Below are 57,671 nucleotides of genomic sequence, written 5' to 3'. Positions count from 1 at the left end.
AAAGAAGAGTAGTTATCACAGGCATGGGAGCTGTTACATCTCTGGGGATAGGTGCAGATAAACTTTGGCAATCAATTAAAGAAGGAAAATGTGGAATTAGTAAAATTGAGAGAATTGATGTATCAGATTTACCTGCCAAAGTCGCATCTGAAGTAAAAGATTTTAATCCAGAAGATTTTATTGAAAAAAAAGAAAGTAGAAGAATGGATAGGTTTGCGCAATTTGCTTTGACAGCAGCTCAAATGGCCGTGGCAGATTCAAAACTTGATCTATATAAAATAAATAAAGAGAGGCTTGGAGTAATAATTGGAAGTGGTACTGGTGGAATTGAAACTTTAGAAAACCAGTGTGCAGAATTTCAGGAAAAAGGATATCGCAGAGTGAGCCCATTTTTGGTTCCTATGATGATATGCAATATGGCTTCAGGACTTGTTGCAATAAAATTTGGAGCAAAGGGATATAATGAGTGTTCTGTAACTGCATGTGCTTCATCTACAAATTCAATTGGAGATGCGTTTAAAGTAATCCAAAGGGATGATGCAGATATAATGATAGCTGGAGGTGCAGAAGCCTGCATTACAAGACTAACTATAGCAGGTTTTTGTTCAAGTAAGGCAATGACAACAAATTCTGATCCAGAGATGGCATGCAGACCATTTGATATTGATAGAAATGGATTTATCTTAGGAGAAGGTTCAGGAGTATTAATTCTTGAAGAGCTTGAACATGCTTTAAGCAGAGGAGCTAATATAATAGCCGAGGTGGTTGGATATGGTTGTACAAACGATGCTTTCCATATAACTGCACCAGCTGAAGGGGGAGAAGGAGCTGCAAGATGTATGGAAATGGCTATCAAGGATGCTGGTATAATGCCATCTGAAATTGGATATATAAATGCACATGGAACTTCGACTAAGGCAAATGATAAGAATGAAACTGCTGCTGTGAAATCAGTCTTCGGTGAGTATGCTTATGAAATGCCAATGAGCTCAACAAAATCAATGACAGGTCATTTATTAGGTGCGGCAGGAGCTGTTGAGGCAATTATAACAGCCTTAGCGCTTAGGGATGGTTTTCTGCCTCCGACAATAAATTATAAGAATCCAGATCCTGAATGTGATTTGAATTATATACCTAATGAAGGCAAAGATTCTAATATTAATTATGCTTTAAGTAATTCTTTTGGATTTGGAGGACATAATGCGTCATTAGTTTTAAAAGCATTTAAATAAATATGTGTTTTAAGCACTATTGTAATAGATTTTATGTGGACTGCAGATATAGGAGTAAAGAATTAAAAGCGAAGGTAAATAATATTAAGTATAAAAAGGAATGACTTGCTTAGGAGTAAGCCATTCCTTTTTCGTGCCATCATGGATAGCAACTTGATGTTGAAAATCTGCTTTAGGGCCTGATAGTTAGAATCTCAAGTCAATAACAAGGGAGATAGTTAGAAAGAATATGAATGAGGCTGGTGATCTAGGACATATAAATTTATTAAATAAAACGTTGATTAAGTGTGAGTGTTTATTAAATATATAAACATATATTATTTTGTTTATAAAAATAATAGACATGAAATAAAAATACACATATAATGAATATTAGAAAGAATCATTAAATAAGGAGCGGTTTAATATGACAACAATTGAGAGATTTTTAGATGATAAGGGAATTATTAAGGTTTGGCCAGCAAAGAGGGAGGTGAAGATGAAAATATTGGAGTATCTAAGCACAAAGTTTGAATATGATGTTATTTACAGTGAAAAAGAAATAAATAGAATTATTGACACCTGGCACAGTTTTAATGATTATTTTTTGCTCAGAAGAGGTATGATAGATTACAAGTTTTTATATAGAACTAAAGATGGAGCGAAATATTGGAGAGAAAAAAAGAGTAGCTAAGAATGATTGGTAAAATAATAAAAAACTTATTATGTTGAGGATTAATTCAAGATATTGTGATATAATACCTAATTATAGAAATTTATCCGAGAAAGGAAAAGTATAATGAATTTTCTGTATATCATTATATAGTGTGTGCTGATATGGATAGAAGTTTGAAAGAGGAAAGAGAAACCTTACTACAAAAGAAAAACATAATAATGCAGGAACTAAAGGAAAAGAAAATAAAAGTAGAAGAAGTAGAAAGAAAACTCAGCACTTTAAATAAAGAAGTTAAAGGAGGCTATAGTGAAGAAAAGCAGGCTAACGAAAGAATATTTAGTCATTTAGCCCAGGATATTGAAAAGTATGAGGAATCACTAAGTGAGCCTTATTTTGGAAGAGTAGACTTTAGAGAAAAAAAAGGCTTTACTGAAAGCATCTATATTGGAAAGAAGGGTATAAATAATAGTAAAGACGGGGAAGAAGTTATAGTTGACTGGAGGGCACCAGTTGCTGATCTTTATTATAGCGGAACTGGCGGAGAAGCTTATTATAAAGCTCCTAAGGGGATAATTGAGGGACATTTAGAATTGAAAAGAAAATTTCTATATAAGAATAATGATATAGAAAGGTTATTTGATGAAGGCATAAATGAAATTATAATAAATGAAGAAGAGGGTCAAAATTTAGTTGATGAATTCTTAAAGATTAATTTAGAGGAAAATAGGGGAAAAAAACTAAAGGAAGTTGTTGCAACAATTCAACGCGAGCAAAACGAAATAATAAGGTGGCCTAAAAACATTCCTATAATAGTTCAGGGATCTGCAGGTTCAGGGAAGACTACAATTGCATTACATAGATTGGCATATCTTATTTATAGATATAAGGAAAGTATGAGTGGGGATGAGATTTTAGTTTTAGCCCCAAATAAATTATTTCTAAGTTATATTTCAGATATCTTACCTAGCCTTGGAGCAGAGGAAGTAAATCAAAGTACCTTTGAGGAAATGGTATTATCAAAGTTGAAATTAAAAGGGAAAATGTATAATAAAGATGAAAAATTATTAAAGATAATAGAAGAGCAGGATAATCATCTTAAAAAACTTATAGTGAACTCTAGTAAGGTTAAAGGTACTATGTTATTTAAAACAATGTTAGATAGGTATATTTCATTAGTTGAAAAAAATACAGTCCATATAAATGACATTAAAGTTGGAAATGAGATTTTATTTGATAAAAAAGAAATAACAAGGCTGTACATTAAGGATCTAAAACCTTATCCAATAAATAAAAGAAAAAACGAAATAAAGAGATATTTGAACTTAAAAATTAAAGATAGAATATCAAGTTTGTTAATAGAAATAGATGATAAATGGGAAAAGAGAATAAGAGAAGTAAGAAGAGAAATGAAAGATTCTGAGGAAAGAAGAAAGCTTCTCATAGGTCTATATGAAGAAAGAGATAAAGTTAAAGAAGAGGTTAAAAACAATAGTAAGAAAGAATTTAATAACTACTTTAAAGAGTGGAAAGATGTGGATTCAAAAGATATTTATCATAATTTTTATAATGATGATTTGTTTGAAACAGCCACTGGTAACAAAATTCCTAAAATATTGGCAGACTATATGCGGGAAGAATTCAATTTTAACTTTCAAAATAAAATAATTGATGAGGATGATTTACCTGCACTAGCGTATATACGGATTTTGCTTGAAGGAGTAGAGGAAGATGAGAAATTTAAATATATAGTAGTAGATGAAGCACAAGATTATAGTCCGTTTCAGGTATATTTAGTTAATTGTTTTTCTAAAGGAAATGGTTTGACATTAGTTGGAGATTTAGCACAAGGAATATACTATTATAAAGGTTTAAAGACATGGGATGATATAACAGAACAAGTTTTTGAAGGTAATGCTACTTACATTCAATTAACTCAAAGTTATAGGTCTACTGTTGAAATAATTGATTTCGCACAAAAAACTTTGAAGGCTCAGAATTTAGGTCTTAAAGACGCGAAGCCAGTTTTAAGACATGGTGAAAAGCCTAAAATAGTAAAAATAGGCAGTGATAATGATTGCGTTCAGGCTATAGAACAAATCATTAGTGATGTTCAAAACTACGGAAAAAGAACAATAGCAATAATTACTAAAGATATTTCACAAGGGGAAGGAATATATAACATTCTAAATAAAAAAAGTAAATATAATTTTGAATTGATTTTTGGTAAAGAAAAAGAGATAGCGGAAGACTTGATTATAATTCCGTCTTATCTAACAAAAGGATTAGAATTTGATTGTACAATAATAATGAATCCAAGCATGGATAATTACAAAGAAAACACATTGGATGAAAGATTGCTATATGTATCATTAACAAGAGCGTTGCACTTAGAATATATAATTGAAAAAGATGAAGTTACAACATTAATTTAGAAAAAAGAATAGCTTACTAGGGTGTAATAAGCCATTCTTTTAACGGTTAATAAATTATTAAATGAAGGAAACATTAATGAAAAATGTTCATAGTTTTATTATAATGTTATTTTGTGACAGAATTGTGGCATCATAGGAATAATGAAAAAAGTTTATTATATGTTGCCATATAATAAACTTTTTTCTGTGTACATGTATAACAATAATATTAACTAGTGAAAAAGTTATGCTGATGAAATCTTTAATAATCTTCTATGGGCGTAAACTGCAAATATGCTTAGGAAAATAACTCCAAACAAACATTGACCATTTATAAGGAGTGTCCTGCCGAGAATTAACCCGTTTGAAGCATTTCTATAAGTATCTCCAAGGACAGCTATATTTACATTGTTCCATAGCGTGTGCATAATGCTTGGTAGTATTACGTTTGCTGATAATGTAAAAAGATGCGTGAAAGCATAATTGATTACCCAAATTGCTATAGTTTGGAGCAATATATATAGTATAAATTTTCTTTTATTATAATGTAAATTTAATATGATTATGGCAGGAAGCTTATATAATATGAGAATCAATCCCATTATTAAATTGGCAGTCCTTAAATTATATCTATTGATAAGTCTAGGCAGCAAATATCCTCTCCATCCATATTCTTCGAGTAAGCCGACTACAAAAAATACAATAGAAATTAAAATTAGTTTGAATATATTAATAGATGCATAATACAAATCTTGTGATAATACACCACATTTAATAAGTATAGCAGAAGAAGCACAAAGAAATATTATTATCAATGGGTAGAAAACTGCAAACATTAAGCTTTTAAAGGAGACTTTATAAATAAAAGGCTTCAATAAAACCTTTATTGAGGCAGATTCTATTAAATTTGAAATTATCGCAGCAAAAGCTGGAATCATGGAAATAAATAATAGTGCTCCAATAAATTCTTCGGATAATAACACTATACTTATGAAATAAGATAAAGAAAAAGTAATTAATAAGAATATTTTTTCATATTTCATTTTTTTGATTCCTTTCAGTTAGTATAATGTAATATCGTTAAATAAATATAGCTATAAAATAATGTAGTTATGTTTGAATTTTTTAAAGAATTATTACTATTTCTAATCTACCAGAAAATTCATAAAAGATAAAGATTAAATAACTCACTTACTTAAAAGTTTTATTAAGGATTCATTAGTTAAATATGTTATTTTTATTTTGCTGAAAATGTGAGGTATATATTAATACGAAAAGGTATATACTGTGTAGATACCCCATTCAACTAATACTTAATTTCCTTATTTTATTATTATAGGTGGACTTCCACCTATTTTTTTAGAATTATATAAATGAGAAATTTGATTTTTATAAATATAGATTTGAGAATATCAATATATTAAATGGAAATAAATTATTAGATTTATTTTGCAGGAATAATATGGTAATATGTTCTATATAAACTTAATATTTAAATTATAAAGGAGAAAATCATAAATAACAGTTAATGAGTTAATAAAATAATATTAATAGATGATAGAAATTAAAAAATTTTTAGTATTAGATGTTGTTACATTCTTTCAGATGATTTAGCATAAGTATAAGTTTTTTATTTAGTAATTAAATATAAATTATCATCAATAATTATGAAAGGGATTTATAAATGAATTATTTTGAATTTAGAGATAGATATTTAAATATACTTATTAAATTGAGAGAGACGACTAATCAAATATATACTCGTATATCAAGAGAGCTAGATGGAACTTGCAATATTAAATGTAAAGCAAATAGTACTGATAAAGGCAAGGAAACAGATAAAAGTAAAGCTGATAGTATGGATATGGATGAAATTTATAATAAATGTTTAATTTTGAATCTGATTGAATTTACTAATTGTAAAATTGAAAATTTGATGAAATTACTTATTGATGCTACAAGCATTCCTTATGAAATTGGAATGCTAAAAATTGTTAAAGGCATTTGTAGAGTAAACAGTTACTTATATTCTATAAAAGTAAGAATTGAAAAGCATTCCATGGAGCATAGTAAGAATTTCAAAATAATTTATTATATATATATTGAAGAAGCTAAACGATTGTTTGACAATTTAGGATATGTGGAAGCTACTTTATTAATAATATCTACTGACAAATTGCTTTGGGAAAGGCAAGAAGGTGATTTCTCTAAGATTAAAGCAAAAACTTTAAAACAAATAGATTGCTTTCTGAGTGAAAAGTTGATCTAATATACTTCATAATTATTAAAATCAACAAAACCTAATAGAAAATATATAAAAATGCACAAAGAAAATGTTCACTAGAGTGATTTGATATATTTATAATTGATGAGAAAATATTTAATGGCCGGTTGAACCTACTTTTACTTATCCTTAATCTCATTAGGACAAGTAAAGGTGGAAAAACCAGCCATTAATTGTTTTATTACAATTACAAGTAGAGTTTGGAGATTCATGTATGTATTTATCGTTGTAATAAATCAACTTAATTGATTATATAATTGCTTTGCATTCTGATTTGACGTGAAATTAAATAAGATTATAAAAAATAAAAAAATACAGGGGGTTAGCCTTTGGGTTATAAGGCGTTAAAGGATATCATTGAGTATAAAGAAAGAAATAAGAGCATATGAAAGGAGTTTGGAGCTAATATCTTTTAAATCAAATAATTCAAAGAATGTTATGTTGAATTATGTCGAAAAGATGTTAGTATAGAGACATGGACTTGCTTGAAAACAATAAATATGCAGAGTGAAGTTAAAGAAAAATTTTTATTGTTTATATATAAGATCAAGAAGCCAAATAAAAAATACAAAGGAGAAAAACTAATGAAAAAGAATTTACTAAGAAAGATGGTAACTGCAGCAATTGCCGCTACAACAATAACTAGCTTCTCATCATTAGGAGTATCTGCAGCAACTATTAATTCAACAGATTATAATAATTATTATAATGCAATGATGAATAATTCCGCAAAAACTGGTTGGGTTATGAATAACGGCAATTGGTATTTCTTTAATAATGCTGGAGAAAAACAAACAGGAGTTATTAAGGTAAATGGTAAAACTTATTGCTTAAATCAATCAGGTATAATGGAGATTGGAAAGGTTTTAGTAAACAATAAAGTATATATAACTAACCAAAGTGGACAGGTTATAGGAACTAAAGTCCCAACAGTAGATAAAGTATTCAATTCAAATAATGATGTAATAAAAGATAGCAATAAAACTTCTACAGTTAGTAATACAAATAATACAACAGGAAATACTACTAGTACAACTACAGGAAGTAACACGACAACTAAACCAGTAACAACAACTAATACTGGTAGCACTACAACTACAGGAACTACAAGTAATACATCTACAACATCAGCAGATGTTCAGGGGTTACCTAAATTACCTACAAACTATTCAATAACAGTACAAGCTACTGCTGAACAAAAAATTCTTGAATTAATGAATGCGAAAAGAACTGAAGCAGGTTTAAAGCCATTAGCTTTAGATAATACTTTAATTCAAGTAGCTAGATATAAGAGTAATAACATGATTCAAAATAACTTCTTTGACCACACAAATCCAGACGGAACAAAGTGGACAAACTGGTTACAAACAATAGGGTATAAATATAATACAACAGGTGAAAATATCGCATATAACACTTATGATGCAGTAGAATTATTTAACCAATGGTGGAATTCACCAGGTCATAGAGCAAATATGATGAATTCTTCTTATACTAAAGTGGGTATAGGAGTTATATTAGGAAACGGTAAATACATGGGAACTCAAACTTTCGCCGGTTAATAGTGAAAGATATATATAGTAAAAATCAAATGTAATTTATCAAAAAATCCAAGGAATTATACCTTGGATTTTTTTGTTGTTTATAGAATTGATGAAATCGTGTTTACAAGATGAAAATATTTGAGGAGAGAGGTAAATTAACTAGCAGTTTCAAGAGAAGGGAATTCAACTAAGTAATTATATATACCTTATGGGATATTAAATTGTTGTTCATGCCAAGCCAATTATCTTTTCTATTTGAATTCATATAATAGAAATTAAGGAGAGTGGTTTATATGGAAGAATCAAAAAAAGTATTTGTTGTAGGAGAAAAACCTACTATATTGTATATTATTATTTCTGCAATGGTGCCGCTATTTTTTAGCTTAATATTAGGTAGTGCTATAATTGAGTACTTTAAATTATATAATTTTATAATTGTTTGTATTACGATTATGTTCACATTTTTATTGTTGTCGCTTTTATATGTTCCAACTATAGTGAGATGTAGGCAATATTGGTGCATAAACGGACTGTACTTAGAAAGCTATGCTATTGATGATTATATTCAACAACTAAAATATTTGATAAGTATTTTTAATGGTAAGAATGATATGTTTGCATTTAAAATTAAATTAGCTGAAATTGAAAGTGTAGGAATTTATTGGACAACAATGTGGGTCATCTCGGCAACACCTGTGCATTTTGTTTATTTTGGTATAAAATTGAAGGAGGGCTCTATTGTAACTTTTAGATCAGTAGTTACTGCTAACAATAAAGAATATATTAATGCTGTCAAGTATTTAAAAGAAGAATGTAATATTCAGATAGTAGATAAGTATAATTTATTAGGTGCAATGGAGGAGGGAAGTATAAGTCTTGCTGAATATATTGATAAAATTGAAAAACAACAGGGCAAATGGGGGATAAATAATGATAAAGGCCTATTTGATTTTAAAAGATGATAATCTAAGGGATAGTTTGAAGTCTAAAATTAAATTGTTTTTAGGCAGCGGCTCCGAGAGAGTTACCTTTGTGGAAGAAAATTATATAAAAGATTATGCTAGTAACGATATATTGGTGATTTTTTATCAAATAGAAGATGCTCATGAAATCAATAGTGCTAAAGAATTAAAGGAATATACTCATGCGAACTGTATTGTATTTCTAAGTAAAGATGAGTCACTAGTATTCCAATCATTAAATGTTAAGCCATTACAATTTATTCGTATAGATAATTTTGATGAGGATTTTAAAAATATGATTGAGATATTATTAGCTTATATAAAAAATATAGATACTGTAGTTACACTAAAATCTGGAACAGCCACAATAAGACTTAATGTTAAGAATATTATTTTTATAGAATCTTATGGGCATTACTTAGTAATGCATTGTACAACTGGCGAGTATAGGGTAAGAGAAAAATTAACTACTATTATAGAGCAAATTAATAATCCTAGATTTATTCGGGCCCATAAATCATATATAATCAATGTTGATTTTGTTATAAAAGTATTACCGGGTAAATTAAAGTTAAGAAATGAATTGGAAATACCAATGGGGAGAAACTTTAAGGAAAAAGTTATACAGGGAATTACTAGTTTAGAAAATAATTTTAGTTATAAATAGTAAAATTAAAAATGTATGCACTCGCCACAATTTTGTGGTGAGTGTTTTTTGCATAATTAGTATATATAATATATTGAGAATATCGTAATATGTAATCATGATAAATTTAAATATTTTTTTATCTTTAAGGAAAATATATTTTAAGAGTACAGAAGAAATCAATTGAAGTTTAATATGGAAAGAAATTATGTTAAGATAGTATAAAATAATACTGATGTGAGAGCAGGGAGGACTGAATATGAAATTAGGAATTATAGGGGCTGGAATGATTGTAAAGGAGTTATTGAGAGCTACTCCGTACTTAAAGGATATAGAGTTAGAAGCTATTTTTGGAAGAAAAAGCAGCGAAGATGTAATGAATGAATTAAAGGATACTTATAATATTAAAAATATTTTTTATGATTATGAGGAATTATTAAAATGTAATTTAGATGCAGTGTATATTGCATTACCTAATAATCTGCATTTTGAATTTGCTAAAAAGGCATTAGAGGCAAATAAGAACGTTATTATTGAGAAACCAATGACATCAACATACAAGGAAGCATTAATATTGAGTGATTTAGCTAGAGAAAGAAAATTATTTATATTTGAAGCAATTACTAATCAATATCTTCCTAACTATAAAAAGATTAAAGAATTTCTGCCAACCTTAGGAAATATAAAAATTGTTCAATGCAATTATTCTCAATATTCGAGTAGGTATAATAGTTTCAAGGAAGGTAATGTGCTGCCTGCTTTTGATCCCAATTTTTCTGGTGGAGCTTTGATGGATCTAAATATCTATAATATTCATTATGTGGTTGGTTTATTTGGCAAACCTAAAAATGTTGAATATTATCCTAATATTGAAAGAGGAATAGATACATCTGGAGTATTGATACTAGACTATGATAAATTTAAATGTGTTTGTATTGGAGCAAAAGATTGTAAAGCGCCTATAGCAAATAATATTCAAGGGGATAATGGATGTATCTATCAAGATACTCCAGCTAATGTTTGCGAAAGATTCGAATTATTAATGAATGATGGAACTAGTTCTGTAATAAATGAGAACAATTATGAACATCGTATGGTTAATGAATTTATTGAATTTAGGGATATTATTAAAAGTAACAACTTGGAGAAATGCTATAAGATGCTAGATCATAGTTTGATAGTTACTGAAGTTCAAACAACTGCAAGAAATAAAGGTGGAATTGTATTTCCGGCAGATACTGAAATTAAATAGAATTTATATATCAAATGGCAAAAGAAATGATAAACGTAGTTAAAAAAGAATTGAATTTAAATGTTAGTTTAATAGAATTGGCATATATAACTATGAAGTTAGTTTCAAGTAGAGAGATATGGATTAAAAAGATTTTGTGAGTTTATATGAACATCTTGAGCTTTTAGGAATAATAGATAAGAAAAATAGATGCTAACATGATTAAAAAAATTAGAGTTAGTAGTTGACCAAAGAGTAATAGGGGGATAATAATGAGATTTTTGAGAAATACTTTTGGATATTTTTTGGCAGCAACTGTTATAAACGGATTATGGGGAATTTTTCTTGATGAATTTGGACTTTTTGGGACATATGGGGCTGCGTTTTTTCTTACTGGATCGATGTGGTGTGTGAATCATTATATAGGATTAATTAAACATGATAATGATTCAGCATTTGTTGACATGGGATTGGGGGTAGCAATTGGTTTAATAGCAAAAAATTATATGGTGAATGGCTCTGAATCATTAATAAATTCAGTTCCAACATTATTATATGTAGTAATTGGTGCAGCCTTAGGTGGATATATGGCGGTACTAATGGAAAAGCATATAATGGAAAAAGGCACTATAGAAATCAAACCTAAAAAAGAAAGTCTAGAGAGTGTACATATAGAATTAGTAGATGGAAAGTTGGAGGTGTAATTATGTCCGGACAAGCTATTTTTACAACAATAATGGGAGCTTTTTTACTGCCATTTTTCATTAGACTTTTATGGGGAAGGTTTGTAAATAAACTTGGAGCAATAGGTGGTTTTTTAGCGGCTATAACTGTGGTAGGGACAATTTGGATATTAGACCATGGAATGAAAAATCACTTGATACAGCAGGGGAGTAGTGGATGGATAGATATGGGGCTGGCGGCTGCGGTTGGTGCTTTTACTGCATCAGCTGTAACAGGAGGAAAAGTTAAAAAGTCATTTACAAATTTGGGATCAGCTGTAATTGGTGGAGTTATTAGTGGGATTATACTTTTATATATTATGTAGGTAATGATACTTATGTTTTTACATATATTAAAAAATTTTGTTTGCATATTTAAGCTGATATTGTGCACAATAATATATGAAAGAGGTGGTTCTCATGGACAATGATTTTAATAATAATATTTTAGGATTACTCCGAAAATGATTTTAAAGTCCCCATAGTACAACTTGTCTTTCTGAAAAATAAAGCTAGGGTTTTAAATTAAACCCTAGTTTTATTTTTTTGTTATCGATTTAGATAAGTTTACTAGGGATATGTTATAATTTATTAATAAGAAAATACTTCTATCTTAAATTACATGGAGGGCTTTAAGTGAGTGATAAAAATAAGATACAATTAAGTAAAGAGAAAAGAGAGGATATGATTTCTGCAATAAAAAATTATTTCTGTGATGAAAGAGATGAGGAATTAGGAGATCTAGCATCAGGAAAGATTTTAGATTTCATAATTGATGAGCTAGCCACGGAATTCTATAATCAAGGAATATATGATTCTTATAATTATATGAATAGAAGTATTGATGATTTACTTTCAATACAAAAATATTAGCTGCTTTGAAATACATAGGAGAAAGTTATGTTCAGTATAAGTGAAATTCTAGAGATTTTAAAAAATAACAGCTCTATGGCAATTCCTATAAGTATTTTTATTAGTATAATGATTTCACTTTTAGGAATATTGCCATCCGTATTTGTAACAGGAGCTAACATACTGTTCTTCGGACCTGTGGAAGGTTTTTTATTATCTTTGATTGGTGAATCACTAGGCGCATATATTACTTTTAAAATTTATAGGTTAGGCTTTAAGAGGAGAATAGAAAAATTAACAGATAAATATAAATTGATTTCTCAGATAGTAAATAGTAATGGGAAAAAGGCTGGTTTATTAATATTTCAAGGAAGATTGATTCCATTTATACCATCTGGTGTCATAACATTATCGGCTTCAATAAGTAATGTAAGTGGTGGGATATTTATTATCGCGACTTTTATAGGAAAAATTCCATCAATAGCAATAGAAGCTCTTCTTAGTTATGATGTAATAAATATTTATGATAATTGGTTAAGGTTGATTATGACAATTACTGGATTGCTGTTAATGCTTATTACTCTTAGAGGTAAAAATTATAAATAAAAAATATCATAGATAAACAATATGTAATTTAGATTTATGTATATAACTCACCGAAAGAACGGGTACTCTGTTGTTTCGGTTTCTAGAGAATTTGGCTGTGGATTTCTACCAGCAGAAGTTGTGCCCATTTGAGCATGCTCCTTTGGCAAGCAAATGACAAGCTCGAATGGAACAACTTCGGCTGAAGAAATCCTACAGCCAAATTCTCAATAAAACACTGCACAAAAGAGTACCCATTCTTTCTGGTATAGTATATATTTCAAAGCATAAATCAAACTTATAACTGGTTTATCTACATAGATATCCAATTTAAGACTTAAACTTATTCTTTGAAAAATATCTCAACTAGAAACTGGAACAAAAGTATGTTTCTTATTTCGGTGAGTTATACGCATAAGTCTAAATTATGTGTTGGGTATCTATAAAGTACTTACTTAATTTCATTAAAGTAACGGCTTTCTTTCTATTTACTGTTGAGTAAGGCATATTCTTTAAAGCGGCATAAGCTGAAACTGTATTATTTTTATAGAAGATAAATATAATCAATTCTTTTTCTTCTTTGTTTAAGGAATTAATTGCAATTTTTAATAATTCATAATCAGATTCACTGCAAAGAACTTCTTCAAGGCTATCGCCTTTAGATGAGAGGTTATGTTCTAAATTATCAGATAAAGTGAGTGCTTCGGAACCTTCAATTGGACTTCTGTTTTTAACTCTTTTAATCAAATCATTAATATTATTTTTTATTGCATTACTTGCATAAGCAACAAATCTATGCCGTTCTAAATCATACATAGATAAACATTTAAAAAGTGTTCTATAGCATTCATTTTGTATATCTTCGTTATCATAGCCATGAAGAAAAGTTCTTTTAACGATATTTAATATCAATGGGCGAAACTCTTTAGCTAATTCTTCTTTAGAAATTGGATCACCGTTTTTAGATCTTAAAACTAAACTTTCAATGTATTTATAATCCATATATACCTCCTAAATATAAAAACTAAATAGTAAGTATCAAAATACCTATATATATAGTCTAAAGGTGTATAAACTTTAATTCTTATAGAAAACCTATAGTTTTGTTTAAAGCTTATATAGTATTTAACAAAGGATTATATTGCTGAATATAAAGTTGTATAATTTAGAAATCTTAATTAATTGTTTTATGAAAAATCAGGAAATAGAGTTATAATAAGTATAAATATTATAAAATAGCGTAGGAATAAATATTAAGAATGGTTATTATGCAAATAAGTGATTAGGAGGAAAGTTTATGATGACAGTATTTAGTTTGATTAATATAATACTAATACTAGGTATGTTTGGAATATCAATTTATGGATTTGTTTTATTTGTGAAGCTTGCAAATAGAGGAATAAAAGCACTTGATATTTATATAGAGGAAAAGACTAAGAAGGATTTATAGGTACAAAACAATTATTAAATGTATTCAAAAGAAAGGATGAAAAATATGGTGGAAAAAATATTATCAATGAGGCTACTTAAAGATATATATGGAGTATGTAGATTGGACAAAAATGAATTAATTCCTGAATGGGCTCAAAAAAGTGATTTCTTTTCAATAACAAAAACTAATGAAGAGTTATCAATCGTATGTAGTCAAGAGGATATTCCAATTGATATACAGTGTGAGAAGAATTGGAGAGTATTAAAAATAGAAGGGCCCTTAGATTTTTCTCTAATTGGAATTCTTTCTTCAATAAGTACAGTGTTAGCAAATAATAAAATAAGTATATTTGCTATTTCAACATATGATACAGATTATATCCTCGTTAAGAGTAGTGATTTAGACAATGGGATTGAGTCGCTTCTTAAAGAGGGGTATGAGGTTCTAGTGTAAGAGATAATTTAGACGATGGGGATATCTTGATATAAAGTATTTTTTCAAGAAGTCGTTAGGGCCGCAAATAATATTGTACTTACATAATATGTACGAATTAGATTATTAAAGTAAAGAAGTAGAATATATAATTTGCATAGATTGGGGAGGAATTGATGTACATCACTTTTGATTTGGGAACTGAAGATGAAATTGATGAATTAGAGCAACTATATAATGATTTGAATGATTATTTGAATAAAGGAATAAACTACCCTGGATGGAGGAAAGATGCATATCCAGTTCGTCAAAATGCAATTGATGGAGTGAAAACTGGTAATCTATATGTAGCAAAATATGATGGAAAGATTATTGGAACTATTATTTTGAGTAACAAACCTGAACCAGCCTACTATAAAGCTAAGTGGGAATTTGAATCTGATTATTCAGATGTTATTGTTATACATACATTTGCTGTACATCCTAAGTTTTTAAAGTGTGGTGTAGGTAAGGCGTTAATAGATTTTTCTATTGAACATGGTGTGAAGCTAAAGGCTAGATCAATTAGATTAGATGTTTATGAAGGCAACGTGCCAGCCATAAGGCTTTATGAAGAATGTGGATTTAAGTATGTAGATACAGTTGATTTGGGTCTTGGAAACTACGGATTAGATTGGTTTAAGTTATATGAAAAATTACTATAAATTTGAGGGGATTTTTAACCATGTCAAAAAAGAAAAAAATAATATTAAGTTCAATCTGTATTATATTTATAATTGGTGTTATAGCTGGAGGAAAATATTTAATCTCTGTCAAAAATTATCAAAAAGCAATTAAGGAATTAACAATCAATAATGTAGATTTATCAAAGATTTCAGATGGAAAATATATTGGTACCTATGATGCTGATTTAATTAGTGCAAAAGTTTCAGTTACAGTTAAAGATCATAAGATTGAAGAGGTAGACTTATTAGAACATAAAAACGGCAGAGGAAAACCTGCAGAAATCATTCCAGAGATGGTGGTCAAAGCTCAAAGTTTGAAAGTGGATACTATTTCAGGAGCAACAAATAGTAGTAAAACAATTTTAAAAGCTATTGAAAATGCATTAGCTTCTAGTCAAAAATAAAACTATAGATATCCAATATAAAACTTAGATTCATGATGTAACTTACCGAAATCATAAACATTTTTATTCCGAAAACTACAAAAATATCGCTGAAGGCTCTAAGTTGAAGGTTGCACCATTTCAGCATGCTCCCACCTTTGGTGTGACAAGCTAAAGTGGAACAACCTTCAACTAAGAGCCTTTGACAGCTCATTTTTAAATGTTTTCTTCACAAAAATGTTTATGATTTCTGGTGAAGATATCAACTTAAAGTTCTAGTAAATTTGTAAATATGTTCATCTAATGAGTAAATTTCCTTGGAAACTGGAACAAAAGTATGCTACTCATTTCGATGAGTTTATTGCATAAGTGTAAGTATTAGATAGAAGTGCGTTTAAAGAGAACATATTTTATTTTCCTGAAAGTGAGGAAATATAATCATCAATCATAAAGTGAAAACTATCTTCTAAATCTGCTTCACCGTGAAAATATCCAAATGAATATAAAGATACGAATCCGTGTAAAGCACTTCTTAATGCTCGACTTTTATGTATTAATAAAGTTTTATCTTTAATATAAAAATCTAAAATTTGATGGATAATATTATTGGTCTCTTTTGCCAAACGTAGAACTTCTTCATCTTTAGTGCTTGGGATATTTACAAAAAGTCCATAAGCTGTCTTATTTTTAAAAGCAAAATCTCTGTAAACATACGCATATTCACGAATGGCATCTTCGCCACTTTTACCGATTAATCTCTGCATTAGCTTTAAATTTAACTCTTTTAAAAAATATATTGTCATCTCTATTTTTAGATTATTTATATTACTAAAATGATTATATAAAGATGGGTATTTTATGCCAAGCTTATCAGCAATTTTAGGAAATGTAACTTCATTAAGACCGATGTCATCAGCTAATGAAAAAGTAGCTTGAATAATTTTTTCTTTAGTTAAATTTCTTTTTTGCATATGTATACCACTCCTAGTAATTTCAATATATGAGAATAGTTTAACATTAGAAATCATATTTATCAAACTATAAATCATAATTTACAAACTATAATTTATAGTTTATTATTATATTAGAAAGTATATTGAAATGAACTACAACATACTTTGGTGTATTTCTTTCTATACTTGTGTTTAGTTTTAATAGAGTTGTTATAAAAATAAATACAATAGTATGTTATTTTCTATAGTTTGTAAATTTATATTTCATAACAAAAGAAAGGAGATTGTTCATGAAATTGTGGAAAAGGAATTTAATAGTTTGCTGGTTTGGAATGTTTGTGACGGGTATAGGAATGAGTCAAATTGCTCCAGTTTTACCTTTATATATACAACATCTGGGAATTAAAGATACAGCTTTTATTGCACAACTTTCAGGAATTGCTTTTGGTGTTACATTTATAATTTCTGCAATTTTTTCACCAATTTGGGGACATGCTGCTGATAAATTTGGAAGAAAGCCGATGCTGCTACGGGCAAGTCTTGGTATGGCTGTAATTATAAGTTGTATGGGCTTTGCATCAAATGTGTATGTTCTTATAGGTCTAAGATTATTACAGGGAGTCATTACAGGTTATGGTACAGCCTGCACCACATTGATTGCTACTCAGACAGATAAGGAAAATGCAGGATATGCTTTAGGTACTCTCTCAACAGCTAATATTACAGGTTCTTTACTAGGACCAACAATAGGCGGGTTTGTAGGAGAAACCTTTGGTTTGCAGAATGTGTTTTTCATAACAGGTGGAATGATGTTAATTGCATTTATTACTACTGCATTGTTTGTAAAAGAATCTTTTAATCGTCAAGATAGTAAAGTTTTAAGTGTTAAGGAAGTATGGGGAATTGTTCCTGAAAAAGGTTTAACTGTTACTTTATTTATAACTTTCTTTATATTATCTGTGGCAATGTATTCAGTCGAACCAATAGTTACAATTTATGTTTCTCAATTATCCAGTGAGATGAGTCACGTTGCATTAATGGCAGGAATAACCTTCTCGGCTTCAGGCTTTGCTAATATACTTGCAGCTCCAAGGCTTGGACGGCTATCTGATAAAATTGGGGCACATAAAGTTATGCTAGTATGCCTTATAATAGCCGGAATTATTTTTATACCACAAGCTTTTGTGAAAAATACTTGGCAGTTGATGGGACTCAGATTTTTATTGGGACTTACAGCAGGCGGACTTAATCCTTCTGTTAATATATTAGTTAAGAAAATTACACCTACTTCTATCACTGGTAGAGTATTTGGTTTTAGCATGTCAGCCGCGTATTTAGGTGTTTTTGCTGGTTCAGTTCTTGGTGGACAGGTCGCAGGTCATTTAGGAGTGAAATATGTGTTTTTTGTTACAAGTATACTGCTATTGATTAATGCAGTGTTAGTATATTTAAAAGTATATAAGAAAGTAAATATAAAGCAATATTAACAAAATAGATTAATATGAAAAGGAGATAAAAAAATGAAAGATTTAAAATTAGTAGGGAATGAACTTATTAATTCGAAGAGGACTGCACTAGTAGTTATAGATTTACAAAATGGTATTGTTAACAGTCCTCGTTTACCTCATTCTGGTGCAGAGGTTGTAGAGAAAGCAAGTAATTTAATTAAGGCATTTAGTAATAAAGGAGCTCTTGTAGTACTTGTGAGAGTTTCATCCATAGATGGAAAGGATATGATTAAACCAGAAACAGATTCAGCGAGTAATTCAGTAAAATTCTCAGAAGGATGGGATAGATTTGTACCTGAAATAGAAGATAAAAATGCAATTACTATAACTAAAAGACAGTGGGGGGCGTTTCATGGTACTGAGCTGGATTTACAATTAAGACGTCGTGGTATTGATACTATTGTACTATGCGGAATTTCTACTAGTATAGGTGTAGATACAACAGCAAGGGAAGCTTACCAACATGGATATAATCAAATCTTTGTAGAAGAAGCAATGACAGCTGGAACAAAAGAAGAACATGATTATGTTTGTAAATATATCTTTCCTAAAATAGGAAAAATGAGGACGAGTGAAGAAGTAATTTCATCATTAAAATAATAACTAAATATATGCGACAAGAAAGATACAATTCATATGAATCGTATATCTAAAATATTTTATGAGATTCAAATAAATGCTTAGTAAGACAAATTACTAAGCATTTTTAGAATATCTATTTATTATTTTTATCAAATATAACTTTTCCGGGGCAAACCTTAGATTGGCCAAACCACATGCATTTTGTGCAATTTAGGCATTTTCCTGTGTCTTTACCTTCCTTTGCGTAATTCGCCCAGTCAGGATTTATAAGAATTCCCTTACCAATATCAACAATATCAACATTTGTTTCATTTAGTATTTCTTCTGCAATTTCAGACGAATTGATTCCATTAACTGCAAATACTGGAATAGATACTTCTTTCTTGATTTTTTCTGCAGCATATACAGCATTAGAATATTTGTAACCTTCACTTACATGAATTTCTTGTTCACTAAAAAATCCGTAAGATACATCAAGGAAATCTATTCCGTTTTTATCTAATACTTTAGCATAATGTATTCCATCTTCTATAGTTGGTTCAAATCCTCCTAAACGAATTCCAACTACGAATTCCCCTGGAGTTACTTTTCTGATTCCATCTAGTATCTCTATAACAAACTTTTCAGGAGTTGATCCATATTCATCAGTTCTTTTGTTTACTCTTGTATTTAAAAACTGGCTTATTAAGTAACCATGGCATCCATGGAGTTCTATGCCATCATATCCAGCTTCATAAGCTCTTCTTGCAGCTTCAATATAATCATTTTGAACAGATTTTATATCCTCATAAGTCATTTCGCGTCCTACAGCACTTCTACCAAAATTATTATATTCATAAGGACTTGGACATATTGGATTTTCTGATATGCCAGTAACACCTGCATGGTGAATTTGAATAAATATTTTGCAATTTTCTGCATGAACTGTATCAACTATATTTTTTAGTCCTTCAATTTGATCATCTTTCCATATTCCAAGCTGCTTTACTGATAAAAGTCCATCAGAATTAACACACGTAGCTTCCTGAATTATAAGACCAGCTCCACCTTGAGCTAATTCTTTATAACGGTCAACATTCTCTGGTGAGACATGTCCATCTTGACCAAATCCAATTACCATTGGAGGTACACAAATACGGTTTTTTATTTTTACATCTTTAATACTAAATTCCGAAAATAATCTTTTCAAAAATTCCACACTCCCACTTAGCTGATTTATTTACATTTTACCATTTCTTTGGTATGGTATTATTATATTTTATCAAGAAACATTATAACAAGTACGCACATTTTTGTGCCTTAGTCTTGGAGGAAATGCTTATGAAAGAACCATTGAAAAAAACACAGCATGTTTGTTCTGAAATGTGCCCGGTTACTCGCGCGTTGGAGGTGATTGGCGGTAAGTGGAAACTGCCTATCATATGGAAAATATCAGCTGCGAAAAGTATTAGATATAATGAACTTAAGAGAAGTATACCTGGAATAACTAATATTATGCTAACTCGTTCTTTGCAGTCGTTAGAAGAACATGGTCTTGTAAAAAGAACAGAGTATAATAAAATTCCACCTCATGTAGAATACTCCTTAACGGATGCTTGCCAGGATTTGTTACCGGCCTTGGTTATTATAAACGAGTGGGGTAAAAAGGTATGGCCGAGCCACTAATTCAAAGAATGAAAGAGGATAAAAGGTAATATTTAAACATAATAATTTAAATGAGAATATTATTAATAATAAAATTTGGAGGTTATTATGAGTACAACAATTTATTTTTTCAGTGGAACAGGAAATTCATTAAAGATTGCAAAAGATTTAAGCAATCAATTGGAAGATTCAAAGATTATACAAATTTCTGAGAAAAATTTATCTATAACTAATGACACATCATCAGATAAGATAGGTTTTGTATATCCTATATATTTTAATGGTCTACCAGCAATGGTAAAGAAGTTTATAGAAAGTCTACAGGTTAACAAAGATGCATATTTTTTTGCAATAGCAACTTTTGGGGGCACCGCAGGAATATCTTTTAACCAAATTGATGATATATTAAATAAGAAAGGTGCATCTCTTTCTGCAGGCTTTAAAGTTAAAATGCCAGGAAACTATCAAGTAATGTATTCACCATGGTCAGAAGAAAAACAAATGAAACGATTTGAAATATTAAATAGAGAAGTTGTAAAAATAGCAGAAAGTATAAAAGGAAGCCGAGTTGATACAACTAATAGAGCCGGAGGAATAAAAAAAGCTGTCATTGGATTGATATATAATACTTTTAAGCCAAATGAAAAAGATAATAATTTTTGGACAACAGAAGCCTGTAATGGATGTGGTACATGCCTAAAAGTTTGTCCGGCAAATAATATTACGATAGTAGATGGAAAACCAGAGTGGAAGCATAAGTGTGAACTTTGTCTTGCATGCATGCAATGGTGTCCCAAAGAATCAATACAATACAAGAAAAGTACTTTAAAAAGAGGAAGATATCATCATCCTGAAATTAAAGCCAGTGAATTATTTCATAGGTAAAGATAGGAAGATTTTAGAAGCAAGTAAAAAAATTAAGATATGGAGCTATGCGATGAGAATCTAACTTGTTTGTATACATGTTTATTACATAGGACTTTGAAAATAAGCTTAAAGGGTTCTATTAATAAGACATCATACAACCTATTTAAACTAAACAAGTTATGTGTTATTATAATAAAAAAATGTGGAGGATGATTGGAATGTCAAAAGAGAAACGATTGTCAGATAGTGTGGCAGATGATATTTTGACTATGATAACGATAGAAAAAAGATTTGTGCATGGAGATAAGCTTCCGAATGAAAATGATTTGTCTAAGGAATTAAACGTTAGTAGAACAACGCTAAGAGAAGCTATTCGAGTTCTTGTAACAAACGGTGTATTAGAAATTCAAAGAGGACGCGGCACATTTGTTAAAGAAAAAGATGGTGTTGATAGTAAAGAATTTCAGTTGTTAACATCAGCGAGAACAAATGCAAAAGATTTATATGAAATGAGACTTATTTTTGAACCAGAAGCAGCCTATTTGGCTGCAAAAAGAGCAAGTGATATGGAATTAAAGCGTATAATAAGCTTAGGAAAGCAAGTGGAAGAGAAAATCAAAAATGGTGAGGATAGAACAGAAGTAGAGCAATCATTTCACAAATCAATAGCTAAAGCAACACATAACGAATTTATGAATAAATTGATGCCAGTTATTTATCAAGCAATTGATAAGGGAGTTGTTTTATCAAAAGAAAAAGAATTAGCAGTTAAGGATACAGTAAATGATCACAAAATGATAATGGAGTTTATGGAGTCAAGAAATGCTGAAGGGGCAAGAAATGCAATGAAAATTCACATACTTCATGCTATAAAAGCGCTAGAAATAGAATAAATTATATAATTAACGAGAGAAGTTGATAAGCAATATGAACTTATACAGTAAGTATTTAAAAAAATATAAATTTCCTTTTGGAGTAGCTGTTACTTGTGTTACACTGGAGGCATTTTGTGATTTGCTGGGGCCAACGCTTATGTCAAATATAATTAATACAGGAATTGAACAGGGGTCACTTTCAAAAGTATACTATTGGGGTATTCTTATGCTTATAGTTACTGCCATCGGAGCTTGTTTTGCTATAACGCGAAATATTTTAGCTAGTACGGTATCTCAACATATGGGTGCAGATTTGCGTTATGATTTATTTGGGAAAATTATGTATTTCTCTGAAGTAAGTGCTGATAAAATTGAAAGTGGTTCTCTTATTACGCGTATGACTAATGATACAGCTCAAGTTGTATTGTTTGTTAATGGAATTATGCGTATCTTTATGAAGGCACCAATCACATGTGTTGGGAGCATCATTTTAGCAACTATTCTTAATTTTAGGCTAAGTCTTATTATTTACAGTGTTGTTGCAATAGTTGCTATCCTTATTATGGTTAGTATGAGATTAAGTTATCCTCGTTTCTATGAATTACAAAATGCTATGGATAAGATGAATTCGGTTATACAAGAGTATCTAATAGGGGTTCGCTTAGTTAAGGCGTTTGGAACATATGATAAAGAAACAGATAAGTTTGAAAGTTCCAATATAAATTTAATGGAAAAAGGGGTGGCATCTCAAATTATTGTCACTTTAATATCTCCACTTATGACACTTGCTGTTGGAGTTGGAACAGTAGCTGCAATTTTTGCTGGGAGCAAGCTATTCTCTTCCAATCTTGCAAATCCGGGTGATATTACGGCATTTACAATTTACATGGCACAAATACTAACATCATTAATCATGATAACAAATGTATTTAATGTGTTCGTAAGGACAAAGGCATCCACTGCACGTATTAAAGAAGTGTTTGATTGTGATGAAGATTTTACTGACAGTGGTGAAAAGAAAGAATTAAATGGGGATATTGAGTTTGATAATGTAACATTTGCGTATCCTAGTGGAAGTGGAATACCTGCTATAAAGGATTTATCGTTTTCTGTAAAAAGAGGACAAAGCTTAGCAATAATTGGACCCACAGGCAGTGGCAAATCTACAATAGCTTGGTTGCTTTTGCGATTTTATGATGTAAATAGAGGAAGAATATTGATTGATGGTTATGATGTTAGAGATATAAATGTTGAGAGTGTAAGAGATAATATTGCTATTGTACCACAAAAGCCGATGCTTTTTTCAGGTTCTATTGCAGAGAATATTAGATGGGGAAATAGTAAAGCTACAAACGAGATAGTTCATCAGGCTGCAGATGGAGCGCAAGCAGATTTTATTTATAAGATGCAAGAAGGATATGAAAGTCTTTTAGGAAGTGCTGGGGTGAATATTTCAGGAGGCCAAAAGCAACGTATTTCAATAGCACGTGGAATACTTAAAGACTCATCGGTACTTATATTAGATGATGCTACTAGTGCATTGGATGCAGTTACTGAGGCAAAGGTTAGAGCGAATTTAATTTCTAAATTCGAAAATAAGACTATAATTACTATTACTCAGCGCTGTGGGACTGCTATGTTTGCCGATAAAATTTTAGTAATGGATAATGGGACTAAGGCTGGGTATGGAACTCATGATGAACTTATAGAAAGTTGTGAAATATATCAAGATATCTATAGGACTCAGATAGAGAGCAGTAAGGAGGTGTAATAAATGGCACAACAATTTTCTAATACTCAAGTAAAGATTCCGTCAATAGGTGGGAGACATGTAGGTGGAGGGGGAAATCGTTTTGCTCCTACACAGAAGGCTAAAAACGCCAAAGGAACACTGATGCGTATAGTGAAAATATATTTACGTTTTGCCAGAACTATTTTTGCTGCAATGATACTAACAGTTTTTTCATCTCTAATTTCTGTTGCAATTCCATATTTTGTTGGTAAGACAATTAATACATTCAAAATTTCTACTAGAATAGTGAATACAAATACTCTTACAACGTTATTAATTATTATTTTAGCTTTGTATGCGGTAAATTGGATTATTTCATGTATTAATGGTGTTATTATGCTTAAGGTATCACAAAAGCTGGTACTTGTAATACGTACTGAATTTTTTGAAAAAATGCAGAAGCTCCCATTAAAATTTTATGATGTGCGCTCTCATGGTGACACAATGAGTAGAATAACAAATGATGTAGATAATATTAGTTCTACTATCGCTCAAACAACTACTCAACTAATATCAAGTATTTTAACATTATCAGGTTCGTTTATTGTTATGGTAACACTAAATATTCCGCTTACTGTAACAGTTTTATTGTGTATACCTTTAGTAATGATATTAACACGTATGATTGCTACTCATAGCCGTGCTTATTTTTCAGCACAGCAGAGAAGCCTAGGATCACTTAATGGGCTAATAGAGGAAAATATACTGGGATTAAAAATGGTAAAAGCTTTTGATAAACAACAAGATATATTAAAGCAGTTTAAAGAAATTAATATGAAGTTATATGAAAATAGCAGTAAAGCACAAATTTGGTCTGGGTATATGATGCCTCTTATGAATGTGATTAACAATTTTATTTTTGCAATTGTCGCTATGGTTGGAGGCATATTGTCGGTATCATATGGATTGTCAATTGGTACTGTAGTTAGTTTTTTGAGCTATTCAAAGCAATTCTCGCAGCCTCTTAATTCAGTTGCAGGTATGTTTAATACAATTCAATCGGCATTGGCAGGAGCAGAACGTGTTTTTGAAATTTTAGATAGTGAAGAGGAAACAGCAGATATAGAAAATGCGATTGTCATAGAGTCTCCCAAGGGTGACGTAACTTTTGAAAGCGTATGTTTTTCTTATGATAAATCTACACCTATATTAAAAAATGTAAGTTTTGATGTTAAGGCGGGGGAAACAGTTGCCTTAGTAGGAGAAACTGGAGCAGGAAAGACCACTATTGTAAATCTTCTTACGCGTTTTTATGATGCAGACAGCGGCAAGATTTTAATAGATAGTAAACCAATCACTAGTTTAAGGAGAGAGAGTCTTAGAAGCTGTTTTTCAGTAGTTCTTCAAGATACCTGCCTTTTCACAGGTACAATTATGGATAATATTCGTTATTCACAGAAAGATGCAACTGATGAACAAGTAATAAGAGCAGCCAAAATAGCTCGAGCTCATAGTTTTATTGATAAATTACCAAAAGGCTATAATACAATGGTTTCAGGAGCCACAGATAATTTAAGTCAAGGACAACGCCAGCTTATATCGATAGCTAGAGCAGTTTTGTGTGACAGTCCTATACTAATTTTAGATGAGGCAACTAGCAGTGTTGATACAAAAACTGAGAAAGATATTCAGCATGCATTAGTTAGATTAATGAAGAATCGCACAAGCTTTTTAATAGCTCATCGTTTATCAACAATTAGAGACGCGGACCGCATTATGGTTATCGGTGATGGAAAAATATTAGAAAGTGGAGATCATAAAATCCTCATGAAGAAAAAGGGACAGTATTATAAAATGGTTATTAGTCAAATGGGAAAACTGCCTGAAAGCTAACAGGCTGAAGATTAATGACTTTAGTATTTAATTAAATAGTTTTGCGTGTGAAGTACTTATAAGATAACAAGTACTTCATATTTCAATTATAAATATTTATTATTTAGGTTAGTTCATGATAAAAATAAAGAGCAGCATGTATAGCAGTAAATACACATGTTGCTCTTTATTTTTTATATTTATAAGGGGTAAATATTTATGAAAAACTTAAATTAATCTTTAAATTTATTATAGTATATTGTTGTGTCAAAATTGTGGCAAAATAAAATTTAATTTTGAGAATCTTCTGGATGTGGAGATTTACCAGTAGCTTCTTGAACCTTTTTAGAATCAAAAGAAGGATCTGCTTCTGATGAATGAATATCTATTATTTTTTCAATGTCATAAACTTCTGGAATTGGGCCTTCAGTTATTTTTTCTTTAGCCATATAATCACTCCTACATTATAATTTTTTTAGAATTGCCATTTTAAAAGTTAAGACAAAAGAAAGTTATAAAATATTTTAGTTACATAATTATTATTAAGATAAACATACATATTAATACGTGAAAAGTTTAGATTAATTGAAAATTTAATCAGCGTTTATAGATTTTAGAACCTTGAATCTATCATCACATAAATCTATTCTAACTTTACTATTTTTAAAAACATTTTGTGAAAGTTCCCGTGATATTGCTTTCATGGGTGCCATGTAGTTTTGATTGTTTTCATAATCACCTTCAACAACAAGAGATAAAATATATAAATCTTTTTGCTTATCTATTTTAACATCAATTTCTGAGTTATCTGTGAAGTATTGCTCATCCCTGAAGTAATCCCCAAGTTGCTTGGCTTGGGATTGCTGCATATTACTTGTATAAAAAAGATGATTTTTTCCATAGTCAAGTGCATTTTTAGGAATATAAATGTTATATAAAACTGAAGCGGCAGTTACTGAAAATATTAAAATTCCTACAGCTATTGGCATAAGGTAAGAAGCGTTTTTTCCTCCGTTTTCAATATGTTCTTTATACAATTTTCGTTGAGCAAGACTGAGATATATTCCTAATCCAGCATTAATAGCTATAAAGATAACAGAAGAGTCAATTGAGAAGAAGGATGTTAAGGTGATAATACCTATAAATCCTAAAATAGTTGAAAACAGAACTATCCATTTCATTTTATTATTACCGTATCGCCCATAGTTTAAGGAACTCATAATTCCAGCAGGTACAAATGAGAATAATATTGAGAATATAATAAATGATTTAGGGTTCCATAACTTTTTAGTTGGTGTTTTATTTATTGATGCCATAAAGAACCTCCTTATATAATGATTTATAAAAATTATATCATATGAATTTATGGAAAGTTATGTAAATTTGTTAATTTAATCTAATAATTTAATATGAATTATTAGATAAGGCAAGTTAAGCAAATTAATACGTTTATGTATTAATTTGACACAGATTTAGGATAGTGATATAATTATTGACAGAGTGTGAAGGTCACACGAAGGGGTACACCACCTTGGGTGTATTATTTCGTGTGGCCTTTTTTGCATACAAATATAAGAAAGAGGTGAGTAATATGATAAAGGTAAATGGACAAGAATTAGAAACCGTGAATGAAATATCTTTAGAGGAATTTCTTATTAATAAAGGGTATCTAGTTGAAAGAGTTGTGGTTGAATTAAATGGTGACATAATACCAAAAGCCCAGTTTAATCAAACCAATATTAAAGATGGGGATTCGCTAGAGGTTATTAGCTTTGTTGGAGGCGGCTGATATCATTAAATAAAAGCTTGACCTTAGAAAATTGATTTAATATCAGAAAAATGTATTAAATAGGACTTATAAATTACATCAAAAGGAGAAGATTATAATGAAAAAGGATACACTAGTAATTGGGGGGCACGAATTTTCGTCAAGATTTATTTTGGGTTCAGGAAAATATAATTTAGAGTTAATTAAGGCAGCAGTTGAAAATGCAGGTGCACAAATGATTACATTAGCTTTAAGACGTGCAAATACAAGTGGAGGAGAGAATATTCTAGACTTTATTCCAGAAGGAGTAACTTTACTTCCAAATACATCGGGAGCAAGAAATGCAGAGGAAGCAGTAAGAATTGCAAGACTTGCTAGAGCTATGAGCTGTGGAGATTTCGTAAAAGTAGAAATCATTCGCGACTCAAAATATCTACTTCCAGATAATTATGAGACTATTAAAGCAACAGAAATACTTGCAAAAGAAGGCTTTATAGTAATGCCATATATGCATGCAGATTTAAATGTAGCTCGTGACCTAGTTAACGCAGGTGCAGCTTGTATTATGCCTCTTGCATCACCAATTGGATCTAATAAGGGACTAGCTACAAAAGAGTTCATTAAAATATTAGTAGATGAAATAGATCTTCCAATTATTGTTGATGCAGGAATAGGAAGACCATCTCAAGCCTGCGAGGCTATGGAAATGGGAGTAGCGGCAGTTATGGCTAATACTGCTATAGCTACTGCAGGTGATATTCCGGCTATGGCAGGAGCTTTTAGACAAGCTATTGAAGCAGGGCGTGCGGCATATCTATCTGGCTTAGGTCGTGTTCTAGATAAGGGTGCCTCTGCATCTTCACCATTAATAGGATTTTTAGAAGATTAGGAGGTGCAGATATGAAAGAACAACGTACAAATCACATGGAATATATGCCAGGGATGGAAGTTATCGAGTCAGATATAATGAATCAAGTAGTCAGCAGAATGGAAGCATACGATTATGAGAAGTATACAGCAGCAGATGTGCAAAGAGCTTTGAATAATGACTATCGGACTATCGAAGACTTTGCAGCTTTATTATCTCCAGCAGCTATGCCTTTTTTAGAAGAAATGGCTCAATTAGCAAAAGAAGAGACAAGAAAGCATTTTGGTAATTCAGTTTATATGTTTACACCTTTATATCTAGCAAATTATTGTGAGAACTACTGTATCTACTGTGGATTTAACTGTCATAATAAGATACGCCGTGCAAAGCTAAATTATGAAGAAATAGAAAAGGAAATGCAGGCAATAGCTAAAACAGGATTAGAAGAAGTTCTTCTTCTGACCGGTGAGAGCAGAAAAATGTCTGACGTAAAATATATAGGAGAGGCCTGTAAAATAGCACGCAAATATTTTAAGCTAGTAGGCTTGGAAGTATATCCAATGAATTCGGATGAATATGAATATCTTCGTGAATGTGGTGCGGACTTTGTTACAGTATTTCAAGAAACATATAACTCAGATAAGTATGAGACTTTACATTTAGAAGGCCATAAACGTATATTCCCATACAGAGTTAATGCTCAAGAAAGGGCACTAAAGGGTGGAATGCGTGGGGTTGGATTTGCAGCTTTGCTTGGTCTAGATGATTTTCGTAAAGATGCTTTTGCTACAGGTGTACATGCTTACCTGCTTCAAAGGAATTATCCTCATGCAGAAATAGCATTTTCATGCCCAAGATTAAGACCGATAATTAATAATGACAAAATTAATCCAAGGGACGTTCGAGAACCGCAACTATTACAAGTAATCACAGCGTATCGTTTGTTTATGCCGTTTGCAAATATTACTATTTCAACAAGAGAATGTGAAAGATTCCGTAATAATGTTATTGGTTTAGCAGCTACTAAGATTTCAGCAGGTGTAAGTACTGGAATTGGTAGTCATGCAGAAGAAGCTGAGGATAGAGGCGATAACCAATTTGAAATTGCTGATTGCAGAACGGTAGAGGAAGTGTATGAAGCAATTAAAGATAAAGGACTGCAACCAGTAATGAACGATTACGTTTATGTATAATTATAATTTCTTTATGAAAAACATCTTAGAATATAAGGTGTTTTTTTATCTTTTAAATATTGTTTCATATCTATTTAAATGATACTTAAAAGGTGTTATGATATTTAAAAGTATGACAACAAATTTAATAGGTAAAAAGCGGAATTAAGAAATTATATAATATATTCTTTACTTAATTTAGAATATGAATATGTTTTGCCTGGTAGGAAGAAGTGATATTTATGGAATTTATAAATGTAAATAGTATACAAGAAAATGGTATAGTTAAATTCATTACACCTAATAAAACTTTGTTTGATGGCGTAATTAGAAAGATATCTAGTGAATATTTAGGAATTTCAATTAACATAAAACAAAAAGAGTTTATAAGGTTAAATAAAAATGAATCTGCTGAATTTATTATAGTTTATGAGCATAAGGCTGTGAGATGTTCTTCAGTTATACTTGGCTGCAGTCAAAATGATTTTGAGCAATCTGTAATAATAAGTATACCTAAACCTATAGTATTCATTGAAAGAAGAGAGTTTGAAAGGTTGTCTGTTGTTTTGGATATAGAATATTCACCATTTCCACTTGGTGTAAAATATAAGGATTTACATAATGTAGAGGATCATTATTTTACAACTTTAAAAAAGACTTATACAGTAAATATAAGTGGAGGAGGAATATGTATTTTAGTTCCAAAAGATGAAATAGATTTTAAATATGGACTTATATCAATGCCTTTGAAAGATGAAAAAATCGTAGCGCTATGTGAAAAATTAAGAAGTGAGCCGTTTAATAATCCACAATATGATAGACTCGTTTACAAGTTTAATGATATAAAACCAAAACATAGGCAGCTAATTATAGATTTCATTTCAGAGAAGTTTAAAGAGGAACGTCAGAGTGGATTCGGTTTAATTATGGAGGGTAAAGATGAGCAAGAATAAAGGAGAAGTTACTTTATATTTAATGAGACATGGACAAACTATTTTGAATAAGGCTGGAAGGACACAAGGGTGGTGCGATGGAGTTCTAACAAAAGAAGGGCTTGAAGTAGCCGTAAATGTGGGACTTGGGCTTAGTGATGTTAAGTTTAAAGCCGTATATAGTAGTGATTTAGGTAGGGCTGTTAAGACTGCAAGAATAGTAATAAAAGAAAATACAGCAAGTACTAATTTGAAATTAGTGGAACTTGAAGGTTTGAGAGAAGTATGTTTTGGGAAATATGAAGGAGAGAAGGAAGTGATAATGTTTAATGACATTATGAATTTTCTTAATGTAAGTTCTATTAAAGAGGCGGTAGAGAAATATGATTTTCAAAAAGAATATTGCAATTCATGTGCTGAGTTAGATGAAACAAATGAGGCAGAAAATTATGAAACTGCATTAAATAGAGTTATGAGAAGTATAAAGGATATATGCGAAGAAAACTCAAATGAGGATGGGGGAAACATACTTGTCGTAGTCCATGGAGGAATGATCAGACTAATTATTGATCATTTAGACAAGAGTTTTAACGTAAGAGATATGGCTAATTCTAGTATATCTAAGATTATTTATAAAGATGGAAAGTTCACTGTTGAATCTGTAAATGATACTAGCTATAGTGAGAAAGGAAAGGCTATAAAATGCAGTAGCTATAAAAGAAGCTAGAAAAATGGTCATCTCATCTAGTTTATTTGTGTACAGGCCATTCGAAAGCGGATTAATTTAGTTATGCTCGCCACAAAATTGTGGTGATTGAGGTTTGGCGCCTAATTATAATAATATTAAATCTGATTAGGAGGTTACATTTCTATTTACTGGCTCTATAAATTAGAGCATATTGAAAATAGAGGTAACCTCCTTTTTAGTATTATAAATCAATCTATTTATCTTTCAATTGGATACATTTACATGTTTATGTATAAGTAGTAAAATAGGAATTGTGGGGAAAGGGATAAAATCAAAAGATAATTTGTTGAAAAACATTATGAGGAGGTATTGTATGAAAAGTATAAGGAAATTCAGAGAGCTTCTAAATTCAATTAAGTTTGAGGTATTAATAGAATGGAGCTTTTTTTCAATTTTTATGATATTTCTATTTTGGATTAATTATTATAATAAGTTGTTCTTTCATACGGCAATTGAGATATTTATTAACTTTATTTTTGTAGTCGTATTTGTATTTGCTTTTAATACTTATAGAATTCATAAAAATAGTTTCTTATTAGTTCTGGGAACGGGTTACTTTTTTGTAGGAGTATTAGGGATTTTTCATCTATTATCATTTCCAGGAATGCCGTTCCTAAGTTATATAGACGGTATGAAGACGGCATCTCAATTTTGGATTTCTTCAAGATATATGGGCGTTTGTACATTTCTATTAGCTAGTATATTTATGTGGAAACCTGATAAAAAAGTTAATCCTTACACTATATTTATTGTTTATTTTTTTATTACTATGTTTTTGGTAATATCAATATTAGCGGCCAAAGTTTTCCCAGAATGTTTCATTGAAAATGTAGGACTTACACCTTTTAAAGTGATTAGCGAGTATATTTTGTGTATAGCTTTTTTATCTATAGCGGCCATATTTTCCACATTAAGAAAATATGTTAGTAGATATCTGTTTATCTGTATTGAAGGCTTTCTTATATTATCAGGAATATGTGAAATGTTTTTTATAAGTTATATAACTCCATTTGAGTGGACAAATATCATAGGACATATAATGACAGTTATAGCTTCATATCTTATGTACAAAGGGGTTGTTGAGGCAGGATTGAGAAGGCCTTATAATATTATAAATGAAAATTTAAATTTTGCTGATAATAGGGCAAAATTATTTGAAGAAATAATATTCACAAATCAACAATGCTTTAATATGGTAATTAACAACTCCGATAATGCTATTTTTGTTATTAGTGATAATAAATTGATTTTCGCAAACCAAAGAATGAGTGAACTCCTAGGCACAAGAAATTTGGAAGACATTATTGGGTTAGATGTTGGAAATATATTAGTTGATGAAATGAGAGATGCGGCGTTTGAACGAATTAACAATGCAGTTTTTAATAAGGGAAGTACTCCGTTTACAGAGAGTAAACTATTGAGACTAGATGGTAAAGTGGTCGATATTGAGGTTACAAATTGCTTTTGTATGTATGAAGGAAAAACTTCAGCGATGGTTATGTTTAGGGATATTACTCCAAGGAAGCAAATACAACTTCTTGAAAATCATATATTAGAAAATAAAAGGCAAATAAATAAGACAAATGAACTAAATAAAATGATGACAGAATTTTTTTCTAATATATCCCACGAGTTGAAGACACCTTTAAATGTAATACTAGGAGCTGTTCAGATATTATCATTACCTTCAAAAGAAAATGGTAATGCTATAGAGAATTTAGCAACAAGTAAATATCTAAAGACAATAAAGCAAAATTGTTATAGACTTGTAAGGCTTGTAAATAACCTTATAGATATATCAAAATTTGATTCTGGTTACTTTAAAGTTGATTTACATAATCACAATGTTGTAAGTGTTGTTGAAGATATAACCTTATCAGTGGTGGATTATGCAAGGAATAAAGGAATTGAATTATTATTTGATACTGATGTAGAAGAAAAAGAAATGGCAATTGATTTAGATAAAATTGAAAGGATAATATTAAATTTATTGTCTAATGCCATTAAATTTACTAATAGGGGTGGACAAATACTTGTAAGTCTGTTTAATAAAGGGGATAAAGTACTTATTTCAATCAAGGATAGTGGAATAGGAATGCCAAAAGATAAACTAGATATGATTTTTGAAAGATTTGGGCAAGTAGAAAAAAACCTTGCACGCAATAAAGAAGGTAGCGGAATAGGGCTATCTCTTGTAAAATCAATTGTAGATATGCATGATGGAAATATTAAAGCTTTAAGTGAGGATGGAAAAGGAAGCGAGTTTATTATTGAATTACCTGTTAGATTAGTTGAAGTTAGACAAAATTCTGATGGGCATTTATATGAAAGTAAAGTAGAAAAAATAAGTATTGAATTTGCGGATATATATTCATTATAAGTTAATAAAAGATATGATTAGAAGATAATATTGTCTATATATTCTGTTAACAAAGAAATTACTTGGTGATAAAGTAAGGAAAATTACGTCCTTAAATTAATTTGCGGTAAATGACATGTAAAATTATATTATTATGTTACTACTATTAACAATTTAATTGACACCAAGGTGCAACATAAAAAATAGAGGGAATGAGATAAATGAAACATATGATGTTAGTATTCAATTGTAAGTCAGGAATGATTTTAGCCGAGGATATAATACATAATGGGGCAAAGCTTGCTTCAAGAAATACAGTACTTAATTCATATATTATTGACAAATTAATTGGTTTGGGGGAGCTTAAGGTTAGCGTTTATGTCGCAGAAGACATAGATAATTTAGATAAAAACAATCATAGTATATTGAAAAAATTTAAACACGAATATGGGGTAAATATTCATTTAATGAAAAGAGTATTAAATGAATTAATAACTGAAACTAAAGTTAATGTTGATGATGTTTTGCAAATATCCAACTTTATAGTTAACTATTTAGATGAGCCTAATACATTAATTGAGTGTTTAAACTCATTAAAGGAGGCAGATGAATATACTTACACGCACTGTTTAAATGTAGCTATATACTCGATGCTTATAGCAAAGTGGATGAATTTATCCTTTGAATCAATTATAGATGTTATTCAGGCTGCACTTCTTCATGATATTGGAAAAATAAAAATAAGTAACGAAATTTTGAACAAACCTAGTAGGTTGACTAAAGAAGAATTTGATGAAATAAAAAAACATTCGATTTTGGGTTATGCTATAGCCAATAAACATCATGGTTTTAATGAGAATATAAAAGAAGGAATTCTTATGCATCATGAAAGAATTGATGGAAGCGGATACCCATTTGGTAAAAAGGGAATGGACATAGCGTTAAGTGCAAAGATTGTCGCAGTAGCTGATACTTTTGATGCTATGACTTCAAGTAGAGTATATAAAAAAGGTGTAACTCCATTTAAAGCTTTTCTAATGTTCATAACTGAGGGAATAAATCAATATGATATCTCTGTTATTTTTGCATTACTAGAGAATATAAGTGCATATTATATAGGCATGAAAGTAGAATTTGAAGATGGAAGGATTGGCGAAATTGTGTATATACCGCCTAATGATGTACTATGTCCAATAGTGAAAATTGATGATGAGCTTATAGATCTTTCAAGAGAATCAGGGTTTAATATAATTAATATTTTTAATTAATGATTTCTTAACAAACTAAAAGTGATTTTAGAGGGTATAAAAGCACAAAAGAATGAAGAAAAATGATTTGCATTATAATTAAGTATAAAATAACCTCATGAGTAAGTAAAATCTTCTATGGGGTTATTTTATATAGTATTTTATAGACTGGCTTATTTTTACAATTGAGTATTCATAGGTATTAAACAGTATAGGATTTGTGCAATTGTTGGTGTCAAAGTAAAAAAAGTTGAAAAGGAAAACTCTCAAGCATCATCTAGAATTAGGGAAAAGTGTTTTTGGGTTAGTGTACAGTATAGTGTGTAAAAATATGTTATAATAAATTAGAAAGAGTATAAAATAACGCTCTATAATTCCGAAACATTCAAGTGTAAATTTGAGAAAAAATTTAATTTTATATGAAAATTGAAATATTTTCATATGTATAGTAGATTAATGATTAGGTGAGATCATAATTGAATATTAAATGAACTAATAAAATATAGTAAATTATATATTATCAAATAAAAAATAAAATTGGGGGGATGATTAATGTTAAAAAAGTACAAACATGCTTTAGAAAATATTAATAAAGTATTTTTTATGATGATTGGAGCAGCTCTGGCATCAATAGGGCTAGAAATATTTTTAATACCTAATAACATAATTGATGGAGGAATGACGGGGATATCTATAATGGCAAGTTACTTAACTAAGGTACAGCTTGGAATTTTTATATTGATATTTAACTTACCTTTTGTCATTATAGGGTATAAACAAATAGGAAAGACTTTTGCCCTTTCAACTATATTCTCAGTAATATGCTTTTCAATAGGGGTAACTCTTCTTCATCCTATTTCAGGCATAACACAGGATATCCTTTTGGCAACAATATTTGGTGGTATCATACTAGGCGTAGGAGTAGGTTTAATTATTAGAAATGGTGGTTCATTGGATGGAACTGAAATTGTTGCTATAATACTTGATAAGAGAAGTGCATTTTCAATAGGAGAAATAGTAATGTTCTTTAACCTATTTATATTGGGAAGTTCGGGTTTTATTTTTGGATGGGACAGAGCGATGTATTCTCTATTAGCTTACTTTATTGCTTTTAAGGCGATAGATATTACAGTTCAAGGACTTGATGAATCGAAAGCTGTAATAATTGTTTCAGATAAAAATAAGGATATTTCCGAGGCAATAATAGATAGACTTGGAAGGGGGCTTACTTTTTTAGAAGGAAAGGGAGCGTACAGTGGAAATGAAACAAATGTAATATATGTAGTATTATCAAGACTTGAAATAGCAAAGTTAAAAAATATTGTAAATGGTTTTGATGAGGATGCCCTAATTACAATTACAAGTGTCGAGGGCACTGGAAAGAAGTATAGAAAGAAAGCTATACATTAAGCAGTTAATAAAATTGTTTTTCTAATCAAACGGAGACACCGTAATACACTAATAAACTACCGTATTACGGTGTTTTTTTATCTAGAAAAAGATATGGAAGTTTTTAAAAAATTTGTGTAATTTACAAATTATGTTATAATGTGAATATATTTCAGTAATGAGGGCAAAACAATAATAGTTAAAAAAATTATAAGTGAGGATTAAAATGAAGCAGATAACTCGAAGATATGATCTTGATTGGCTCAGAACAATAGGCGTTTTATTAGTAATTCCTTTTCATTCATTACTAATGTTTAATATGGATCCAGGTGCCATAGTATATGTAAAGGATACTATTGATGTAAAACTTTTTAATATATTGGATAGAATTCTTCATTCATTTCATATGCCTCTTCTTTTTATAATTGCTGGTATGTCTGTTTATTTCTCATTGCAGTGTCGTACAAAAACTAAGTATATAAATGAAAGAGTAAGAAAGTTACTAATTCCTTCTTTGTTTGGTTGTATAATATTAAATCCAGTAATGACATATATATATTTAATATCAAAGAATGAAAATGTATCATTTTTAAATCATTTGTTGAGGTTTTTCACTAAGAATCCAGGGGATTTTGTAGGATTGACTGGTGCTTTCACGCCAGCTCACTTATGGTTTGTAATTTATCTTTTAATATTTTCTTTAGTGGGGTTGCCTTTTTTTATGAAAATAAGTAAAGGTGACTTTAATAATTTGTTATTTAGACTTGGAGATTTTTTAGAAAAACCATTAATGCTTATATTAGCAGCTATACCTGTTACAATTTTTTCAGCAATTAATATTTTGGGTGATAAGAATCCTTTAGTTTATTTTGCTATATTTTTCATTGGTTTTTTGCTAGCAGCTGATGATAGGTATCAAAAATCTATTATTAGAGATAAATGGATATATTTAATTCTAAGTATTATTTTCGTATATTTAAAGTTTAATATACCACATACATTTGAGACGTGGTCTCCAATTTGGTGTATTTATGGGATTTTTAATTCTTCAACAACAATTGTATCTGTATTTGCACTTCTTGGATTGGCAAATAGATTTATCAACAAAAATACAAGGGTATTGGATTACTTATCGAAAGCTTCATTTCCTGTGTATATAATTCATATGCTTATAAATACAATGGTTGGTTTTTGTATCATAAAGCTTAATATAATCCCAGAAATTAAATTCATATTGATCGTTGTAATTACATTTATAGCCTGCTTTCTTGTTTATGAATTTATAAAGCGTGTGGAATTTTGGTGTTATATATTTGCTATTAAATCAGAGCAGAAGTTATCAGAGGAAATTAAGCCTAAAGAAATATATGATGAAACTAAATTATTTTAGATCTCTACTATAAATCAATCTCTGGGGGGAGATTATGTTTATAGAATATTTATAAAATGTGATATGATAAACTTATATAATTTGAAAATTACAAAGGAGAAGTAAAAGTGAAATTTAGACAATCTGTTAAGAAAGATGTTGATAGAATAATGGAAATTATTGAACAAGCTCAGAATTATTTCAAAGAACAGGGGATAGACCAATGGCAAAATGGATATCCTAATCCAGAAGTTATTTTAAATGATATAGATAATGGACATAGTTATGTCTTGGTTAAGGATAATAAGATTATCGCAACAGCAGCAGTTTCTTTCGATGGAGAAATAACTTATAATACTATTTACAATGGAAAATGGTTGAGCAATAATGAATTTACTGTAGTTCATAGAGTAGCAGTTGATAATGCGTACAAGGGACAAGGCTTATCGTCTGTCATTTTAAATAATGTAAAGGAAATTTGCTTAGAGAAAGATATGTATAGCATTAAGATAGATACTCATAAAGAAAATATATCTATGCAGAATTTATTGAAGAAAAATGGTTTTGAGTATTGTGGAGTAATCTTATTAGAGAATAAAAGTGAAAGAGTAGCTTTTGAAAAAATACTTGTATAGTATTTCTTTTAAAGGAATTTTTTGCGGTAGATGAAATTGTCAAAAGGAGAAACAAATTTCAGAAGTCACTAACTGTAATTTTATAGGTAGTGACTTTTTCTTTTAATCTAGGAGTGAAGAATTTTTATGGAATGAGAAATTAGTTGCATATAAAAGTATAAATATACAACATGTTTAACTTTTAACTAGAAAGACATATAATGATGTGGTAAAATATTACTTATCGGTGTAAAATTACAAAAAAGGTTGTTGGATTTGGGGGTATTATTATGGGTGGAAAGGGTTCGGGTATTTCTATGGATAAAATTCCTTGTGTATTAGTAAAAGAGGATAAAGTTATTGAGGTGAATGAAGAATTTATAGAAATGACTGAATATAATATGGATGAAATAATTGGTAAGAATATAGAAAAGGTATTTAGCCTCTTGAGGGGCGGTCCGTGCATTGATGCTAAAAACATTGATGAAAAAGCCGACTATTTTTTATTTACAAAATCTCTTGAAGTAAGGTATATTAACATTGAGATAGTTATAGAAAAGGAAGAGATAAGGTATATTATAATAGAAAAGCAAGGTTCAAAGTTTGAAATTAAACACTCATATTTATCTCAGTTATGTAAATCAAACGACATCGGGGTTGCAGTTTATAGCGTACCTGATATGGTGCTTATTAAAGCAAATCAGAAATATTTAGATTTCCTAGAACCACCATTTAACAAATCTTATTATAGCATAGGAAGGAAAATAGAAAAGATTATAACAAATTGGAAAGAAAGTCATGTAGCAGAATTTTGGCAACAAGCTATATGTACAGGAGAATCAGTTCAAATAAATGAGTATGAACATATTGGTTATGAAAGAGGCATTACTTATTGGAACTCTATAATCACACCAGTACCTGAAGACGGAGCGATAAAATATGTGGTTAGTAATACTTCCGAAGTTACAGAGCAAGTTCTTAATAGGAAAAGAATCCAGGAGCAGATGGAGGCAATTAATCTTCAAAATAGACAAATGGAAGCAATATTTGAGAGTATGCCAAAGGGCATTTTTGTTAATTACAAAGATGCAAACATACTTCTTCAAAATGAGGTGGTTAGAAAGATAATACATAGTCCAAGTAAGTTAAGAATATTTAATGATAGTCATAAATATATAAAATATTTCACTATGGATGGAAAATCAATAGATTTTGAGGAAACACCATCATTTCGTGCATTGAGTGGAAAGAAAATTAAGGATGAACGAATTATTGTGAGATGTAGTAATAAAGATATGGTTTTAGATGTAAGTGCTTCACCTATTTATGATGAAGAAAATAATGTATTGATGTCTGTTGCGTCTGCTAATGATGTTACAGAGTTAGTAAACAGCCAGATAGAAATTAAAAATCAAAAGGAACAATTGAAGGCGATTATTGAAAATATATCGGATGGATTAGTTTTGATCGATAAAAGTGGTAAATTAACAATGCTAAATAAATCAGCTGGAAAATATTTTGATGTCATGGAAATTATGAGAGAAGATCTCGATAAGAGTAATATAACGTATTTTGATATTAGTGGAAATGAACTAAGAAAAGAGGAGCTTCCATCAAAAAGAATTATAAAAGGTCAGATAGTTACAGAGTTCAGAATTCTTGTGAAAAAACATAATAGTGATATATATATATGTATTAATGGTAATCCGGTATATGATGATAACGGAAATTTTTTATTTGGAATAATGTGCATGAAGGACATTACTGAAAAGGTAATACAAGAAAAGATTATACGATTACAACAAGATTCAGTTCTACGAGCCGAACGAGAAAAAAATGAAGCGCTTGAAAAAACTATAGCAATGAAAGATGAATTTCTATCAATAATTTCACATGAATTTAGAACTCCTCTTAATGTTATTAATTCTGCAGTTCAAGCTATGAAATTCATATGTAGTGATGATTTATCAGATAAAGCAAAAAAATATTTGAGCATGATAAAGTTAAATACATATAGACAGCTAAGATTAGTAAACAATCTTCTAGATGTAACTCTTGCTAGCGCAGGGAATATTAAAATTAATAAGAGAAATCTAGATATTGTATTTTTGACAGAAGCAATCGTAGATTCTGTCAAAACATATGCCGCCCATAAAGATATTACATTAACATTCATAACTTTATGTAAAGAAAAGGTAATAGGTATTGATGATGAAAAATATGAGAGGATACTTTTAAATATTCTTTCGAATGCTATTAAGTTTACACCAGCTAATAAAAGTATAACAGTAAGACTTGGTGTAAAAATTAATAATGTATATATAGAAATTGAGGATAAAGGAATAGGTATACCTAGTGAAAAAATCGATACCATTTTTGAAAGGTTTGGACAAGTTGATAGTTCATTATCCCGCCAAGCAGAAGGGACAGGCATAGGTTTATCAATTGTAAAGAAATTTGTTGAAGCTTTAGGCGGAAGTATATCAGTTAAAAGCGAGATTGATAGGGGCAGCACCTTTACTATATTTTTTCCTAATGAGGAGATTGCAGAAGATATAAGTTGTAAGACAATAGATGATTTACTCAGTGATAATAAACTTGTACAAATTACTAAAGTAGAATTTTCAGATATCTATTTATGAAAAGACAACAAATAGCTTAATAGAATATTTTTATTTTCAATGAAAAAAGGGTTATATTTAAAGAAGTCAATTCTTTAAATATAGCTCTTTATTTTAGTAATGAGAGATTTAATTATTTTCTGCTTTTTTCATAAACTCTTCTGCATTCACTATAAATCTTATATGTGAACCTTTTCCTATAGTACCTCTTTCATCTTCAGCAATTACTTCAAAAAATAGTTTTTTTCCATCTACTTTTATAAGAGTTGAATTACATTTTATATTCGCGCCAAGTAGAGAAGATTTAATATGTTTAACATTAATTTCAATTCCTACTGTGGTATAGCCTTTTGGAAGTCTCCCAGAAACTAAATCCTTAGCGGTGTTTTCCATAAATGCAATCATAGAGGGAGTTGCGTAAACTTCTAAATCTCCTGATCCCATTTTTATTGCTGTATCATTTTCAGTAACCGTTGATTCTTTTACAATCGAAGACCCTTCTATTAAATCAAATTCCATTTAACATCATTTCCTCTCTAAATTAAAATCATTAATATGGTTGAATATTTGGTTTTTATTAACACCATATTACTAAAGAAGCTTGTATCTTTCAAGTATAAAAAATAAGCTAATATATTAATGCATGTATTAGAGCAAAAAATTCACAAATATGCAGAAAGTTAATAAAATAGAATTGAGTTAATTATTTCTAGGAGAATTAAGAAGATTTATGGAATTAAATAATAAAGATAATGAAAGTTTACAGGAAGCGATTAAAGGGGTAAGAGAAGATGAATTATTTTATGATTACCTAATTGAGGAAGCACCATCTATGGAAAGCTCGACCAATAATAATATGGAAGACACACAAAATAACACTATGGGTGACTTTGTAAATACTAATATGGTAAATGTGATTAATAATGGTATGGGAGCTCCACAGAATAATACAGAAGGAAACAATACAAGTATTAAGAATACATATATATATATTCCTCATCCTAAAAATTTAGAACCACTTTATTATTTTAACAAAACTTTTATTTTAATTTATATATTATTTAACTTTTGTGTATTTTGATTTTACTTTTATATTTTATACTTTAATTATAAATAGGATAAATTAAGGAGAAAAGTAAATGAATATAGGACTTTTTACCGACACATATTACCCTCAAATTAATGGGGTAGCAACTTCTGTGCTAATCTTAAAAGAAAACCTTGAAAGCCGTGGGCATAAAGTGTATGTATTCACAACAACAGATCCGAAAGCTGATAATGAAGAGAAAAATGTATTCAGAGTACCAAGTATTCCTTTTGTTAGTGCAAGGCGTGTTGGAATGTTCTATAATCCTAGACTAGCAAAAATTATAAAGAAGCTAGGACTTAATTTGATTCACACTCATACAGAATTTTCACTTGGAATTTTTGGGAGGGCTATGGCTAAGGAATTAAAAGTACCGTTTATTCATACCTATCACACAATATATGAAGATTACACTCACTATATTGGGAAGTTTAAAGTGCTAGATCAAATTGCAAAAATAGGAGCTAAGAAAATAAGTATAAAATTCTGTAATTCTGCCGATAAAGTAATAGTACCAACAGAGAAGGTGAGAGAGCTGCTTCTATCCTATGATATAAGACAAAGTATTTCTATTATTCCAACTGGTATCGAACTTAATAAGTTCTCAAAGCATAATTACAATGCTGATATAATACAAAAATTACGTATAAGTCTAGGTATTAGAGAAAAGGATAAGATTTTACTCTATATCGGTAGAATATCAAAAGAAAAGAATATCGAGGAAATAATGGTTGCTATGAAAGATTACCTAAGAGATAAAAAGGATGTCAAATTTGTTTTAATTGGTGATGGACCAGAAAAGTGTAATTTAGAAGATATGGCACAGAAGTTTGAGATTAGTGAGCAGACGATTTTTGCGGGAGAAAGGCCATGGCATGATATTGGTATGTATTATCAAATAGGAGATGTTTTTGTAAGCAGCTCCCAAAGTGAAACTCAAGGCCTTACCTATATTGAGGCACTAGCATCAGGGTTGCCTGTTGTGGCTAAGGTAGACAAATGCTTGAAAGGTGTAATAGAAAATAATATAAATGGATATCTTTTTAATGGAAAAGAAGAATTTATAAACTCTTTAGATTCTATTCTTAATAATAACTTTAAAAAAGAAAAATTGTCACTTGGAGCTATAAAATCCATAAAAAGTTTTTCTGCTGAACATTTTGCTTATACAGTAGAGAGACTATATAAAAATATGATTTTAAATCAAGATGGATATGAAAAAATATCAGTATAGGAATATATAAACTTTATATTTTAAAATAAATTATCTATTAGTTGATAGGAGAGTTTAATTATGAAAGTAAAAACTCATGTTAAATTAGCAGAATTAGCATTCAATAGCAATACACATATTATTCCACAGGGATTTTCAAAATTCGCGTTTAATTTTGGACTTGTTATGGTAGATAATAGCTGGCTTGTAAAAACTCATCCACACTACATGCAAAAGTCTTTAGAATACATTATTGAAAAAATAGGAAAGCTTCTCTTGATTAAAAAATTTAATGCTTATCATTCTATGCAGCTTGGTATAGTTGTTCATTATCTTTGTGATTTTTGTTGCAATGCACACATATTAGGTACAGTTGGTAATATTCCCAATCATATAAAATATGAGCGAGATTTACAGAAATATTTGTTAGAGAACTATGATAATTTGATAGAGCACTTTAAAAAAGCATTAGGCAATAGAAAGTTTATTTCACATGGGTTAAGTTCAATAAAAAGTTCAATTGAAAATACATTAGATAACTATATTAAAGGTGAGGCATCTTATTTATTAGACATTAAGCAATGTGTTGAACTCACTTCAATTGTATGTTCTAATATATTCAATTTAAGTTTCGACCTAGCACATAATCTTAAATTTCGTGCAAAACAAATTCAAACGTAATCTCGGTTATATGCAAAGTTTAGTAACAAAATATATAATAAGATTAAATCAATATTTATACCCGAGAAAAAAATATAGTGAAAGTTCATTGGACTTGAAAAAATTGATAAATATTTATCCAATACGTTATATATTGCGAATATATAATGTATTGGATAAAATTTTTTGTCTTTATTTATAGGCAGCATAGTATTATAAAATAATTTTTGGAAAAACAAGAAAAAAATATAACGTTTACATAGGAAGTGTGATATAATTTATATATAAACAATTATGATCAATTAGATATTTTAGGGGGAATAAGTATGTTAGGTGCAGTTATTCTTATTAGTTTTATATTAATTGCTTGTAATGCTATTTACGAAACAGATTCAACTCAGGAAAAGACAAAGGAATTTGAATCTACAATAAATAAACAACATAAAATTTAAATAAATTTCTAAATTAATAATATAAATTTTGACTATCTATATAACTATAGATAGTCTCTTTCTGGTATGGAAAGTATTTCAAAGTATAAATCAAACTCTTAGTTTGGTTATCTACAAGTGAATATTAATATAAAAGTAAGATTATTATAAATAAAATTTAATAACTTTTATGCTATAATGAACGAGAAAAAATCAATTTATTTTTTGACATTAGACTCTTAGCATAATTAAAGGAGAATAGAAATTATGAAATTTAAATCATTTATATCAAAAGTAATTATATCATCTTTAACTGTTGGTATATTTTTAACATCAATTCCAAAGGTGCCAGCATTTGCGGATTCATTTAAGTCAGTTACCCTAGGGGCAGATTTAAGTGCTTCTCAAAAGGAACAGATGTTAAAAGAATTTGGAGTAACCCAAAATGATGCTAATATACTTGAAGTTACATCAAAGGAAGAACACACTTACTTAGGAAAAGTTGCAACAGAAGCACAGCTGGGAAACAAATCAATATCATGTTCTTATGTTGAACCAACAGACAAGGGTGGATTGAATGTAAGCACTAATAATCTTACTTGGGTTAATGATGGAATGATAAAAAATGCGCTAATTACGGCAGGGATTGAAAATGCAAATGTTAAAGCATCTGCGCCATTTAAAGTATCTGGAACTGCTGCACTTACTGGAATACTAAAAGGTTTTGAAAATAGCAGTACAGGGAAGAAAATCGACGAAAATAAAAAACAAGCGGCAAACGAGGAACTAGTTACTACAGGAGATATTGCAGAAAAAATTGGTCAAAATGATGCTAGTAACTTAATGAATGATATCAAAAAAGATGTAATAAAGGAAAAACCTAAGTCAAATGCAGAACTAAATAATATAGTAGATAAAGCCACAGAAGAATATAAAAATAAATTAACAGATGAAGATATAGCGAATATTAAATCGGTAATGAGCAAGATAAATGACTTAGATCTTAACTACAATAATCTAAAAGCACAATTAGACGATGTAACTAATCAATTAAAAGATAAGTTGAGTAGTGAAGAAGCTAAAGGTTTTTTTGCAAAATTAGAAGAGTTATTTAACAGATTCTTGAATTCAATAAAAGATATATTCTCAAAATAATTTTATAGGAGGCCTTAATTATTATAGAATTTTGTGTTTACTAATTTTTATTTTGGAGATTATATAAGTTAATTATTATAATCAGAGTTAGAGGAGAAAAGATACTATGGCAGATATAAAATTTGAGATAGAAAAGGAATTAGGAAAAATATCAGAATCATCAAAAGGATGGAATAAAGAATTAAATCTAATAAGCTGGAATGGTAAAGAAGCTAAATATGATTTACGAGATTGGGCGCCTGAACATGAGAAGATGGGGAAGGGGATTACTTTAAGTAGTGATGAACTAAAACAACTGAGAGATATTTTAAATACATTGGAGTTGTAAGTAGTTGTTTTAAGAAATGATATTTATATAAAATATCATTTCTTTTTTTCGATCATATTCAAGAGTAAAGACAGAAATTATGGTACAATATATAAATTAAGAGTTTTAGATAGAGAAAGGACAATATATGGATAAGGAAGAAGTAATAATTAAAAACAAATTTAATGCATTAACAGCATCAGAAATTTTGAGGGAATTATATAGTAAGGAACTTGATTCTAAGAAGAATATCTTAGAATATATCGACATAACAAGAGTTCTTTCATAATGCGTTGAGTTGTTGTTAGATGTTTATGATCATAATTCTTATTCATTATAATTACCTCCGGTAAACTTAGAGGAGCCCACTCTCAAATAAATTATATCCATAGTATCAAAAAAATAGTGCAAAACTAACTTCGTGTAAGATGAATTTACTCTTGCAATCACGAATTTAGTTTTTCATTTTAGAGGAAACGTTTAAAATACTATTGACTTAAAGTTAGCTTTAAGTGTTAAAGTTAATTTATAAAAGCAAAGGAGTTGAAATAATGAAGTATCAAGCATCAAAGACTAGATATGAAGAAATGAAGTACAGTAAGTGTGGAGAAAGTGGCCTGAAACTTCCAAGGGTATCATTTGGACTTTGGCATAATTTCGGGAGCAATGCTGGTTACGATAATATGAAAGAATTATGTTTTACTGCATTTGATAATGGAATAACACATTTTGATTTAGCAAATAACTATGGACCAGTTCCAGGAAGTGCAGAAGAAAATTTTGGACGTATTTTAAAGGATGATTTAGGAGTATATCGTGATGAACTACTCATAAGTACAAAAGCTGGATACACAATGTGGGATGGACCTTATGGAGACTGGGGAAGCCGCAAATATTTATTAGCAAGCTTAGATCAAAGTCTAAAGCGCATGGGACTAGAATATGTTGATATATTCTATCATCATAGAATGGATCCTGATACTCCATTAGAAGAAACTATGATGGCTTTAGACACTGCTGTAAAGAGTGGAAAAGCACTTTATGCTGGTATTTCTAATTATGATGGAGAAACTATGGAAAAGGCATCAGCAATTCTAAAAGAATTAAAATGCCCATTTATAATAAATCAAAACAGATATTCAATTTTTGATAGAACTATTGAAAATAATGGATTAAAAAAATCAGCAAGAGAAAACGGCAAAGGAATCATAGCCTTTAGTCCATTGGCACAAGGTACATTAACCAATAAATATTTAAATGGTATTCCAGAAGATAGTCGTATAAAAGTAGATGGAAGATTTTTGAAAGAAGATGTTTTAACAGAGAAGAAGTTAGGGCAAATTCGAAGATTAAATGACATTGCGCTAAATAGAGGCCAAACTCTTGCACAAATGGCACTTAGCTGGGTGCTAAAAGATGGAGATGTAACAAGTGTATTAATTGGAGCATCAAAACCGTCACAAATTATTGAAAACGTAGGAATAGTCCATAAAGTAGAATTTTCAGAAGAGGAATTAAAAATGATTGATTCCATAAGTCTTGAATAGTTATGTAAATAATAAATTATTTACATAATATTTTCTGCAATATGTATTGAGTTAATCCACTTCCTATTTAAAAATTAGTTATTTATACGTATAATGAATGTTAGGAATTTTTAATAAAGGGGATAGGGATTATGAAATATTCTATACGACAGGCAGCAAATATATCGGGATTATCGGCATCTACTTTAAGATACTATGAATCTGAAGGTTTGTTACCACATATTCAAAGAGATGAAAATAGTCGCAGGTATTATGATGAATCTAATTTGGAATGGATTGCAGTGATTAACTGCTTAAAAAGTACAAATATGCCAATTGAACAGATTAAAAAGTTTGTCGCTCTGCATGGTGAAGGTGATAAAACACTATATCAAAGGTTAGAGATGGTTTTAAAACATAGAGAAAATGTTCGGAAACAAATAGATGAGCTTAATGAATATATGGATCATATTAATTATAAGGTTGATTACTTTAAGTTAGCATGTGAGCTAGGAACTGAAAAAGAACTTAAAAAGAAAAAGTATCCAGAACATTTGTATATTAGAGATGATGAATAGGATACAAATTACACGGAAGTTTTTAAGTTTCTGCTTGTAGACTTTTGATCCTATTTTTTGTGGAATTTGGAATATAGAAAATGAATAGAGCACTTTATTCTGAAATCAGAATAAAGTGCTCTATTACTTACAGAACAATACACTTAGTCACAATTAGTCTTGATACCCATTTAATTGTTGACATGCAGAATTAAGCGAGTTTATTGCTTGTTGGATTTTGTCTTTATTGTCTTGTTTTTCTGCAGAGCTAAGTGCTTGTTGTAATGAGCTAATAGTATCTTTGCATGAAGATACGCTTTGATCAACAAATTGTTTTGCTCTTCCTGGCATATTTAACACCTCCCAATATAAAATGAAACTTAGCTTCAGAGTGAGTTTTCTAGGTACCCCTTGAGGGTAAGTCTCCCACTGAAGGTTAGTTGAACTTATCTAGGTCGTGCCACTGTTATCTCACACTTTAATAGAAGATGGGAGTGTTACAGTGGCTAGACATCAGATAAATGATACAAGATTAGTATGCTTCTAGCGTTAAGAAATATACAAGCATTATTTTCCAATAAGAATAACAACTATATTAACTTTATCTAAAGAATTTTTTGTTTTTGCATGTAAGTTAGTTTATATGGAGAACATGAAGTTATCTATCTACAGTGTTTTCATTTTTTGAGAATAATAAGAAATTCATAGAAATTGAGGATATAAAGTGATAAAATCAAGAATATACAGAAAAAATGCAATTAAAGTAACATATTTAATTAATTCTACGATTATTCATGTTCAATTTATTTGAACGCTTATGAAATAGTTGTATATATAATTCACATAATATTAAATTTTACTATATGTTTTTGAATTATAGAAGTGGAGGAAAACGATGAAAAGACTATTAACATTTTTTATGACTCTGATTGTTTTGAATATTTTTACGATAGGTATTTCCAATAATCAGATAGCATTAGCATCTGGGAAAAAGGTAGTTGTTATTGATCCAGGTCATGGTACTGGGGGGAACCGCGAGTATGAACTTCAGTCACCAGATTCAAGTATTACTAAAATTAAAGATGGCGGAGGAACTCAGGGGGTCGTAACTGGTGTTCCAGAGTATGTTGTTACTTTAAAAGTTGCAGAGAAGTTAAAGACTTTATTAGAACAGAAGAATTATACGGTAATAATGACAAAAACTCAGGAATCTGAAGCACCTGGAAATATTGAAAGAGCAGAAGTTGGAAATAATAACAATGCAGATTTAGTAATTAGAATACATTGTGATGGGATGGACAATCAGAGCATGACCGGTGCTTCTATGTTAGTGCCAGCACCTATAGGTTATGCTAAGGACATAAGTAGTATAAGTGCTCAGTATGGACAAACAATATTGAATGATTTAATTTCAAGTGCTGGAATGAATAATAGAGGTGTAGTGCAAAGAAGTGATCTAACAGGGTTTAACTGGTCGAAGGTTCCTGTAGTATTAGTAGAAATGGGTTTTATGTCTAATCCAGGAGAAGATAGACTATTAAGTGATGATAGTTATCAAAATAAATTAGTTCAAGGACTATGTAATGGAATAGTTCATTCATTAAACAAGTATGAACTAGGTTGGAATCAGAATAGTGAAGGCTGGTGGTATTGTACTGATCCGGATAAAGGATATTATTATACAGCTAATAACGGATGGAAATATATTGATGGACAATGGTATATATTTAATTCAGCTGGATATGCACTTCAGAGTACATGGTATACTGATCCTTCTAATAGCCATAAATATTACTTAGATTCAAATTGCATGAGAGTAAATGGAGAAAAAGATAAACCCAAATGGGTTAATATAAATGATTCATATTATGGATTCAATGAGGAAGGGCAATTGTACGTGAATTGCAAAACGCCTGATGGGTATAACGTAAATGAAAATGGAGTACTTAGTAATTAAGAAAAGAAAAATATAAAAGTATAGCTGACCACAAAATTGTGGTCAGCTATACTTTTATATTTTGAATATCGCTTGTTGTTAATGCTTTTGACGAAGCTATTTAAAATATTCTGTGTAAGGTAATCTAACAGTTGTACCTGTATTATCAAATTTGTAATTTGTATCATTTAGGGGATTGTTACCAGATATTAAATTCATCCCAATAGTATAAATCGCATTTGCATGAGTAACAGGATCTTGCACAACGGTTCCTGTCATAAGACCTCGTTTGATTAATTCTTGAGCCTCAGGAAGAGCATCAACGCCAACAACTGGGATATATTTAGAGTTATCACCTTTGTTGTAACCATATTTTTGAAGTGCTTCAATAGCCCCTATTGCCATAGCATCATTATTTGCAATTATTGCTTCAATTTTATTTCCGTTCTTTAAAAAATATGATTCAATAGCAGACTTAGCACAATTTTTATCCCAATTACAAGCGATTGATGTAAGCTCCTCAGTTCTTATTCTTTCATCATTGAGTGTCTGAATAGAGTACTTAGATCTAGCAATTGTCTCAGGACTATTAGCTGGACCTTTTAACATAACATACTGCATTACACCATCTTTATTTCTATCTAAAGCATCATTATTAGAAGCCCATATGTCAGAGAGAATTTTACCTTGTAGAATTCCAGATTGTTCAATATCTGTATCAATGATGATACCTTTACGATAAGGCCTGATAAAATTAATTATTGATTTAGTTTGAGCATAGTATATAATTAGTGGAATATTTTTTTGTGTTATTTTTGTAAGAACGGAATTAAGCTCATCTATGTTAGTACTTACGGGATTTACCACAAAAAGATCAAAGTTATCATTAAGGGCATTGTCAATGTTTTGATTTTGGATAACTTGGTTTCCTCTTGCGTCAAAAAAAGTAAAATTAACTTTAGTTTTATTTTCTTTTTGGATGTTTTCTAGATTTTTCATAACATCAGAAATAAATAGATCATTAAAATCATTTATAAATACAGCTATATTATAAGGAATTTCGGAATTGATGCTTGCATAAGCATTAAGATTGCTACTCTGTAATAAAAAGATAAAAAACATGATTATATATAACAATTTTTTTATTATCTTCATTTTCTCCTCCATGTAAATTATATTAAATAAGAGTTAGTAGTAGCTTATCTTTTTCTATAAAAATTTATTCATATTCATAGAATTAAGGAAAAAGTTCTTTGGGAATAAGGACGAGTATCATCGTAATTTAAAATAATTAAAGACGAACATTCTGTGGCGCGTTGGCTTCTGGCCTATTATTGGATTTGCTTCATAGTTATGATGCGATATTCTATTTTATAATAATTTTATGTGTTATAGGTATATTATTTTCTCAAAAAATGTCTAAAATTAATTAAGTTAAAAATGAAACTATGATTAAAATTATAGGGAGAACTGCAGTAAATGTAGTTCTCCCTTTTATCATAATGTTAATTTATGTTCATATTATCAACTAATACTTGAGAATTTAAAGTTATTTGTTCAACTGTTGCAGATACTTCTTCTAAAGAAGCAGCTTGATTAGTGGCTATTTGTCCTAGTTCATTTATTGTTTCAATTATTGTCTTAATACTATTGCTCATCTCAGCAAGTGCAGCGGAAATTTTCTTAGAAGATTCACCGCTATTTAAAGCTAGCTTTCTCATTTCTCCAGCAACTACTGAAAAACCTTTTCCATATTCTCCAGCTCTCGAAGATTCAATTGCGGCATTAAGGCCTAAAAGGTTAGATTGTTTTGAGATGCTTTCAATTAGTGTTACAGCCTCGCTGCTTTCAGCTATTAATTTTTCAGTGTCTTTAGTATTTTCAACCATGTGGTTTAGCTTCTCTGATAATTGTACAGCACTGTTTGTAATTTCAGATACCGTCAAGTTTGTTTCTTGAAGTGAACTCTTTAATTCTTCTGTAGAAGTCTTTATCTTAGTAAAATCCTCTATGTTTGTAGATAAACTTACAAAACCTACGACTTCACCGTTATCAGCAATTGCAGGAATTAAAGTTGCTTTTGAGTCTACACCATGATCTTTTTTATTATACAATGTAGTTAGAGTTTTCTTTTGTCTATAAACCATATCTATAATACCTGTTTTTTTTGCTAATTCTATATCAGCTTCTTGTCCAACATGTATAGGTGCTTTAACATTTTTTCCATCCAAAGAAAATATACAACCAGTTTTGTCACAAATGGCAACAGCTGCATTTCCTCCAAACATTTCACTTATAATTGGTGCAACGTTAATTAGTGATTCTAAAATTTTTTCCATCATGTAATTCCTCCTAATACCCTATAATAATCCTTTATTAATAATATAACATGATGCAACAATATTTTCTATAGATAACATTATTCAAACAAGGGAGTACTAAAGCTTAAATTCTAACTATAAAAATTTCTTTTGTTGGTTAAAATATTAAGTAAGTTATTTAAAGAAAAAATAAAACTAACAATGATAATGGAAAATGGTTAAGTAAGTTCAAATAAATATCAAACTACAGGATAAATCTTAAAGAAGATAGTTCTTGCAATAGGTCCAACAATGATTAATTGAAGTGGTAGAGCGAATATAAAATTTCTAAGTAATGTAGTAGCAAAGTTCATTGGAAGATCTGAAGATATTCCTTGATGAATTATTAAGGTAATTAGCGATAATGAGAAGCACATACCGCATACCATAAAAAATGAAGTAAATAAAATCTTCTTAATAAGTAGAGAATCATGATTTATTAGTTTAGCTACAAATGATTTTGCGATTTTCGCAACAAGAAACCAGTCTAAAATTAAAGCAATACAGAAAATTGGTAAGAACCCAAATACAACATCTTTTAATAAAGAACTACTTAATCCATTTCTAAGAATAACATTGTATATAGTCATTCCTAAAACCATTAAAGCACAACAAATAAGTGTAAATATAAAGTTTTCTTTTTTATTTTTTCCCATTTTAAATCTCCTTTTATAATTTAATTGTCAACCAAGATTACAATAAGTATAACACTTAGAAATGTAAAAAGTCAACTTGGTTTACAATTTTAATATACATTTTACATGGTATTTACAATTGATACTACTTATAATATGTTATTTTATAGAAATATAATGGATATATAGATTTTATGGTAATATAAAAAACAGTGTAGTATATTAATTATAGTAGTTAATATTCAGCATAAATTATGAGAAACTAAAAGGAGATTCAATAATGGATGAATATCTAAAAGGATTAAATATAATAGATTTATTGAGCTTAAAACATAGAAAACTAAGAAAAGAAGTTATGAAAGCTTGGTTAAAGAAGAATGGAAATGAGGTATCTGACACAGAATCTCATATGCTTGGAATGTTAGAAATAAAAAGTATGACAGTTGCTGAGGTGGCGAGGAAAATGAATATAACAAGACAGGCGGCTCATAAAAGCGCTAAAAAATTAATCGAACAAAATTATATTAAGATGATTCCTATTGAGGGAAATAAGCGTGATAAGTTGATAGTCTTAACTAAAAAAGGCGATGAATATTCCACAGAAATGCTAAAGATAAAAAGGCAGATAGAGGAAGAAATTTCTGAAAACATAGGTAGTGAAACTGTAGAAATGTTTAAGAATTACTTGATGAAAGATTGGATATCTAGTCATTCAAAATAACTTTGTCTGATTGTGGACACATACCTTTCGTTGAAAAACCTGATGAATTTAATAGGAGAATAGATGATTTTTTAGCCCAAATATAGAATAGATTAATTATTCATAAGTTAATGAGAGCAAAATGTAAAATTAACTATTTTGCTCTCATAATAATTGTTATTTATTTGTCTATTTAATGATTAAATCTCCATCATAAGATGTTATTATTTTATATAGATCTGGACGACGATCTCTAAAGATTCCCCATTCAATACGTTGTGTTTCTAATTGATCTAAGTCAAATTCTGCAACTAATACAGTTTCTTCTGTACGGTTAGCTTCAACAATTTTATTTCCTTGTGGTCCAGCTATAAAAGAAGAGCCGTAGAATGTAATTTTAGAGTCTTCATCTTCTTCAACACCAACACGATTTGATGCAATTACAGGAATTAAATTAGAAGCAGCATGACCTAACATACAAGCCTGCCAGTGATCTTTTGAATCAATTGACCCATCTTGTGGTTCAGAACCAATAGCAGTAGGGTAGAAGATAATTTCAGCTCCCATTAAAGTCATACATCTAGCAGCTTCTGGATACCACTGATCCCAACAGATACCTACGCCAATTTTTCCATAACGCGTATTCCATACCTTAAAGCCGGTATCTCCAGGGTTGAAGTAGAACTTTTCTTCATAACCAGGTCCATCAGGAATGTGGCTTTTTCTATATGTTCCAAGAATTTCACCATTAGCATCGATTATTGCTATAGCATTATATCTAGCGTAGTTTTTCTTTTCGTAGAAACTGATTGGAAGTACTACTTTAAGCTCCTTAGCGATTTCTTTAAAATGGTTAATTGCTTTGTTTTGTGCTACTTCGGTAGCATATACGTAGTAATCAGACTTCTCTTTTTGACAAAAATATGGAGTTTCAAATAATTCTTGAAGTAGAATTATTTGAGCACCTTTTTCAGCTGCGTCTCTTACGAATTTTTCTGCTTTAGAAATATTTTCGTCAATATTACATGAACAGCTCATTTGTGTAGCTGCAACTTTAACTTTTCTCATGATTATCACCTCATCTTATTTCTTATAATGCTTTTAGATTTTTTGGGTACGGCATTTGTTGAGTTGTGCAATGTACGTTACCACCCTCTTTAATAACAGCCATTCCATCTACAGTTCTAACTTTTCTATCAGGGAAAGTCAGACTTAATACTTTTTCGGCCATCTTATCTGCTTCTGCCGCGTTACCGCCAAAAGTAGGTAAAATAATACCATTATTTACAAAATAAAAATTTAAGTAGCTCAATGTTAATCTTTCGCCTTTATATTCAGCTCTAGGAGGTTGATTTATTGGGATGATTTCTAATTTTCTTCCTTTGGCGTCTGTTGAATTTTTTAGGATTTCAAGATTTTCCAATGTGATTTTGTGGTTAGCATCATTTGGATCATCGCAAGTCTGAATAATTATTTTGCCAGGAGCAGCAAAACACGCTATATTATCAACATGACCGTCTGTTTCATCACCATCTAGACCATTTTTTAGCCAAATTACTTTTTGTATATTTAAGTATTGTTTTAAGTGAGCTTCAATTTGTTCTCTGGTAAGATCTGGATTTCTATTAGGATTTAAAAGGCATTCCTCTGTAGTAAGTAATGTTCCTTCTCCATCTGTATGAAGGGAACCTCCTTCCATAACTAGAGGTGCATCAAATTTCTTAATATTATAATGTTCTAAAATTTGTGGTGCTACCTTATCATCTAAATCCCATGGAGCATATTTTCCGCCCCAAGCATTAAATCTCCAATTTACTCCGGCTCTATTACCTTCATCATCAATAATAAATGTTGGTCCATTATCTCTAAGCCATGCATCGTTATGTTCAATTGGAAGCAATTCTATATTAGATTCATTAAAAAGCTCTTTAACATTTTCTAGCTCATTTGGATTAACAATTACTGAAACTGGTTCAAATTCAGCAATTGCTTTGATAAATTCTTGATATCCAGCACAAACACTTTGGTGATTATCTGGATGACACATAGAATCTTTTACTGGCCATGATATGAATGTACGCTCATGAGCAGTCCATTCAGCAGGCATTTTATAATTAAAATCTGTTGGATGCATACAAATACCTCTTCTTTATGATAATATTTTACATTATTTTTTATATTTTAATATAGTATCTATGATACAATAAACTTTACCTCAAATCAATGTCAAGATTCAATTAGCGTAAATGCGCAAATTGAAGGGATTCACGAAAGATGTATTTAAAATGTAAACTAAGTTAAGTGTGCCCAAAAGGATACAAGATAAACAAAGATTTTTAATGCTATACAAATTTCTAGATAAATCGTGCACTAAGCCTGTTTTGATAAGGAACTAACTTATAATATGGAATATATGGTATAATTTAAAAGTTGAAGTGGTTTAGGCTTTAAAACATGAGGTGAATGAAGATGAAATGTGAAAATAGAATTGAACGAGATGATGAATTATATAAAAATTTGAAAATAGATTGTGAAAAATGTTTTGGGTTATGCTGTATTGCTTTGTATTTCTCTGCTGCTGAGGGATTTCCAACAGATAAAGTGGCAGGGAGGCCATGCATAAATTTGCAAAAAAATTTTCGTTGTTCTATACATAAGAAACTTAGTCAAAAGGGACTTAAAGGATGTACAGCTTATGATTGTTTCGGTGCAGGGCAAAAGGTTGCGCAAGTTACATACCGAGGACGTGACTGGAATCAAAATAGTGAAGTAGAAAAGCAAATGTGTGAAGTATTTTTAGTCATGCGACAGCTTCATGAGATGTTATGGTATTTAACAGAAGCTTTTTCTGTACAAACAAATAGTTTAATTCATGAAGAAATTCGTAAATTGATAAGTGAGACCGAAAAGCTTACTTTTCTTGATGCTGCTTCGCTAATGAATATAGATATAGAAGCACATAGAAATGTTGTAAATTCAATGCTTCAGGAGATTAGTGAAATGGTACGTTCTAAGATGATTAGTGGTCAAAAGAATACTTTAAAACGTAAAAAAACAATAGCAGGAAGATTAAATTTGTTTGGTGTAGATCTTAGAAAAACTAATCTTAGAGGAGCGGATTTAAGAGGTGCATTTCTCATAGCAGCAAACCTAAGTGGAACTGATTTAAGCGGGGCAGATCTTATTGGAGCAGATTTACGAGATGCTAATTTAAGAGGGGCTAATTTAGCAGGGTGCATATTTGTTACTCAAGCTCAGATTAATACAGTTAAGGGAGACGCTAGTACCAAATTACCTTCATCATTAATACATCCAATGTATTGGGATAAATAATAATTAACTATATTTACTGTTTACAATTCAAAATTTAATTTGTAGGATATTGATGAACATCAGTTGGCCTTGTTATTTTCTTTCATGTGCCTAAAATGAACTGTCACAAAATGATTATTTAGTTATTTGGTGACGGTTTATTTTTTGTTTTTTATAGAAGTTGTTGAAAGAGAGATTCGAATCATTGTAGAGTGAGAATTGATGTGAAATTTATCTAACGAATGATATTAAGATATTAGTTAAAAAAGTAACAATTAGGAATAACAAATAGGAATCATATTTCATAAAATATAATATACTTTAATGATGAAATTTGAAAATGATTAGGAATATTAAAAAAAGTATATTAAAATGCAGTAGTTTTACATGAGTAATAGGATAATAAATTTATGATTATCATTATCTTGGTAAAATAAATAAAAATATTCAGAATTGTCAGAAAACTTATTGACAAAAATTAAACAAAGAATTAAAATGATATTGGTTGAGATTGATAAAAAAATAACTATATTTCATAAAGAGTTTGGAGTTGGTATTCATGGTGAAAATAATCAG

The 57,671-nt window shown here is 29.9% G+C and carries 61 protein-coding genes (2 of these 61 only partly in view); 48 read left to right on the top strand and 13 right to left on the bottom strand.

Translation table 11 applies throughout. The annotated features are described in order from the left end of the window. The 3 genes from fabF to helD all read left to right on the top strand — a co-directional run. Positions 1-1,232, top strand: partial view of a beta-ketoacyl-ACP synthase II gene (gene fabF / locus D2A34_RS00490; RefSeq protein ID WP_119365404.1) — the 3' portion only. Its footprint begins 4 nt before the window's first position; 1,232 of the gene's 1,236 nt are visible here — the last part of the coding sequence; the start codon falls outside the window, past its left edge; its stop codon occupies positions 1,230-1,232. A gap of 406 nt (positions 1,233-1,638) precedes the next feature. After that, the gene (locus tag D2A34_RS00485) at positions 1,639-1,905 is read left to right on the top strand and encodes a DUF2087 domain-containing protein (protein WP_079441738.1); all 267 of its coding nucleotides are present in this window, start codon (positions 1,639-1,641) and stop codon (positions 1,903-1,905) included. Between the two features lie 143 nt (positions 1,906-2,048). Next, the gene (gene helD, locus D2A34_RS00480) at positions 2,049-4,319 is read left to right on the top strand and encodes an RNA polymerase recycling motor HelD (RefSeq protein WP_079441739.1); all 2,271 of its coding nucleotides are present in this window, start codon (positions 2,049-2,051) and stop codon (positions 4,317-4,319) included. Between the two features lie 224 nt (positions 4,320-4,543). Here the strand turns inward: helD and D2A34_RS00475 are convergent, their stop codons facing one another. Beyond that, positions 4,544-5,341, bottom strand: coding sequence for a CPBP family intramembrane glutamic endopeptidase (locus D2A34_RS00475; RefSeq protein ID WP_079441740.1), 798 nt, complete (start codon positions 5,339-5,341; stop codon positions 4,544-4,546). A gap of 641 nt (positions 5,342-5,982) precedes the next feature. On the opposite strand from D2A34_RS00475, the gene D2A34_RS00470 reads away from it, so the two are divergent. The 10 genes from D2A34_RS00470 to D2A34_RS00425 all read left to right on the top strand — a co-directional run bounded on the left by D2A34_RS00470 (position 5,983) and on the right by D2A34_RS00425 (position 13,145). Next, the gene (locus tag D2A34_RS00470; protein ID WP_079438441.1) at positions 5,983-6,567 is read left to right on the top strand and encodes a hypothetical protein; all 585 of its coding nucleotides are present in this window, start codon (positions 5,983-5,985) and stop codon (positions 6,565-6,567) included. 599 nt (positions 6,568-7,166) lie between these two features. Further along, a complete protein-coding gene (locus D2A34_RS00465) occupies positions 7,167-8,144 on the top strand; it encodes a CAP domain-containing protein (protein WP_119365403.1) in 978 nt (325 codons plus the stop codon). Between the two features lie 275 nt (positions 8,145-8,419). Then, positions 8,420-9,088 carry a hypothetical protein gene (locus D2A34_RS00460; protein ID WP_119365402.1) on the top strand — a complete coding sequence of 223 codons (669 nt, stop codon included), beginning with the start codon at positions 8,420-8,422 and terminating at the stop codon, positions 9,086-9,088. After that, positions 9,057-9,755, top strand: a complete 699-nt coding sequence (locus D2A34_RS00455) for a LytR/AlgR family response regulator transcription factor (protein ID WP_119365401.1) — start codon at positions 9,057-9,059, stop codon at positions 9,753-9,755. The genes D2A34_RS00460 and D2A34_RS00455 overlap by 32 nt, the downstream gene beginning before the upstream one ends. A 238-nt stretch (positions 9,756-9,993) precedes the next feature. After that, a complete protein-coding gene (locus D2A34_RS00450; RefSeq protein ID WP_079438437.1) occupies positions 9,994-10,986 on the top strand; it encodes a Gfo/Idh/MocA family protein in 993 nt (330 codons plus the stop codon). Positions 10,987-11,000: 14 nt separating this feature from the next. Then, positions 11,001-11,126, top strand: coding sequence for a hypothetical protein (locus D2A34_RS00445; protein ID WP_079438436.1), 126 nt, complete (start codon positions 11,001-11,003; stop codon positions 11,124-11,126). 111 nt (positions 11,127-11,237) lie between these two features. Beyond that, the gene (locus tag D2A34_RS00440; protein WP_119365400.1) at positions 11,238-11,669 is read left to right on the top strand and encodes a Lin0368 family putative glycerol transporter subunit; all 432 of its coding nucleotides are present in this window, start codon (positions 11,238-11,240) and stop codon (positions 11,667-11,669) included. Positions 11,670-11,671: 2 nt separating this feature from the next. After that, positions 11,672-12,013, top strand: a complete 342-nt coding sequence (locus D2A34_RS00435) for a Lin0368 family putative glycerol transporter subunit (RefSeq protein WP_079438434.1) — start codon at positions 11,672-11,674, stop codon at positions 12,011-12,013. A gap of 310 nt (positions 12,014-12,323) precedes the next feature. Then, a complete protein-coding gene (locus D2A34_RS00430) occupies positions 12,324-12,560 on the top strand; it encodes a DUF2164 domain-containing protein (RefSeq protein ID WP_079438433.1) in 237 nt (78 codons plus the stop codon). A gap of 27 nt (positions 12,561-12,587) precedes the next feature. Further along, positions 12,588-13,145: a TVP38/TMEM64 family protein gene (locus D2A34_RS00425; protein WP_079438432.1), complete on the top strand. Its 558-nt coding sequence runs from the start codon at positions 12,588-12,590 to the stop codon at positions 13,143-13,145. A 399-nt stretch (positions 13,146-13,544) separates the two neighbouring features. Here D2A34_RS00425 and D2A34_RS00420 read toward each other — a convergent pair whose 3' ends face one another. Beyond that, entirely contained in the window at positions 13,545-14,126 is a 582-nt protein-coding gene (locus D2A34_RS00420; RefSeq protein WP_119365399.1) for a sigma-70 family RNA polymerase sigma factor, read from the bottom strand. Between the two features lie 295 nt (positions 14,127-14,421). On the opposite strand from D2A34_RS00420, the gene D2A34_RS26525 reads away from it, so the two are divergent. From D2A34_RS26525 to D2A34_RS00405, 4 genes are all read left to right on the top strand, one after another. Next, the gene (locus tag D2A34_RS26525) at positions 14,422-14,574 is read left to right on the top strand and encodes a hypothetical protein (protein WP_169896760.1); all 153 of its coding nucleotides are present in this window, start codon (positions 14,422-14,424) and stop codon (positions 14,572-14,574) included. 45 nt (positions 14,575-14,619) lie between these two features. Next, on the top strand, positions 14,620-15,009 hold the full coding sequence (locus D2A34_RS00415) for an ACT domain-containing protein (protein WP_119365398.1): 390 nt from the start codon (positions 14,620-14,622) through the stop codon (positions 15,007-15,009). A gap of 155 nt (positions 15,010-15,164) precedes the next feature. Continuing rightward, positions 15,165-15,692, top strand: a complete 528-nt coding sequence (locus tag D2A34_RS00410; protein WP_079438429.1) for a GNAT family N-acetyltransferase — start codon at positions 15,165-15,167, stop codon at positions 15,690-15,692. Between the two features lie 20 nt (positions 15,693-15,712). Continuing rightward, positions 15,713-16,117: an FMN-binding protein gene (locus tag D2A34_RS00405; RefSeq protein ID WP_119365397.1), complete on the top strand. Its 405-nt coding sequence runs from the start codon at positions 15,713-15,715 to the stop codon at positions 16,115-16,117. A 389-nt stretch (positions 16,118-16,506) separates the two neighbouring features. Here D2A34_RS00405 and D2A34_RS00400 read toward each other — a convergent pair whose 3' ends face one another. After that, complete coding sequence (locus D2A34_RS00400) at positions 16,507-17,067, bottom strand: TetR/AcrR family transcriptional regulator (protein ID WP_119365396.1); 561 nt, start codon at positions 17,065-17,067, stop codon at positions 16,507-16,509. Positions 17,068-17,339: 272 nt separating this feature from the next. Here D2A34_RS00400 and D2A34_RS00395 point away from each other — a divergent pair, with 272 nt between their 5' ends. Continuing rightward, the gene (locus D2A34_RS00395) at positions 17,340-18,536 is read left to right on the top strand and encodes a multidrug efflux MFS transporter (protein ID WP_079438426.1); all 1,197 of its coding nucleotides are present in this window, start codon (positions 17,340-17,342) and stop codon (positions 18,534-18,536) included. Between the two features lie 33 nt (positions 18,537-18,569). Continuing rightward, on the top strand, positions 18,570-19,157 hold the full coding sequence (locus tag D2A34_RS00390) for an isochorismatase family protein (RefSeq protein WP_079438425.1): 588 nt from the start codon (positions 18,570-18,572) through the stop codon (positions 19,155-19,157). Between the two features lie 115 nt (positions 19,158-19,272). Here the strand turns inward: D2A34_RS00390 and D2A34_RS00385 are convergent, their stop codons facing one another. Continuing rightward, positions 19,273-20,337: an oxidoreductase gene (locus D2A34_RS00385; RefSeq protein ID WP_341467229.1), complete on the bottom strand. Its 1,065-nt coding sequence runs from the start codon at positions 20,335-20,337 to the stop codon at positions 19,273-19,275. Positions 20,338-20,459: 122 nt separating this feature from the next. On the opposite strand from D2A34_RS00385, the gene D2A34_RS00380 reads away from it, so the two are divergent. From D2A34_RS00380 to D2A34_RS00360, 5 genes are all read left to right on the top strand, one after another. Beyond that, entirely contained in the window at positions 20,460-20,804 is a 345-nt protein-coding gene (locus D2A34_RS00380; protein WP_119365394.1) for a winged helix-turn-helix transcriptional regulator, read from the top strand. 87 nt (positions 20,805-20,891) lie between these two features. Further along, positions 20,892-21,668: an EFR1 family ferrodoxin gene (locus D2A34_RS00375; RefSeq protein WP_119365393.1), complete on the top strand. Its 777-nt coding sequence runs from the start codon at positions 20,892-20,894 to the stop codon at positions 21,666-21,668. Positions 21,669-21,868: 200 nt separating this feature from the next. Continuing rightward, positions 21,869-22,543: a FadR/GntR family transcriptional regulator gene (locus tag D2A34_RS00370; protein ID WP_079438421.1), complete on the top strand. Its 675-nt coding sequence runs from the start codon at positions 21,869-21,871 to the stop codon at positions 22,541-22,543. Positions 22,544-22,577: 34 nt separating this feature from the next. Next, positions 22,578-24,296 carry an ABC transporter ATP-binding protein gene (locus D2A34_RS00365; RefSeq protein ID WP_119365392.1) on the top strand — a complete coding sequence of 573 codons (1,719 nt, stop codon included), beginning with the start codon at positions 22,578-22,580 and terminating at the stop codon, positions 24,294-24,296. 3 nt (positions 24,297-24,299) lie between these two features. Then, positions 24,300-26,150 carry an ABC transporter ATP-binding protein gene (locus D2A34_RS00360; RefSeq protein ID WP_079438419.1) on the top strand — a complete coding sequence of 617 codons (1,851 nt, stop codon included), beginning with the start codon at positions 24,300-24,302 and terminating at the stop codon, positions 26,148-26,150. A gap of 269 nt (positions 26,151-26,419) precedes the next feature. Here D2A34_RS00360 and D2A34_RS26520 read toward each other — a convergent pair whose 3' ends face one another. Both D2A34_RS26520 and D2A34_RS00355 read right to left on the bottom strand, forming a co-directional pair. Next, positions 26,420-26,578: a hypothetical protein gene (locus D2A34_RS26520; protein ID WP_169896759.1), complete on the bottom strand. Its 159-nt coding sequence runs from the start codon at positions 26,576-26,578 to the stop codon at positions 26,420-26,422. A 144-nt stretch (positions 26,579-26,722) separates the two neighbouring features. Continuing rightward, complete coding sequence (locus D2A34_RS00355; protein ID WP_119365391.1) at positions 26,723-27,445, bottom strand: DUF1761 domain-containing protein; 723 nt, start codon at positions 27,443-27,445, stop codon at positions 26,723-26,725. Positions 27,446-27,720: 275 nt separating this feature from the next. Here D2A34_RS00355 and thiS point away from each other — a divergent pair, with 275 nt between their 5' ends. From thiS to D2A34_RS00300, 11 genes are all read left to right on the top strand, one after another. Next, entirely contained in the window at positions 27,721-27,918 is a 198-nt protein-coding gene (gene thiS / locus D2A34_RS00350) for a sulfur carrier protein ThiS (RefSeq protein WP_079438417.1), read from the top strand. A 97-nt stretch (positions 27,919-28,015) separates the two neighbouring features. Beyond that, positions 28,016-28,786 carry a thiazole synthase gene (locus D2A34_RS00345; RefSeq protein ID WP_079438416.1) on the top strand — a complete coding sequence of 257 codons (771 nt, stop codon included), beginning with the start codon at positions 28,016-28,018 and terminating at the stop codon, positions 28,784-28,786. 11 nt (positions 28,787-28,797) lie between these two features. Continuing rightward, a complete protein-coding gene (gene thiH / locus D2A34_RS00340) occupies positions 28,798-29,958 on the top strand; it encodes a 2-iminoacetate synthase ThiH (protein WP_079438415.1) in 1,161 nt (386 codons plus the stop codon). Between the two features lie 221 nt (positions 29,959-30,179). Continuing rightward, positions 30,180-30,890: a PilZ domain-containing protein gene (locus D2A34_RS00335; protein ID WP_119365390.1), complete on the top strand. Its 711-nt coding sequence runs from the start codon at positions 30,180-30,182 to the stop codon at positions 30,888-30,890. Beyond that, positions 30,877-31,596, top strand: coding sequence for a histidine phosphatase family protein (locus tag D2A34_RS00330; RefSeq protein WP_119365389.1), 720 nt, complete (start codon positions 30,877-30,879; stop codon positions 31,594-31,596). The genes D2A34_RS00335 and D2A34_RS00330 overlap by 14 nt, the downstream gene beginning before the upstream one ends. A 334-nt stretch (positions 31,597-31,930) precedes the next feature. Next, positions 31,931-33,997, top strand: a complete 2,067-nt coding sequence (locus D2A34_RS00325) for a sensor histidine kinase (RefSeq protein WP_119365388.1) — start codon at positions 31,931-31,933, stop codon at positions 33,995-33,997. A gap of 200 nt (positions 33,998-34,197) precedes the next feature. Beyond that, the gene (locus D2A34_RS00320; protein WP_119365387.1) at positions 34,198-35,244 is read left to right on the top strand and encodes an HD-GYP domain-containing protein; all 1,047 of its coding nucleotides are present in this window, start codon (positions 34,198-34,200) and stop codon (positions 35,242-35,244) included. Positions 35,245-35,775: 531 nt separating this feature from the next. Further along, positions 35,776-36,633, top strand: a complete 858-nt coding sequence (locus D2A34_RS00315; protein WP_079438410.1) for a YitT family protein — start codon at positions 35,776-35,778, stop codon at positions 36,631-36,633. Between the two features lie 205 nt (positions 36,634-36,838). Then, on the top strand, positions 36,839-38,002 hold the full coding sequence (locus D2A34_RS00310; RefSeq protein ID WP_119365386.1) for an acyltransferase family protein: 1,164 nt from the start codon (positions 36,839-36,841) through the stop codon (positions 38,000-38,002). Positions 38,003-38,109: 107 nt separating this feature from the next. Then, the gene (locus D2A34_RS00305; protein ID WP_119365385.1) at positions 38,110-38,616 is read left to right on the top strand and encodes a GNAT family N-acetyltransferase; all 507 of its coding nucleotides are present in this window, start codon (positions 38,110-38,112) and stop codon (positions 38,614-38,616) included. Between the two features lie 269 nt (positions 38,617-38,885). Then, complete coding sequence (locus tag D2A34_RS00300) at positions 38,886-41,237, top strand: PAS domain-containing sensor histidine kinase (RefSeq protein ID WP_119365384.1); 2,352 nt, start codon at positions 38,886-38,888, stop codon at positions 41,235-41,237. A gap of 108 nt (positions 41,238-41,345) precedes the next feature. On the opposite strand, the gene D2A34_RS00295 is transcribed toward D2A34_RS00300, so the two are convergent. Then, positions 41,346-41,735 (bottom strand): thioesterase family protein, encoded by a 390-nt coding sequence (locus tag D2A34_RS00295; RefSeq protein WP_119365383.1) that lies wholly within the window; start codon positions 41,733-41,735, stop codon positions 41,346-41,348. A gap of 211 nt (positions 41,736-41,946) precedes the next feature. Here D2A34_RS00295 and D2A34_RS00290 point away from each other — a divergent pair, with 211 nt between their 5' ends. The 9 genes from D2A34_RS00290 to D2A34_RS00260 all read left to right on the top strand — a co-directional run bounded on the left by D2A34_RS00290 (position 41,947) and on the right by D2A34_RS00260 (position 48,173). After that, on the top strand, positions 41,947-42,297 hold the full coding sequence (locus tag D2A34_RS00290; RefSeq protein ID WP_119365382.1) for a hypothetical protein: 351 nt from the start codon (positions 41,947-41,949) through the stop codon (positions 42,295-42,297). 58 nt (positions 42,298-42,355) lie between these two features. Continuing rightward, complete coding sequence (locus D2A34_RS00285; RefSeq protein ID WP_119365381.1) at positions 42,356-43,537, top strand: glycosyltransferase family 4 protein; 1,182 nt, start codon at positions 42,356-42,358, stop codon at positions 43,535-43,537. Positions 43,538-43,597: 60 nt separating this feature from the next. After that, a complete protein-coding gene (locus tag D2A34_RS00280) occupies positions 43,598-44,197 on the top strand; it encodes a zinc dependent phospholipase C family protein (protein WP_079438403.1) in 600 nt (199 codons plus the stop codon). Positions 44,198-44,502: 305 nt separating this feature from the next. Then, positions 44,503-44,628, top strand: a complete 126-nt coding sequence (locus D2A34_RS27375; RefSeq protein ID WP_279221595.1) for a hypothetical protein — start codon at positions 44,503-44,505, stop codon at positions 44,626-44,628. Between the two features lie 246 nt (positions 44,629-44,874). Beyond that, positions 44,875-45,762, top strand: coding sequence for a DUF1002 domain-containing protein (locus tag D2A34_RS00275; RefSeq protein WP_119365380.1), 888 nt, complete (start codon positions 44,875-44,877; stop codon positions 45,760-45,762). Positions 45,763-45,868: 106 nt separating this feature from the next. After that, positions 45,869-46,090, top strand: a complete 222-nt coding sequence (locus D2A34_RS00270) for a YdbC family protein (protein ID WP_079438401.1) — start codon at positions 45,869-45,871, stop codon at positions 46,088-46,090. 127 nt (positions 46,091-46,217) lie between these two features. Next, positions 46,218-46,358 carry a hypothetical protein gene (locus D2A34_RS26515; protein ID WP_160359069.1) on the top strand — a complete coding sequence of 47 codons (141 nt, stop codon included), beginning with the start codon at positions 46,218-46,220 and terminating at the stop codon, positions 46,356-46,358. 262 nt (positions 46,359-46,620) lie between these two features. Continuing rightward, positions 46,621-47,616 carry an L-glyceraldehyde 3-phosphate reductase gene (gene mgrA / locus D2A34_RS00265; protein ID WP_079438400.1) on the top strand — a complete coding sequence of 332 codons (996 nt, stop codon included), beginning with the start codon at positions 46,621-46,623 and terminating at the stop codon, positions 47,614-47,616. A gap of 131 nt (positions 47,617-47,747) precedes the next feature. Further along, positions 47,748-48,173 carry a MerR family transcriptional regulator gene (locus tag D2A34_RS00260; RefSeq protein ID WP_079438399.1) on the top strand — a complete coding sequence of 142 codons (426 nt, stop codon included), beginning with the start codon at positions 47,748-47,750 and terminating at the stop codon, positions 48,171-48,173. Between the two features lie 153 nt (positions 48,174-48,326). Here D2A34_RS00260 and D2A34_RS26510 read toward each other — a convergent pair whose 3' ends face one another. Then, complete coding sequence (locus D2A34_RS26510) at positions 48,327-48,503, bottom strand: hypothetical protein (RefSeq protein ID WP_169896758.1); 177 nt, start codon at positions 48,501-48,503, stop codon at positions 48,327-48,329. A gap of 544 nt (positions 48,504-49,047) precedes the next feature. Here D2A34_RS26510 and D2A34_RS00255 point away from each other — a divergent pair. Next, entirely contained in the window at positions 49,048-50,109 is a 1,062-nt protein-coding gene (locus D2A34_RS00255) for an N-acetylmuramoyl-L-alanine amidase family protein (RefSeq protein ID WP_119365379.1), read from the top strand. 96 nt (positions 50,110-50,205) lie between these two features. On the opposite strand, the gene D2A34_RS00250 is transcribed toward D2A34_RS00255, so the two are convergent. The 3 genes from D2A34_RS00250 to D2A34_RS00240 all read right to left on the bottom strand — a co-directional run bounded on the left by D2A34_RS00250 (position 50,206) and on the right by D2A34_RS00240 (position 53,104). Continuing rightward, the gene (locus D2A34_RS00250; RefSeq protein WP_119365378.1) at positions 50,206-51,243 is read right to left on the bottom strand and encodes a galactose ABC transporter substrate-binding protein; all 1,038 of its coding nucleotides are present in this window, start codon (positions 51,241-51,243) and stop codon (positions 50,206-50,208) included. 350 nt (positions 51,244-51,593) lie between these two features. Then, the gene (locus tag D2A34_RS00245) at positions 51,594-52,427 is read right to left on the bottom strand and encodes a methyl-accepting chemotaxis protein (protein WP_079438444.1); all 834 of its coding nucleotides are present in this window, start codon (positions 52,425-52,427) and stop codon (positions 51,594-51,596) included. Positions 52,428-52,648: 221 nt separating this feature from the next. Beyond that, the gene (locus D2A34_RS00240; RefSeq protein ID WP_079438396.1) at positions 52,649-53,104 is read right to left on the bottom strand and encodes a DUF2798 domain-containing protein; all 456 of its coding nucleotides are present in this window, start codon (positions 53,102-53,104) and stop codon (positions 52,649-52,651) included. A 259-nt stretch (positions 53,105-53,363) separates the two neighbouring features. Here D2A34_RS00240 and D2A34_RS00235 point away from each other — a divergent pair, with 259 nt between their 5' ends. Beyond that, the gene (locus D2A34_RS00235) at positions 53,364-53,804 is read left to right on the top strand and encodes a MarR family winged helix-turn-helix transcriptional regulator (protein WP_119365377.1); all 441 of its coding nucleotides are present in this window, start codon (positions 53,364-53,366) and stop codon (positions 53,802-53,804) included. Between the two features lie 168 nt (positions 53,805-53,972). Here the strand turns inward: D2A34_RS00235 and aguB are convergent, their stop codons facing one another. Then, positions 53,973-54,851 (bottom strand): N-carbamoylputrescine amidase, encoded by an 879-nt coding sequence (gene aguB / locus D2A34_RS00230; RefSeq protein ID WP_119365376.1) that lies wholly within the window; start codon positions 54,849-54,851, stop codon positions 53,973-53,975. Between the two features lie 22 nt (positions 54,852-54,873). Next, the gene (locus D2A34_RS00225; protein WP_119365375.1) at positions 54,874-55,917 is read right to left on the bottom strand and encodes an agmatine deiminase family protein; all 1,044 of its coding nucleotides are present in this window, start codon (positions 55,915-55,917) and stop codon (positions 54,874-54,876) included. 335 nt (positions 55,918-56,252) lie between these two features. Between D2A34_RS00225 and D2A34_RS00220 the strand changes: the two genes are divergently transcribed. Both D2A34_RS00220 and D2A34_RS00215 read left to right on the top strand, forming a co-directional pair. Further along, a complete protein-coding gene (locus D2A34_RS00220; RefSeq protein WP_119365374.1) occupies positions 56,253-57,116 on the top strand; it encodes a pentapeptide repeat-containing protein in 864 nt (287 codons plus the stop codon). Positions 57,117-57,654: 538 nt separating this feature from the next. Then, on the top strand, positions 57,655-57,671 hold the start of the coding sequence (locus D2A34_RS00215) for an acyl CoA:acetate/3-ketoacid CoA transferase (protein WP_147357731.1). The gene runs 1,534 nt beyond the window's last position; the window shows 17 of its 1,551 coding nt (coding positions 1-17); the start codon lies at positions 57,655-57,657; the stop codon falls past the right edge of the window.

It is taken from the genome of Clostridium chromiireducens (assembly GCF_003575225.1).
In the GTDB taxonomy this organism is placed as follows: domain Bacteria; phylum Bacillota; class Clostridia; order Clostridiales; family Clostridiaceae; genus Clostridium; species Clostridium chromiireducens.
The sequence above is the reverse complement of the archived record's forward strand: the minus strand, read 5'-3'. Positions and strand labels throughout refer to the sequence as shown.

What these genes read in the sequence shown, in the direction of transcription:
- D2A34_RS00485 (WP_079441738.1), top strand. Translation starts at nt 1,639, where the DNA reads ATGACAACAATTGAGAGATTTTTAGATGATAAGGGAATTATTAAGGTT.
- helD (WP_079441739.1), top strand. Translation starts at nt 2,049, where the DNA reads ATGGATAGAAGTTTGAAAGAGGAAAGAGAAACCTTACTACAAAAGAAA.
- D2A34_RS00475 (WP_079441740.1), bottom strand. Translation starts at nt 5,341, where the DNA reads ATGAAATATGAAAAAATATTCTTATTAATTACTTTTTCTTTATCTTAT.
- D2A34_RS00470 (WP_079438441.1), top strand. Translation starts at nt 5,983, where the DNA reads ATGAATTATTTTGAATTTAGAGATAGATATTTAAATATACTTATTAAA.
- D2A34_RS00465 (WP_119365403.1), top strand. Translation starts at nt 7,167, where the DNA reads ATGAAAAAGAATTTACTAAGAAAGATGGTAACTGCAGCAATTGCCGCT.
- D2A34_RS00460 (WP_119365402.1), top strand. Translation starts at nt 8,420, where the DNA reads ATGGAAGAATCAAAAAAAGTATTTGTTGTAGGAGAAAAACCTACTATA.
- D2A34_RS00455 (WP_119365401.1), top strand. Translation starts at nt 9,057, where the DNA reads ATGATAAAGGCCTATTTGATTTTAAAAGATGATAATCTAAGGGATAGT.
- D2A34_RS00450 (WP_079438437.1), top strand. Translation starts at nt 9,994, where the DNA reads ATGAAATTAGGAATTATAGGGGCTGGAATGATTGTAAAGGAGTTATTG.
- D2A34_RS00445 (WP_079438436.1), top strand. Translation starts at nt 11,001, where the DNA reads ATGGCAAAAGAAATGATAAACGTAGTTAAAAAAGAATTGAATTTAAAT.
- D2A34_RS00440 (WP_119365400.1), top strand. Translation starts at nt 11,238, where the DNA reads ATGAGATTTTTGAGAAATACTTTTGGATATTTTTTGGCAGCAACTGTT.
- D2A34_RS00435 (WP_079438434.1), top strand. Translation starts at nt 11,672, where the DNA reads ATGTCCGGACAAGCTATTTTTACAACAATAATGGGAGCTTTTTTACTG.
- D2A34_RS00425 (WP_079438432.1), top strand. Translation starts at nt 12,588, where the DNA reads ATGTTCAGTATAAGTGAAATTCTAGAGATTTTAAAAAATAACAGCTCT.
- D2A34_RS00420 (WP_119365399.1), bottom strand. Translation starts at nt 14,126, where the DNA reads ATGGATTATAAATACATTGAAAGTTTAGTTTTAAGATCTAAAAACGGT.
- D2A34_RS26525 (WP_169896760.1), top strand. Translation starts at nt 14,422, where the DNA reads ATGATGACAGTATTTAGTTTGATTAATATAATACTAATACTAGGTATG.
- D2A34_RS00415 (WP_119365398.1), top strand. Translation starts at nt 14,620, where the DNA reads ATGGTGGAAAAAATATTATCAATGAGGCTACTTAAAGATATATATGGA.
- D2A34_RS00410 (WP_079438429.1), top strand. Translation starts at nt 15,165, where the DNA reads ATGTACATCACTTTTGATTTGGGAACTGAAGATGAAATTGATGAATTA.
- D2A34_RS00405 (WP_119365397.1), top strand. Translation starts at nt 15,713, where the DNA reads ATGTCAAAAAAGAAAAAAATAATATTAAGTTCAATCTGTATTATATTT.
- D2A34_RS00400 (WP_119365396.1), bottom strand. Translation starts at nt 17,067, where the DNA reads ATGCAAAAAAGAAATTTAACTAAAGAAAAAATTATTCAAGCTACTTTT.
- D2A34_RS00395 (WP_079438426.1), top strand. Translation starts at nt 17,340, where the DNA reads ATGAAATTGTGGAAAAGGAATTTAATAGTTTGCTGGTTTGGAATGTTT.
- D2A34_RS00390 (WP_079438425.1), top strand. Translation starts at nt 18,570, where the DNA reads ATGAAAGATTTAAAATTAGTAGGGAATGAACTTATTAATTCGAAGAGG.
- D2A34_RS00380 (WP_119365394.1), top strand. Translation starts at nt 20,460, where the DNA reads ATGAAAGAACCATTGAAAAAAACACAGCATGTTTGTTCTGAAATGTGC.
- D2A34_RS00375 (WP_119365393.1), top strand. Translation starts at nt 20,892, where the DNA reads ATGAGTACAACAATTTATTTTTTCAGTGGAACAGGAAATTCATTAAAG.
- D2A34_RS00370 (WP_079438421.1), top strand. Translation starts at nt 21,869, where the DNA reads ATGTCAAAAGAGAAACGATTGTCAGATAGTGTGGCAGATGATATTTTG.
- D2A34_RS00365 (WP_119365392.1), top strand. Translation starts at nt 22,578, where the DNA reads ATGAACTTATACAGTAAGTATTTAAAAAAATATAAATTTCCTTTTGGA.
- D2A34_RS00360 (WP_079438419.1), top strand. Translation starts at nt 24,300, where the DNA reads ATGGCACAACAATTTTCTAATACTCAAGTAAAGATTCCGTCAATAGGT.
- D2A34_RS26520 (WP_169896759.1), bottom strand. Translation starts at nt 26,578, where the DNA reads ATGGCTAAAGAAAAAATAACTGAAGGCCCAATTCCAGAAGTTTATGAC.
- D2A34_RS00355 (WP_119365391.1), bottom strand. Translation starts at nt 27,445, where the DNA reads ATGGCATCAATAAATAAAACACCAACTAAAAAGTTATGGAACCCTAAA.
- thiS (WP_079438417.1), top strand. Translation starts at nt 27,721, where the DNA reads ATGATAAAGGTAAATGGACAAGAATTAGAAACCGTGAATGAAATATCT.
- D2A34_RS00345 (WP_079438416.1), top strand. Translation starts at nt 28,016, where the DNA reads ATGAAAAAGGATACACTAGTAATTGGGGGGCACGAATTTTCGTCAAGA.
- thiH (WP_079438415.1), top strand. Translation starts at nt 28,798, where the DNA reads ATGAAAGAACAACGTACAAATCACATGGAATATATGCCAGGGATGGAA.
- D2A34_RS00335 (WP_119365390.1), top strand. Translation starts at nt 30,180, where the DNA reads ATGGAATTTATAAATGTAAATAGTATACAAGAAAATGGTATAGTTAAA.
- D2A34_RS00330 (WP_119365389.1), top strand. Translation starts at nt 30,877, where the DNA reads ATGAGCAAGAATAAAGGAGAAGTTACTTTATATTTAATGAGACATGGA.
- D2A34_RS00325 (WP_119365388.1), top strand. Translation starts at nt 31,931, where the DNA reads ATGAAAAGTATAAGGAAATTCAGAGAGCTTCTAAATTCAATTAAGTTT.
- D2A34_RS00320 (WP_119365387.1), top strand. Translation starts at nt 34,198, where the DNA reads ATGAAACATATGATGTTAGTATTCAATTGTAAGTCAGGAATGATTTTA.
- D2A34_RS00315 (WP_079438410.1), top strand. Translation starts at nt 35,776, where the DNA reads ATGTTAAAAAAGTACAAACATGCTTTAGAAAATATTAATAAAGTATTT.
- D2A34_RS00310 (WP_119365386.1), top strand. Translation starts at nt 36,839, where the DNA reads ATGAAGCAGATAACTCGAAGATATGATCTTGATTGGCTCAGAACAATA.
- D2A34_RS00300 (WP_119365384.1), top strand. Translation starts at nt 38,886, where the DNA reads ATGGGTGGAAAGGGTTCGGGTATTTCTATGGATAAAATTCCTTGTGTA.
- D2A34_RS00295 (WP_119365383.1), bottom strand. Translation starts at nt 41,735, where the DNA reads ATGGAATTTGATTTAATAGAAGGGTCTTCGATTGTAAAAGAATCAACG.
- D2A34_RS00290 (WP_119365382.1), top strand. Translation starts at nt 41,947, where the DNA reads ATGGAATTAAATAATAAAGATAATGAAAGTTTACAGGAAGCGATTAAA.
- D2A34_RS00285 (WP_119365381.1), top strand. Translation starts at nt 42,356, where the DNA reads ATGAATATAGGACTTTTTACCGACACATATTACCCTCAAATTAATGGG.
- D2A34_RS00280 (WP_079438403.1), top strand. Translation starts at nt 43,598, where the DNA reads ATGAAAGTAAAAACTCATGTTAAATTAGCAGAATTAGCATTCAATAGC.
- D2A34_RS27375 (WP_279221595.1), top strand. Translation starts at nt 44,503, where the DNA reads ATGTTAGGTGCAGTTATTCTTATTAGTTTTATATTAATTGCTTGTAAT.
- D2A34_RS00275 (WP_119365380.1), top strand. Translation starts at nt 44,875, where the DNA reads ATGAAATTTAAATCATTTATATCAAAAGTAATTATATCATCTTTAACT.
- D2A34_RS00270 (WP_079438401.1), top strand. Translation starts at nt 45,869, where the DNA reads ATGGCAGATATAAAATTTGAGATAGAAAAGGAATTAGGAAAAATATCA.
- D2A34_RS26515 (WP_160359069.1), top strand. Translation starts at nt 46,218, where the DNA reads ATGGATAAGGAAGAAGTAATAATTAAAAACAAATTTAATGCATTAACA.
- mgrA (WP_079438400.1), top strand. Translation starts at nt 46,621, where the DNA reads ATGAAGTATCAAGCATCAAAGACTAGATATGAAGAAATGAAGTACAGT.
- D2A34_RS00260 (WP_079438399.1), top strand. Translation starts at nt 47,748, where the DNA reads ATGAAATATTCTATACGACAGGCAGCAAATATATCGGGATTATCGGCA.
- D2A34_RS26510 (WP_169896758.1), bottom strand. Translation starts at nt 48,503, where the DNA reads ATGCCAGGAAGAGCAAAACAATTTGTTGATCAAAGCGTATCTTCATGC.
- D2A34_RS00255 (WP_119365379.1), top strand. Translation starts at nt 49,048, where the DNA reads ATGAAAAGACTATTAACATTTTTTATGACTCTGATTGTTTTGAATATT.
- D2A34_RS00250 (WP_119365378.1), bottom strand. Translation starts at nt 51,243, where the DNA reads ATGAAGATAATAAAAAAATTGTTATATATAATCATGTTTTTTATCTTT.
- D2A34_RS00245 (WP_079438444.1), bottom strand. Translation starts at nt 52,427, where the DNA reads ATGGAAAAAATTTTAGAATCACTAATTAACGTTGCACCAATTATAAGT.
- D2A34_RS00240 (WP_079438396.1), bottom strand. Translation starts at nt 53,104, where the DNA reads ATGGGAAAAAATAAAAAAGAAAACTTTATATTTACACTTATTTGTTGT.
- D2A34_RS00235 (WP_119365377.1), top strand. Translation starts at nt 53,364, where the DNA reads ATGGATGAATATCTAAAAGGATTAAATATAATAGATTTATTGAGCTTA.
- aguB (WP_119365376.1), bottom strand. Translation starts at nt 54,851, where the DNA reads ATGAGAAAAGTTAAAGTTGCAGCTACACAAATGAGCTGTTCATGTAAT.
- D2A34_RS00225 (WP_119365375.1), bottom strand. Translation starts at nt 55,917, where the DNA reads ATGCATCCAACAGATTTTAATTATAAAATGCCTGCTGAATGGACTGCT.
- D2A34_RS00220 (WP_119365374.1), top strand. Translation starts at nt 56,253, where the DNA reads ATGAAATGTGAAAATAGAATTGAACGAGATGATGAATTATATAAAAAT.